The 57,671-nt window shown below is 39.7% G+C and carries 44 protein-coding genes (1 of these 44 running past the window's edge); 16 read left to right on the top strand and 28 right to left on the bottom strand.

Features of this window, described 5'->3' with window-relative positions; genetic code table 11:
* Positions 1-359 precede the first annotated feature (359 nt).
* The 9 genes from MWU82_RS10215 to MWU82_RS10255 all read right to left on the bottom strand — a co-directional run bounded on the left by MWU82_RS10215 (position 360) and on the right by MWU82_RS10255 (position 11,752).
* A complete protein-coding gene (locus tag MWU82_RS10215; RefSeq protein ID WP_247096289.1) occupies positions 360-1,529 on the bottom strand; it encodes an OmpA family protein in 1,170 nt (389 codons plus the stop codon).
* A gap of 290 nt (positions 1,530-1,819) precedes the next feature.
* Positions 1,820-2,281 carry a hypothetical protein gene (locus MWU82_RS10220; RefSeq protein WP_247096290.1) on the bottom strand — a complete coding sequence of 154 codons (462 nt, stop codon included), beginning with the start codon at positions 2,279-2,281 and terminating at the stop codon, positions 1,820-1,822.
* Positions 2,281-3,429: an N-acetyl-alpha-D-glucosaminyl L-malate synthase BshA gene (gene bshA, locus MWU82_RS10225; protein WP_215946926.1), complete on the bottom strand. Its 1,149-nt coding sequence runs from the start codon at positions 3,427-3,429 to the stop codon at positions 2,281-2,283. The genes MWU82_RS10220 and bshA overlap by 1 nt, the downstream gene beginning before the upstream one ends.
* Before the next feature lie 176 nt (positions 3,430-3,605).
* Positions 3,606-6,518, bottom strand: a complete 2,913-nt coding sequence (locus MWU82_RS10230) for a glycoside hydrolase family 3 N-terminal domain-containing protein (RefSeq protein WP_215946925.1) — start codon at positions 6,516-6,518, stop codon at positions 3,606-3,608.
* A gap of 104 nt (positions 6,519-6,622) precedes the next feature.
* Positions 6,623-7,105 (bottom strand): ABC transporter ATPase, encoded by a 483-nt coding sequence (locus MWU82_RS10235; protein WP_215946924.1) that lies wholly within the window; start codon positions 7,103-7,105, stop codon positions 6,623-6,625.
* Between the two features lie 178 nt (positions 7,106-7,283).
* The gene (locus MWU82_RS10240) at positions 7,284-8,075 is read right to left on the bottom strand and encodes a (Fe-S)-binding protein (protein WP_247096291.1); all 792 of its coding nucleotides are present in this window, start codon (positions 8,073-8,075) and stop codon (positions 7,284-7,286) included.
* Between the two features lie 16 nt (positions 8,076-8,091).
* Positions 8,092-9,417 (bottom strand): (Fe-S)-binding protein, encoded by a 1,326-nt coding sequence (locus MWU82_RS10245; RefSeq protein WP_247096292.1) that lies wholly within the window; start codon positions 9,415-9,417, stop codon positions 8,092-8,094.
* An 11-nt stretch (positions 9,418-9,428) separates the two neighbouring features.
* Positions 9,429-10,385, bottom strand: a complete 957-nt coding sequence (locus tag MWU82_RS10250) for an MlaD family protein (protein WP_247096293.1) — start codon at positions 10,383-10,385, stop codon at positions 9,429-9,431.
* A 56-nt stretch (positions 10,386-10,441) separates the two neighbouring features.
* Positions 10,442-11,752, bottom strand: a complete 1,311-nt coding sequence (locus tag MWU82_RS10255) for an N-acetylmuramoyl-L-alanine amidase (RefSeq protein WP_247096294.1) — start codon at positions 11,750-11,752, stop codon at positions 10,442-10,444.
* A gap of 129 nt (positions 11,753-11,881) precedes the next feature.
* On the opposite strand from MWU82_RS10255, the gene MWU82_RS10260 reads away from it, so the two are divergent.
* The 7 genes from MWU82_RS10260 to nhaD all read left to right on the top strand — a co-directional run bounded on the left by MWU82_RS10260 (position 11,882) and on the right by nhaD (position 25,418).
* The gene (locus MWU82_RS10260) at positions 11,882-14,587 is read left to right on the top strand and encodes a putative LPS assembly protein LptD (RefSeq protein WP_247096295.1); all 2,706 of its coding nucleotides are present in this window, start codon (positions 11,882-11,884) and stop codon (positions 14,585-14,587) included.
* A 343-nt stretch (positions 14,588-14,930) separates the two neighbouring features.
* Positions 14,931-17,939, top strand: a complete 3,009-nt coding sequence (gene dnaE, locus MWU82_RS10265) for a DNA polymerase III subunit alpha (protein WP_247096296.1) — start codon at positions 14,931-14,933, stop codon at positions 17,937-17,939.
* A 284-nt stretch (positions 17,940-18,223) separates the two neighbouring features.
* Positions 18,224-19,081: a LytTR family DNA-binding domain-containing protein gene (locus tag MWU82_RS10270; RefSeq protein ID WP_247096297.1), complete on the top strand. Its 858-nt coding sequence runs from the start codon at positions 18,224-18,226 to the stop codon at positions 19,079-19,081.
* Between the two features lie 249 nt (positions 19,082-19,330).
* Complete coding sequence (locus tag MWU82_RS10275) at positions 19,331-20,521, top strand: cytochrome c peroxidase (RefSeq protein ID WP_247096298.1); 1,191 nt, start codon at positions 19,331-19,333, stop codon at positions 20,519-20,521.
* A gap of 18 nt (positions 20,522-20,539) precedes the next feature.
* On the top strand, positions 20,540-22,048 hold the full coding sequence (locus MWU82_RS10280; RefSeq protein ID WP_247096299.1) for a parallel beta-helix domain-containing protein: 1,509 nt from the start codon (positions 20,540-20,542) through the stop codon (positions 22,046-22,048).
* A 201-nt stretch (positions 22,049-22,249) separates the two neighbouring features.
* The gene (locus MWU82_RS10285; RefSeq protein WP_247096300.1) at positions 22,250-23,614 is read left to right on the top strand and encodes an aldehyde dehydrogenase; all 1,365 of its coding nucleotides are present in this window, start codon (positions 22,250-22,252) and stop codon (positions 23,612-23,614) included.
* 538 nt (positions 23,615-24,152) lie between these two features.
* On the top strand, positions 24,153-25,418 hold the full coding sequence (gene nhaD, locus MWU82_RS10290) for a sodium:proton antiporter NhaD (protein ID WP_215946914.1): 1,266 nt from the start codon (positions 24,153-24,155) through the stop codon (positions 25,416-25,418).
* Between the two features lie 240 nt (positions 25,419-25,658).
* Here the strand turns inward: nhaD and MWU82_RS10295 are convergent, their stop codons facing one another.
* The 8 genes from MWU82_RS10295 to MWU82_RS10330 form a co-directional block, all read right to left on the bottom strand.
* Positions 25,659-25,865, bottom strand: a complete 207-nt coding sequence (locus tag MWU82_RS10295) for a hypothetical protein (RefSeq protein ID WP_031443295.1) — start codon at positions 25,863-25,865, stop codon at positions 25,659-25,661.
* Between the two features lie 395 nt (positions 25,866-26,260).
* Complete coding sequence (locus tag MWU82_RS10300) at positions 26,261-29,467, bottom strand: PVC-type heme-binding CxxCH protein (RefSeq protein ID WP_247096301.1); 3,207 nt, start codon at positions 29,465-29,467, stop codon at positions 26,261-26,263.
* A gap of 16 nt (positions 29,468-29,483) precedes the next feature.
* A complete protein-coding gene (locus MWU82_RS10305) occupies positions 29,484-30,455 on the bottom strand; it encodes a Gfo/Idh/MocA family oxidoreductase (protein ID WP_247096302.1) in 972 nt (323 codons plus the stop codon).
* Positions 30,452-31,471: an NAD(P)-dependent oxidoreductase gene (locus MWU82_RS10310; protein WP_247096303.1), complete on the bottom strand. Its 1,020-nt coding sequence runs from the start codon at positions 31,469-31,471 to the stop codon at positions 30,452-30,454. The genes MWU82_RS10305 and MWU82_RS10310 overlap by 4 nt, the downstream gene beginning before the upstream one ends.
* A gap of 61 nt (positions 31,472-31,532) precedes the next feature.
* A complete protein-coding gene (locus MWU82_RS10315) occupies positions 31,533-32,645 on the bottom strand; it encodes an alcohol dehydrogenase catalytic domain-containing protein (protein ID WP_215946910.1) in 1,113 nt (370 codons plus the stop codon).
* Positions 32,646-32,746: 101 nt separating this feature from the next.
* The gene (locus MWU82_RS10320) at positions 32,747-33,901 is read right to left on the bottom strand and encodes a Gfo/Idh/MocA family oxidoreductase (protein ID WP_247096304.1); all 1,155 of its coding nucleotides are present in this window, start codon (positions 33,899-33,901) and stop codon (positions 32,747-32,749) included.
* A 66-nt stretch (positions 33,902-33,967) separates the two neighbouring features.
* Positions 33,968-35,017, bottom strand: a complete 1,050-nt coding sequence (locus MWU82_RS10325; protein ID WP_215946908.1) for a TIM barrel protein — start codon at positions 35,015-35,017, stop codon at positions 33,968-33,970.
* A gap of 23 nt (positions 35,018-35,040) precedes the next feature.
* A complete protein-coding gene (locus tag MWU82_RS10330) occupies positions 35,041-36,234 on the bottom strand; it encodes a ThuA domain-containing protein (protein WP_247096305.1) in 1,194 nt (397 codons plus the stop codon).
* Positions 36,235-36,543: 309 nt separating this feature from the next.
* On the opposite strand from MWU82_RS10330, the gene MWU82_RS10335 reads away from it, so the two are divergent.
* The 5 genes from MWU82_RS10335 (at position 36,544) to MWU82_RS10355 (ending at position 42,387) form a co-directional block, all read left to right on the top strand.
* Positions 36,544-37,428, top strand: a complete 885-nt coding sequence (locus MWU82_RS10335; protein WP_215946906.1) for an AraC family transcriptional regulator — start codon at positions 36,544-36,546, stop codon at positions 37,426-37,428.
* A gap of 631 nt (positions 37,429-38,059) precedes the next feature.
* Positions 38,060-39,328, top strand: a complete 1,269-nt coding sequence (locus tag MWU82_RS10340; RefSeq protein WP_247096306.1) for an MFS transporter — start codon at positions 38,060-38,062, stop codon at positions 39,326-39,328.
* Positions 39,329-39,348: 20 nt separating this feature from the next.
* Positions 39,349-40,191, top strand: a complete 843-nt coding sequence (locus MWU82_RS10345; protein WP_215946904.1) for a sugar phosphate isomerase/epimerase — start codon at positions 39,349-39,351, stop codon at positions 40,189-40,191.
* Between the two features lie 47 nt (positions 40,192-40,238).
* Positions 40,239-41,360 (top strand): GldG family protein, encoded by a 1,122-nt coding sequence (locus MWU82_RS10350; protein ID WP_215946903.1) that lies wholly within the window; start codon positions 40,239-40,241, stop codon positions 41,358-41,360.
* Positions 41,361-41,784: 424 nt separating this feature from the next.
* The gene (locus tag MWU82_RS10355; RefSeq protein WP_215946902.1) at positions 41,785-42,387 is read left to right on the top strand and encodes a c-type cytochrome; all 603 of its coding nucleotides are present in this window, start codon (positions 41,785-41,787) and stop codon (positions 42,385-42,387) included.
* 181 nt (positions 42,388-42,568) lie between these two features.
* On the opposite strand, the gene MWU82_RS10360 is transcribed toward MWU82_RS10355, so the two are convergent.
* Both MWU82_RS10360 and MWU82_RS10365 read right to left on the bottom strand, forming a co-directional pair.
* On the bottom strand, positions 42,569-42,940 hold the full coding sequence (locus tag MWU82_RS10360; RefSeq protein WP_247096307.1) for a hypothetical protein: 372 nt from the start codon (positions 42,938-42,940) through the stop codon (positions 42,569-42,571).
* 277 nt (positions 42,941-43,217) lie between these two features.
* Positions 43,218-43,907 (bottom strand): RNA polymerase sigma factor, encoded by a 690-nt coding sequence (locus tag MWU82_RS10365; protein ID WP_247096308.1) that lies wholly within the window; start codon positions 43,905-43,907, stop codon positions 43,218-43,220.
* A 201-nt stretch (positions 43,908-44,108) separates the two neighbouring features.
* On the opposite strand from MWU82_RS10365, the gene MWU82_RS10370 reads away from it, so the two are divergent.
* From MWU82_RS10370 to MWU82_RS10380, 3 genes are all read left to right on the top strand, one after another.
* Positions 44,109-44,774 carry a flavodoxin reductase gene (locus MWU82_RS10370; protein WP_247096309.1) on the top strand — a complete coding sequence of 222 codons (666 nt, stop codon included), beginning with the start codon at positions 44,109-44,111 and terminating at the stop codon, positions 44,772-44,774.
* A 2-nt stretch (positions 44,775-44,776) separates the two neighbouring features.
* Complete coding sequence (folE, locus tag MWU82_RS10375; protein WP_247096310.1) at positions 44,777-45,412, top strand: GTP cyclohydrolase I FolE; 636 nt, start codon at positions 44,777-44,779, stop codon at positions 45,410-45,412.
* Positions 45,413-45,480: 68 nt separating this feature from the next.
* On the top strand, positions 45,481-46,839 hold the full coding sequence (locus MWU82_RS10380; RefSeq protein ID WP_215946898.1) for a hypothetical protein: 1,359 nt from the start codon (positions 45,481-45,483) through the stop codon (positions 46,837-46,839).
* Between the two features lie 355 nt (positions 46,840-47,194).
* On the opposite strand, the gene MWU82_RS10385 is transcribed toward MWU82_RS10380, so the two are convergent.
* The 9 genes from MWU82_RS10385 to MWU82_RS10425 form a co-directional block, all read right to left on the bottom strand.
* Positions 47,195-47,884 (bottom strand): hypothetical protein, encoded by a 690-nt coding sequence (locus tag MWU82_RS10385; RefSeq protein ID WP_247096311.1) that lies wholly within the window; start codon positions 47,882-47,884, stop codon positions 47,195-47,197.
* Positions 47,885-47,934: 50 nt separating this feature from the next.
* Entirely contained in the window at positions 47,935-49,362 is a 1,428-nt protein-coding gene (locus MWU82_RS24370) for an exonuclease domain-containing protein (protein ID WP_247096312.1), read from the bottom strand.
* Positions 49,363-49,473: 111 nt separating this feature from the next.
* Complete coding sequence (locus tag MWU82_RS10395; protein WP_247096313.1) at positions 49,474-49,968, bottom strand: YqiA/YcfP family alpha/beta fold hydrolase; 495 nt, start codon at positions 49,966-49,968, stop codon at positions 49,474-49,476.
* A 21-nt stretch (positions 49,969-49,989) separates the two neighbouring features.
* Positions 49,990-50,928 carry an SGNH/GDSL hydrolase family protein gene (locus MWU82_RS10400; RefSeq protein WP_215946894.1) on the bottom strand — a complete coding sequence of 313 codons (939 nt, stop codon included), beginning with the start codon at positions 50,926-50,928 and terminating at the stop codon, positions 49,990-49,992.
* Between the two features lie 552 nt (positions 50,929-51,480).
* Positions 51,481-51,807 (bottom strand): multidrug efflux SMR transporter, encoded by a 327-nt coding sequence (locus tag MWU82_RS10405; RefSeq protein ID WP_215946893.1) that lies wholly within the window; start codon positions 51,805-51,807, stop codon positions 51,481-51,483.
* 67 nt (positions 51,808-51,874) lie between these two features.
* The gene (locus MWU82_RS10410) at positions 51,875-52,720 is read right to left on the bottom strand and encodes an alpha/beta hydrolase (protein WP_247096314.1); all 846 of its coding nucleotides are present in this window, start codon (positions 52,718-52,720) and stop codon (positions 51,875-51,877) included.
* A gap of 216 nt (positions 52,721-52,936) precedes the next feature.
* Entirely contained in the window at positions 52,937-53,476 is a 540-nt protein-coding gene (locus MWU82_RS10415) for a dihydrofolate reductase family protein (protein ID WP_215946892.1), read from the bottom strand.
* A 79-nt stretch (positions 53,477-53,555) separates the two neighbouring features.
* Positions 53,556-54,083 (bottom strand): GNAT family N-acetyltransferase, encoded by a 528-nt coding sequence (locus MWU82_RS10420; RefSeq protein WP_247096315.1) that lies wholly within the window; start codon positions 54,081-54,083, stop codon positions 53,556-53,558.
* A gap of 43 nt (positions 54,084-54,126) precedes the next feature.
* Positions 54,127-55,566, bottom strand: coding sequence for a S41 family peptidase (locus tag MWU82_RS10425; RefSeq protein ID WP_247096316.1), 1,440 nt, complete (start codon positions 55,564-55,566; stop codon positions 54,127-54,129).
* A gap of 594 nt (positions 55,567-56,160) precedes the next feature.
* Here MWU82_RS10425 and MWU82_RS10430 point away from each other — a divergent pair.
* Positions 56,161-57,671: the 5' end (the start) of a sensor histidine kinase gene (locus MWU82_RS10430; RefSeq protein ID WP_247096317.1), read on the top strand. 1,546 nt of this gene lie beyond the right edge of the window; 1,511 of the gene's 3,057 nt are visible here — the first part of the coding sequence; it begins with the start codon at positions 56,161-56,163; its stop codon lies off the right edge, out of view.

Consider the following 57,671-nt stretch of genomic DNA (forward strand, 5'->3'; position numbering starts at 1 on the left):
CTGTAGATTCTTCTGTTTTCTTTCATCGTTTTACCAAGTTAAGGATTTTTCAATATTGCCCTTAACTAAGTGTCCCAACAAATGTAGCAAGACCAGTTAGATTGTAGATAGATATAGACTATCCTTATAAACCATGACCCTATTGCTGGTGTTGTTCATGATTTATACTGTTCAAATCCTAACTAATAGCTTAGAGCCCCTCTCAAAGATTTAACCTTATCTTTTACTCGAAATAATTTGAATTGAATTATATATCCAGATAAGCCATTAGAACAAATTAAGTTAGTTTAAATAACTACAGTAAAAAAAATGCCCATTGCATCAGCAATGGGCATTTTACTTATAAATATTCTTAGTGACTAAAATTCCACCACCTCAAACTCAGATCTTCTGTTTAGTTTGTGTTTGGATTCTGGACAGTAGGTATTATTGTCACATTCATTCGTCAATTGGGTTTCCCCAAAACCTTCCCCATTTAATCTGGAGGCACTTATTCCTTTGGTACCGATCAAATAGTCCAAGGTCTGTTTTACCCTCTTTTCAGATAGCCATTGGTTATATTTCTCAGCTCCTCTGGAATCGGCATGTGAGCCTACTTTTAATGTCAATGCAGGATTTTCTTCCATTAACACGGCCAACTTGTCCAACAATTCCTTATATGGCTTGCTCAAGTAGGACGAGTTGAGGCTGAAGTATACATTACCAAGATCCTTGATTTTATTCTCCAAATCTGTCCTTCTCTTGTTCTCTGCATCTATTCTAGCCTGCTCTTCTGCAGCCAATCTTGCTTTTTCTTTCTCTTGGGCCAAACGCTCGGCCATAAGCCTAGCCTCTTCCTCTGCCTTTTTGGCCGCAGCAATAGAATCGGAAACCCTTTGGTTTTCTTCGATCAACGCCAACTTCTCCAATCCCTTTTTGGACAATTCCTTTTCAATTCCAAACCTGTATACTACTCCAGCGGAATGTTGCAACTGTTTGGTGGATCCTTCCTCAATGCCCCATTTACCCATGGTATTAAAGTTTAAGCCCCACTTATCATTGAACCAGGTATTAAATCCAAAACCGGCATTTCCAGTTGTCCTGCCTACAGATCCAATATCACTATATCCGGCACCAACCTGAACGAATGGATCGAACCAGCCAGTTTCACCAATGATTTTATTAAGATCATAACTGATCATACCATCAATAGCGTAATAATCCCTCTCAACAGTATTAATCACTCCGTCAACCTTCTTACCAACATCATATTTGTTGTACGAACCAACAGCCTTTATGCCAAGGCCATTTTTAAAAAATCTACCTATACTAATTGAGGACGGATAAGGTAGTGCGTTCCAAGTATCTTTAATATTAAATAAATCATCAGCTACCGGTCTAGCCGAATCATCTACAATATTGTAGCCCAATCCTAATACCCATGAACTGGTAACAACGCTATCCTTGGCGGTAAGTTGTAATTCTTGGGCACCACTAAAATTAAAGGTGAGAGCACTTAAAAAGGTAATAGCAAACGCGTAGGTTTTCATAACAATGTAATTTTGGGATTCTTTTAAATCTTTGTCCAAAGCTATGGCAATGTTAAATAGAGACCATTTAAATTCTACAAAAAGCCTTAAAAATCGTTAAGCGGTTTCCTACAAAACCTGTAATTAAGATTTCGAAATCCTAATAATTTTTCATCTAAGAAAACGGTATTTTAACCGACGGAAAGGGCTTATCATATCACCAGAGAGAAAATCTACGCTCCTTGGATAAATAAGGGAATTTGAAATATCTTCTATTACAGTTTTTAATTGACAACAAGGATGGCTTAACCCTACTCCAATTGTTGGAAACTAATTTCTTTAAGGGTTAGGGGCATTTTATAAATGCTAAAAGGCGTGGTGGTTACATTGGCGACTTCCTTCTTGGAAGGTGTCCGCTCTTTTGGTGCAACTACAATATTGTGGGGACCCTCAACTACAGACAACTCCACTCCCCCGATACCCACAGTAGTTCCTGCACAATATATCAAGAGTAGTTCCTTGCTAAAATCCACTTCCGGAATGGGAAGACCTGGCTTTCTGGTCTTGTTTATCTGAAGGAAAAAGTTTTTTAATGTCTTTGAATCCCTTACAACTTGAAATTCCGATTTTTCCACCCCACTATAATTATCCGTTAACAGCAGTTGAAGTTCCTTTGAATTTTGCAAGGAGCTTTCAGCGTTATTCTTGGGCACACCTTTTTGCCCCGAACAAGAAATTCCCAAAAGGCATAAGAAGAGTAGTAATGATCGCATTAATTCTGCTGTAAACTTTCGTGTCTCGCCAAAAGGGCTTTTTCATATATTGCCTCATATAGTGGCAATACCTTCATGATATCAAAATCCATTGCCGCCTTTGCCGCATTATTTTTAAACTTTTCCAAAGTTTGGTCGTCACTCAATATCTTGAGCGCATTTTCGGCCATCTCATCCACATTGCCTACATCGCTTAAATAACCAGTAACTCCCTGACGGTTAACTTCTGGGATTCCCCCCGTATTGCTAGAAATAATGGCCACCCTATTAATCATTGCCTCCAAAGCCGCCAATCCAAAACTTTCTGTTTGCGACGGCAAAAGGAAGAGATCCGAAAAACATAGAATCCTATCAATTTCATTGCTATTTCCCAAAAAGATCACCTTGTTGGCAATCCCAAGCTCCTCGCACAAACGCTCTGCTCCTTCTTTTTCAGGTCCCTCCCCTACCATGATCAACTTGGCGGGAATTTGTTTTTGAACCTTATTAAAAATCTGTATCACATCAGGAATACGCTTTACCTTCCTAAAATTACTGATGTGGGTAATGATTTTTTCATCTTCCGAGGCCATCAAGGAACGCTGACAGTCCGTGAAGTTCATACTGTATTTCCTTTTATCAATAAAATTCGGGACAACCTCTATTTCATTTTTTATATCGAACAACTCCAAAGTACTCTCCTTTAGGTTTTGGGAAACCGAGGTAACCACATCGGATTGATTAATACTAAAATTAACTGCAGGCCTATAAAAGGGGTGCTTGCCCACCAGGGTTATATCCGTACCATGTAAGGTGGTAACCATAGGGATATAAATTCCGTCCTCCTCCAACATTTTCTTCGCCATATAGCCAGCATAGGCATGCGGAATGGCATAATGTACATGTAATAACTCTATATTAAACAACTTAATAGTATCTACCAATTTACTGGAAAGAGCCAATTCATATGGCTGATAATGGAACAAGGGATACTCTGGTACATGTACCTCATGAAAGTATATCTTATTGCTCAGCAACTCCAAGCGCACTGGTTGGCGGTAAGTAATAAAATGAACTTCGTGCCCTCTATTTGCCAAGGCAATTCCCAATTCTGTTGCCACCACCCCACTACCTCCAAAAGTTGGATAACATACTATAGCTATTTTCATCTATTTATTTTTAATTCATTTTAGAGGTTGCATATCTTAGTCAAGCCTCACGGACCCCTGAACTTTTGGCCCTAAAAAACCTTAGTCGAACGAATATGGATAAAATTTCAGAATGCATAAAACAAAATGAAACTTCCTCCAATAAACCTCCGTTTATATATTTACAAAGTAAGGATTTAATTTATTATGGCTTCATAAATAGCCTTCTGAATCCGAGTTCTTAACCCAGATTTAACCAATAGCGTATTTGAAGCCGAGGGGTAAGTTCTGTTGGATAAAAAAACATAGACCAAATCCTTATCTGGATCGGCCCAGGTGTAGGTTCCTGTAAAGCCACTATGCCCAAAACTTTTTCTGGAAACCAAACTGCAGGCTGGTCCCCCACCATGTACTTCAGGCTTGTCAAAACCTATACCCCGCCTAACATTCTGATCACAGAAATAGCAAGTATTAAACTTCTTCACTGTTCTGCCCTCGAAAAACTGTTGTCCCCCATAAAAACCATTTTGCAGATACATCTGCATAATTTTTGCTACATCATTGGCATTACTAAAAAGTCCGGCATGTCCACCTACTCCACCTTGCATAGCCGCTCCCATATCATGTACATACCCTTGAACGGTTTGGTATCGATAATAATTATCTTCTTCAGAGGGCACTATATCTCCCTTTAAAAACCTATCCAACGGATTAAACCCAGTATGCGTAGCGCCTATAGGCTTGTACAAAAACTCCTCAGCCAAACTATCCAATCGCTCCTTATAGGTATCCTCAATGAACTTTTTCATAACATAATAAGCTATATCACTGTAACGATATCTATTCGATTTTAGATGCTGTCTACCAATCCGGTTATATATAGAATCCTTATAAACATCCTTTATGTACAATTGATCTGCCACCTTAACGGAATAACCGCTGGTTGGCTGCTGTCTGTAAAATTCACTTGAAGGCTTTCTTTTGTCATCCAAAGTATCGATATAAAAGGCAATCCAAGCGGGTAATCTACCATAATGGGATAACGCCTTTAGAACTGTCACATTTTTCAACTCGGAATGCGCATAGGCCGGAATAAGTTCCTCAAAGGTGTTATCCAAAGCAATTTTACCCTCTTCCTCCATCTTCATTACCATGGGCAAGGTTGCCAATATCTTGGTTATGGATGCCAAATCATAAATATGGTCCGGTGTTATTTTTTCGTCAGAATCATAGGTCGGTTTTCCAAACCCCTTGTTGTAAATTACTTTTCCCTTCCTCGCTACGACAATCTGTGCCCCTGGAAACATCAAGGAGTCAATTCCATTCTTTACCATTTCATCCACTCTTGCCAATTTACTGGAACTTATTCCAACCCTCTCCGGAAAACTATATCCCAAGCGCATCAAGGACTCCAAAGGAATTTTTGTATTGACAGGAAAGTCGGCATGGGAGGTAACGGGTAAAATCCCTTTTGCCGGAAGGGCCCCAAAAATAATCTGTGCCGTTTTTTCCTGGGCTATTTCACTATTTTGGTACCCTACGATTACTGCGTCGATACTTTCAAAAGACGGCACATCCAAAAGAGCATAGGGTTTTGCAAATATGGCAAGTATAAGATTGGAGGTACGTTCCCTCGCTATTTCTCCTAACCAGGAAAGTTCATTTTTGGTAAATTTATAGGCTTTCCAAGGGCTTTCATTACTCTTGTGCAGACCTATGATTACCAAATTGTACTCACTCAACTTCTGCTTTAAAGTGGTTATATCCTTACCATTAATCTGTGTTACTGTAGCGTATTTGTTCAATTCCTTCAGAAAGGGATCACTTTCTGCATCCCCAAACTTTACATAGGCAATTTTCTTATTTTCCAACTTCTTGATCGCCATCAAAGAAAAATCGTTTTTTACCACGGTGATGGCATTCTCGATAGCCTCCTCATAAAGTACATCATCCTCCAAAGAGTTTAGATCTTCATAAAGATTTTTGGTTTCTATAGGTCTGTAATTATTAAGGCCTACCTTATACTTTGCCATCAATATCTTCTTTACGGAAGTAGCCAGTCTATTTTCCGTAATCCTACCTTTATTATAGGCTTCCAAAAGTTTGGACTTGGCCTTGGCAACATCCAAAGGCATTAATAGAATATCGTTCCCTGCCAAAAATGCGGAGAGCTCTACCTCACCTTCCTTAGCAAAATTGGATACTCCCTTCATATTTAGCGCATCGGTGAAGACCAATCCCTTGAAGTTAAGCTGTTCCTGCAATACATCCCCAATAATCTGTTCGGATAAGGACGATGGATAGCCTTCCTTTATTTCCAAGCTTGGCACACTTAAATGTGCTACCATTACACTACTGAGGCCCTCCTTGATCAATTTCTTATAGGGATATAGCTCAATACTGTCCAAACGTTCCCTAGTAAAATCTATTACCGGCAAAGCTTTGTGTGAGTCCACAGCGGTATCACCATGGCCAGGAAAATGCTTTCCACTCGATAAAACTCCGGCGTTTTCCATACCTTTCATGAAAGCAATCCCTTTTTGGGCTACGTTTTCACGATCCTCACCAAAAGAACGATTCCCAATAATTGGATTCTGGGGATTAATATTGATATCTATGTCAGGGGCAAAATTAATGTGCACTCCCAATCTTTTTGCATGTTTGCCAATCCGGTTTCCTACTTTTTCCACTATGGCATTATCCTTAATAGCCCCCAAGGTCATATTCCAAGGGAAGGCATAGGTAGAATCCAATCTCATGGCCAGACCCCATTCGGCATCCATACCTATCATGAGCGGGACTTTCGAATTCTTTTGAAAATCGTTGGTCAATTGTGCCTGGCGGACGGGACCCCCAGTAGAGAAAATGACCCCACCAATATGATGGTCCTTAATCAACTTTTTTGTTCTTTCTGTACTGGCCTTATCCTGATCCGAAGTAACCATGACCATAAACAACTGCCCCAATCTTTCATCCAGGGACATTTGACTATATGTAGTCTCTACCCAGTTTTGTTGAACCAAAGTATCCTTGGTAACCAAAGGGTTTATTTGACCTTGAACAGTGTATATTGATATTATAAATAGTAATACTAGGTAATTTAGGCGCATAAAAAAATCCATCTTTGATGGTAACTAAGAATTATTTGAATTATTATACTTATCCGAAAAACAACCCAAACCTTTGGTTTAGCTGTATTTTCAAGCGGTGTAGCTTACATAAAACGAGCATGCCAGCTTTCTTCTGCCGGCACCTCCCAATGATTCTGGTATTCGTGCTTATTCGTTACCAAATTATTAAAGACAATGGTATTTTTGGAAACAGCTTTTTGCTTGGCCATTTTTTTGAAGTCGACCAAAGATTTGTAAGCCACAAAATCGCCCTGCTTATAAGAAACGTTCATTTTGTCCAAGAGTTCCACCTTGTACTTCTGCTCCAGCTGCTGAATAAAGCGTACCGAAGCATCTATAGAGCACCCAGTGGCAGCGTTGAGGGTTTGATCTAGGGCCAGGATAATAAACCTGTTGTACCTAATTTCATAGCCAGCGCGCAAATCGCTTCCGTGGGCAGTCCATTCCGCAATAAAGGTATCCAGCTCCTGCCTTAGTTGCTGTAATTCTTCTTCAGAAAAACTTCTACTGGCTTGAAAGATCCAAACTCTAGATTCATCCGGCAATGTGTTAAATTCTACGAGCATTTATTAAATTTTTAATGTTCACCCAAACGATTCTCTTATTTAGTATATCGTTCAGTACTATTCTACCTGGTCTTGATCTTGGTCTGTCTAATTCTAAAGTGTGGTTATATGCTTATATAGATACCTCTTTACCTATTCAAAGTAATGCAAGGATATCACGGTTATTGTTGTGACAAATTTACAAATCCTCTGCGCTGGCAATCAACTCCGCAATATCCATTACCGCCACGGAGGATTCTTTTTCCTTATTTTTCACACCATCGGTCAACATGGTGTTGCAAAAAGGACAACCAGCAGCTATTATTTCCGGTTTAATGTCCAGGGCCTGTTCCGTGCGTTCAATATTAATATCTTTATTTCCCTTTTCCGGCTCTTTGAACATTTGAGCCCCTCCTGCACCACAACACAGCCCACGTTTTTTACAATTTTTCATTTCCACCAGTTCGGCATCCAACTTGCGTATTAAGTCGCGTGGAGCTTCATACACATTGTTGGCCCTCCCCAAATAACATGGGTCATGAAAAGTAATTCTTTTGCCTTTAAACTGACCACCTTCCAGACTGATGCGGCCTTCATCCAATAACTGTTTTAGAAATTGGGTATGATGTACCACCTCATAATTACCTCCTAGGCCAGGATATTCATTTTTTAAGGTATTAAAACAATGAGGGCAAGCTGTTACCACTTTCTTCACCTCGTAGGCGTTTAAAACCTCAATATTGGTCACCGCCTGCATTTGAAACAAAAATTCATTACCAGCCCTTTTTGCTGGATCACCCGTACAACTCTCTTCGGTACCCAAAACAGCAAAGCTAACATTCGCCTTATTCAAAATCTTGACAAAGGCCTTTGTTATTTTTTTTGCCCGATCATCAAAACTTCCAGCGCAGCCCACCCAAAACAATACTTCAGGTTGTTGTCCTGCTGCAAAAAGTTCAGCCATTGTGGGTACTTTCAATTCATTTTCCATGATAACGGTAATTTCTTTATGATTCCTTGGACCAGTTAAGCCTATCCATTTGGTTGAATGGCCAAGGCGCCCCATTATTTTCAATATTTCCCATCATATTATTTAAGTCCGATGGTGCAGCAGATTGCTCCATAACCAAATATTGACGCATATCCATTATAATGGACAAAGGATCAATACTAACGGGACAGGCCTCTACACAAGCATTACAGGAGGTACATGCCCAAAGTTCCTCATTAGTTATATAATCTCCCAACAACTGTTTACCATCTGCAACGAACTCTCCCTTATTGGCATCAATATTCTTGCCAACTTCTTCCAACCTATCCCTAGTGTCCATCATAATCTTACGAGGGGATAATTTCTTACCCGTTTGGTTGGCCGGGCATTCACTGGTACATCGCCCACATTCCGTACAGGTATAGGCATTTAGCAATTGTACCCATTTTAGGTCCATAACATCCGAAGCTCCAAATTTCTCAGGTATGGGTGCATTCTCATCGGGAGCAGCGAAGGGATCTGCACTTGGATCCATCATTAGCTTTACTTCCTTAGTCACCGCCTCTAAATTCTCGAACTGCCCCTTGGGTCTTAACTTTCCAAAATACGTATTTGGAAATGCCAATAGAATATGTAAATGTTTGGAATAATATAAATAATTTAAAAACAATAGAATACCTACAATGTGCAACCACCATGCAGATCGTTCAATCATGATTATGGTCGACATGGACATCTCTTGGAACAAAGGGGCAATAAACTGGCTTACAGGAAATGCTCCTGCCTTGGTATAATGTGCCGCATCCATTTGTTGTAATTGATAATCCGAGGCGTTCATGGTCAAAAAAAGTATCATCAGGACCAATTCTATATAAAGAATTAGATTTCCATCTTTCTTTGGCCACCCGCTCATCTCCGGATTCAGGAATCTCCTTAACTTAATGAGGTTTCTGCGGATCCAAAAGATAACAACCGCTATAATGACCAACAAAGCCAATATTTCGAAAGATCCGATTAGGAAACTGTAAAATCCACCTAAAAAGGCAAATATCCTATGGGTACCAAAAAGGCCATCTATAATGATCTCCAGTACCTCAATGTTAATAATGATAAAACCTAGATAGACAATGATATGAAGAATTCCCGCAATAGGACGTACCACCATTTTGGTCTGTCCCAGGGCTATCCTGAACATATTGTTCCACCGTTGGGATTTATTATCGCTGGTGTCGACCGCTTTACCCAATTTTATATTTCGGGAGAGCTTTTTAATATTTTTTGCAAAAAATCCAATTCCCGCAAAAAGTATAATTGCAAAAATTATATTAGGAATATACTCCATATTGTGATTCTCTATTTTTCGGCCGGGTCTTCTTCAGGAATGGCGTAATCTATTTGCTTTTTACCAAAAACGGAAACATTTACATACCTCTTTGGATTTAGGCGAAAATCCTGCAAAAGCAAATCAAGTTCCCTAGAGGCGTCGGCTAGATTGTTATAAAGCGCTTTGTCATTGACCAATTTTCCCAAGGAACCCTCACCACCTTCGATTTTCACCATCATATCATTAATTTTCCCCATGGTAGACTGCAGCCCTTTTATGGTCTGGCCCAAACCAGCATTGGCCAGGGTATCTGAAAGTTTGTTGAAATTATCGGTTATAACACCCAAATTACTAATGGACTTATCCAGATCATCCTTGTTATTCGTTAGAATTTGGTTTAGGGAATTGGCACTGCCCTGAAAACTTTTCACCAATTGGTTCAATCCGGCAATACTTTCCCTTAGATCCTTTTTTGTTTTTAGATCCAGAATATCATTAAAGTTCATCAATAGAGAGTCGGCATTGGTTACAGCCCCTTCCACTTTCATTTGCAAGGGAGTCAAGCGTTGCTGTACCAATTCGGTAAGTCCCGGCCTGGTACTGGAAGGCAAGGTATCTCCTGATTTTGCCATGACGGCATCATCAAAAACAGGCTTTATCTGTATACCCTTTCCCCCTATAATTCCGGTATCATATAATTCTGCATTACTGTTTTTGGAAAAAGAGAAGCTGTTGTCTACCGTAAAGGTTACCAAAAGATTCCCTGAGGCATCATTGAATTTAATATCATTTACCTTCCCAACGGTGAAACCATTTATAGTAACCTGTGTTCCGGATTGTAATCCTCCCACATGGTGATATACCGCATAGAAAGTTTTGCTATTATCGAAAAGAGGTGTAGATTTTAAATAACTAAAACCAAGTATGAACAAAAGGATACCCCCCAAGACTATAATACCCGTTTTTATTTCCCTAGATATTTTCAAAAGCTTTTATTTTCAGTTTCTAACAAAATTAGAAATAATTTTTAGAAGAGTGACTATTATTCCGAAACGTATTTAAGAGCCTCCGTTTCAGAAATACGCACCCCATCCTTATAGGCTACTATATAAGATGTATTATACCCTTTGGCATCTGCGTTGCTCTTTAAAAGTGTGGCTTGGAAATGGGAATCCGTATTGCCGTACATATAACGATATAAATTATTGTAAGGCTCTTTGGACAAGGTATTTAAACCTTTAAAATTCTCCGAGTTCAATGGAATATTTTTTGAGCTGGCAAAAATTTGCACTTTGAAAATAATATTTTCAGATTTCTTGGGCTCCTTTTCAACTGTTTTGGGCTCTTCTTTCTTAATGGGTTCTTTTGCTATTTCCTTGGTGGTATTATCCGCTTCATTCTTTACCACTAGCACTGTCTTGGGTATATTCTTAACCGGTTTTTGCTCTAGGACCAGTTGTTCAGATTTCTTTTCTCCAGTGTTGGCCACTGCTTTGTCGGCCGATTTCTTAACCTCCTCCTGTTTAGGTACAGGGGCAACTGGGGTATTGTTCATAGCAATCTGATCTGTTCCCGATATCATCTCGCCCTTATAGGCTAAAATGGCATCGGCAATGGCCTTGCCCATTTCGTTATGTCCTTTTGATGAATTTAAATAGGCGCCTTCATCCCTATTCGTTAAAAAACCGGTTTCTACCAAAACACTGGGCATAAAGGTCTGGTGAAGAACAATAAAACCAGCTTGCTTCACTTTTCTATCGGTTCTCTTCAACTTATTCGAAAAATTATCCTGCATCAATTTTGCAAGGTTGATACTTTGATCCAGAAACTCCTCTTGCATAATGGTAAGACCAATTATGGATTCTGGCGAATTAATATCGTAAGCAGCATATCTACTTTCATAATTATCCTCCAGATATATTACCGAGTTTTCCTTCTTTGCAATTTCAAAGTTTTGTTTATTGGCATGCAATCCCAATACAAAAGTACCTGCCCCATGGGCATCGGAACTATGCGAATCACAATGTACTGAAACAAATAAATCAGCATTGGCCTTATTGGCTATTTCGCCTCTGCGGTATAGATCCACGAAGGTATCGTCCTTACGCGTATAAATGACCTTGATGTTGGGATTCCTTTCCAAAATTTCCCCAACCTTTAGAACAATCTTTAAGGCTATATTTTTTTCCAAATATCCGTTCCCCAAATTGCCAGGATCATGCCCCCCATGCCCCGCATCCAAAACAACGACAAATTTTCCGTCATTGTCATCGGTCTCCATATTTTTACTGAAAGAAGTCAGGAAATATGTTAAAATTATAAATGGAATAATATAAAACCGTTTCATATTCATATAACTAGAGATAATTTGATCTTTTAATTAGGTTAAATTTATCGCAATACCCTACAAGCGGAACAAAAAATATATGTAAGTTTGAACCCAAAATGTAGCTAAACCGTTACAAAAATAGGATATATAGCTTTGCAATCAAATAAACATCATGTACTTTTCCTATTGCTCCTATTATATGGTGCATTTACTGCATCTGCCCAAGAAGATCTAATTAAGCCCCTGCCCATTGTTGCTTTTAGGGATACTATAAAAGCCCCTCTTTTGCCCGATCCCAAATTGCAGGATACCCTTTTAACGGATACTACAAAAGTAGACTCTTTAAACGGTAAAAAGCCGCTTCTCCTGGACAAAATAAAATACAAGGCCAAGGATTATGTAAAGATGAGCCAAAAAGATCAAAAAATATATCTATATAACGAGGCTGAACTCTATTATCAGGATACCGAATTAAAGGCCGGGATCATTATAATGGACTACATAAAGAATGAAGTCTATGCAGGGCGTTTAAAAGATTCCCTAGGGAATTATACACAATTGCCATTTTTTAAACAGGGTACAAATGAAGTTATTCCAGACTCCATACGGTTTAATTTTGACACCCAAAAGGCGATTATATGGAATTCCAGAACCGAACAACAGGCCGGTTTGGGGCAATTGGGCAGTGATGCCATGAAGGTCTATGCCGAGATTACCAAGAAAGAAAACGATTCTGTTTATTTCCTTAGCGAGGGCAAGCTAACAACATCCAAGGATACTGTAAACCCGGATTATTACATCCGTGTAAAAAAAGCCAAATTTGTACCCCAAAAGAAGGTAATTGCTGGATTCAGCAACCTATACATAGCCGACGTGCCCACCCCCGTGGCCCTTCCTTTTGCTTATTTTCCTTTGACCGTTGGCAGAACGGCAGGAGTAATGATGCCTACTTTTGGAAGCGACCCTACCAGGGGATATTTTTTGCAGAACGGAGGATACTATGTTCCCATAAACGATTATGTAGATCTTACCCTAACCGGAGATCTATATGCCAATGGCAGTTATGGTCTAAGATCTCAATCCGTATATAGCAAAAGATATAAATATAGAGGGAATGTAAATTTTAGGTATGAAAATCTGGTCACCAGTCAAAAAGGATTTAGTGATTATAGTAGATCTACCATATACAATATTCAAGTTTCACATGCCCAAGATGCCAAAAGTAATCCTAATTCCAGGTTCCAAGCCTCGGTAAACCTAGGGAGTAGTTCCTATTACAGGAATTCCCTATTGCAACAGAACCTGCCCAACACCCAGGTAAACAATTTATCATCCTCCATATCCTATTCCAAGACGTTCCCGGAATATCCGTCAGTAAACCTAAGTTTAACGGCCACGCATAACCAAAACACCAATACCGGGGTAGTGGATGTAACCCTGCCCACCTTGCAGGCCAGTATGGAACGTATTTTTCCTTTCGCTCCACGTGAAGGCATAAAAAAAGGAATCATTCAAAATGTAAACTTTCAATATAACCTAAACGCCAGGAATAGCATTACTACAACAGAAGACGATTTTTTAACGAGTAGAATGTTCGATAATGCACGTTTTGGCGCCCGAAATACTATTCCCCTAAGTACCAATTTTAAAGTGGCCAAACATTTTAGCGTAAGTGTAGGTGGCTCCTATGAGGATATTTGGGCCATAGAAACTTATGAAAGGGGTTATGACGCGGACACCAAAAGTGAAGTTGTAACGGATACCATCAATGGATTTGACCGCTATGGCACCTATAACTTTAGTGCAAGTATCGGAACCACTTTATACGGTTTGGTAAACTTTGGGGAGGATAAAAAAATACAGGCCATTAGACACGTAATGAGGCCATCTGTTAGTTATGGCTACACCCCCTCATTCGATCAATATTATGACAGCTATATAGGTGCCGATGATGAATTGGAATTATATAGTAGGTTTGAAGGCACCTTGAATGGGGCTCCCGGACTAAACAAATCTAGTTCAATGAGTTTTTCCCTGGGCAACCAATTTGAAGCAAAGGTTCGCGACAAAGATTCCACGGCCACTAAACCGAAAAAAATATCACTATTAAGCAATCTTAACCTGTCGACCGGTTATAATTTTGAAGCAGATTCCTTAAAACTAAGTCCGTTGAACCTTAGTGGGGGAACCAACATACTCAACAATAAAATGGCCATTAACTTTGGCGCCAGTTTCGACCCCTATGCCATAGATAATAATGGAACCCGTATAAACACCTTCAATGTGGACAACGGCGGAAGCCTATTTAGGCTTACAACTGCTAGAGCCAACCTTAGCTACTCCCTAAGCAGTGAAACTTTTGGAAAAAAGAAAGAGGACAAGAAAGAGGACAATAAAGATGAATACGACTATGTAGCAGCAAGTGGTGGTAGGGACGATGACCTTTTTGGAAGGGCCAATGACTTTAACGAAAATAGACCGGAAGATGAAAGGGACAAAGATTCCGAAGACGTTGAAAACCCGGTTTATGGCACAAAATTACCTTGGGACCTAAGATTGGCATATGCTGTAAATTATAGCAATTCCAATAGACAAAACACTATTGGTAGCCATTCCTTAATGTTTTCCGGAAATATTCAGCTTTCCCCTAGATGGAAAATTGGAGGTTCTTCCGGTTACGATTTCAAAAATAAAGGATTTACCCTAACCCAACTAAGATTTGAAAGGGACCTTAAAAGTTTTAGAATGAACTTTAACTGGACTCCTTTTGGAACCTATAAACGTTGGTATTTCTTCATAGGAATAAAAAGCTCCATACTACAAGACCTTAAGTGGGAAAATAGAAGTAAAGCCAACTAGTATACTTTTAGCTATGGGTATTTGCCCAGCCAATGGGGCCATTAAAGACCCAAATTCTTTTTCATAAATTATTCAACTTCATTTTGTGGAATTTATTAAGGCGGAAAAAGCAATTAAAATAACCCCACGTACAGTAAGATGGGTTAATAAATCTTATCTTTAGCAATAGGAATTAAACGGTTGCATAAGCTAAATTTTGTAGGCAATGCCCAAGTGCCATTTAATGGCCAAGGCAAGCCTACCAAAGATTTTACTTGGTGTACAGCTGTTCCTTTATAAAGATTCCCAATTAAGTCCTTGTGTCGTTGGCCAATACTGTGCCTTTTTATCCTAAAGCCATTAAATGTACTTAAACTGCCACACATATTACAGCCTTCGTTTCGGAACCCTATCCGAGGTGGAACTGCTGGAACTGGCCGAAAAGAACCACATAGATCATTTGGCACTAACCGATATCAACAACACTTCGGCAGGATTAAACTTTGTAAGGAAAGCACAGGAAAAAGGCATTAAACCTATCCTGGGAATCGATTTTAGAAACTGTGTAGATCCTTGTTTTATTGGTTTGGCCAAAAACAATCATGGCTACAAGGAATTGAACAATTTCTTGTCCGAACACCTCCACCATAACAAGAAGTTTAATTCCCGAGCTCCAATTTTTAACCATGCTTTCGTAATATATCCGTTTGAAAAAGTATTGCTAAATAAACTTGATACTTTTTTGGAGCATGAGTTTATAGGTATATCTATTAGAGATCTTAGGAGGTTACCCTTTACCAAAATAATGGATTATAAGGATAAATTAGTAGTTCAACAAGCTGTTACTTTTCGGAATAAGCGCGATTTTAATGCTCACCGTCTGCTTCGCGCCATTGACAACAACATCCTCTTAAGTAAATTACCCCCTAGTGAGGAAGCCGATCCTGAAGAAAAAATGCTTCCTATGGATAATCTGTTATCCGCTTTTTCCGAGTATCAATTTATTTTGGAAAACACCGAACGATTAATGCAGTCCTGCAATATTTATTTTGATTTTTCAGAAGACAGAAAGCCCCAAAACCTTGTTTCATATCTAGGTGACGCTAAAAAGGACGAGGCCCTATTGGAAGAATTATGTCAGAAAGGCTTGCCCGAAAGGTACAAACACATCAAAATAGATAAGGTAATTCTGGATCGTCTCCAAAAGGAATTGGACCTGATAAAAAAAATGGGATTTGTATCCTACTTTCTTATTAATTGGGATATAGTTTCCCATGCCAGAAAACAGGGCTTCTTTTATGTGGGCCGGGGAAGTGGAGCGAACAGTATAGTAGCTTATTTGCTCCATATTACCGATGTAGACCCTATTGAATTGGACCTATATTTTGAGCGTTTTATTAACCTATACCGGGTAAACCCTCCCGATTTTGATATAGACTTTTCATGGAAAGACCGGGAGGCCATGACCCAATATATCTTTGAGCGTTTCCCCAATGTTTCACTCTTGGGCACCTATGTTACCTTTCAGGAAAAAGGGGTTGTGCGAGAACTGGGCAAGGTGTTTGGACTGCCCAAAGAGGAAATAGATATACTATGCGATAGAAAGTATAATGTTCCTGAATTGGATAAGGTAGCCTTATTGGTACTTAAGTACGGGCAATTACTTAAAGGAATGCCCAATTATTTAAGTATCCATGCTGGTGGTATCCTTATCACCGAAAAACCCATTCATTATTTTTCCGCCACCCACCTCCCTCCCAAAGGTTATCCTACCACACAGTTCGATATGGTGATAGCAGAAGATGTTGGTCTCTTTAAATTTGATATCCTATCCCAACGTGGTCTGGCCAAAATTGAAGAGACCTTGGAAATCATAAGCTATAATCAACCAGAGCAAATAAGCAGCATAGATATCCATGATATTGCCCAATTTAAAACTGACCCCACCATCAACAACTTGGTTAAGAGCGCCCAGTGTATGGGTTGCTTTTATGTTGAATCACCAGCCATGCGGATGTTGCTCAAGAAACTGGAAGTGGATAATTATCTGGGATTGGTAGCTGCCAGTTCCATAATACGCCCAGGGGTAGCCAAAAGTGGCATGATGCGGGAATACATACTTCGCCATCGGGACCCACAACGTGCCAAGGAAAGGGCACATCCGGTTATGCTCTCCATTATGCCAGAAACCTACGGCGTAATGGTGTATCAGGAGGATGTAATTAAGGTAGCCCACTATTTTGCCGATCTTACCTTGGGAGAGGCAGATGTTCTAAGACGAGGAATGAGCGGCAAGTTTCGCTCTAGGGAAGAGTTCCAAAAAGTAAAGGACAAGTTTGTGGACAATTGTAGAAAGAAAGGTTATGAGGATAAACTTATTTTTGAAATATGGGACCAGGTCGCGAGTTTTGCTGGTTACGCCTTCGCAAAGGGTCATTCGGCCTCCTATGCGGTTGAAAGCTATCAGACCTTATTCCTAAAAGCTTATTACCCTTTGGAATATATGGTGGCCGTACTTAACAATGGAGGCGGCTTCTACAGTGCCGAATTCTATATCCACGAAGCACGCATGCTAGGAGCCAGAATAAATTCTCCATGCATAAACAAAAGCTTTATGGCCAATTGCATTTATGGGAAAGAAATATACCTAGGATACATGTACCTCAGAGATTTGGAAGGAAAGGTGGTAGAGCACATTATAACTGAAAGAAACACAAATGGACCATATTTGTCTTTGACCAATTTTCTGGATAGGGTCTTTATTTCCATAGAACAATTGGGTATCCTTATCCGTATCGATGCCTTTGGATTCACAGGGGTAAATAAGCACGAACTGTTATGGCAAGCTCATCTATCTCTATCCAAAAATACCAAACTGGACCATCCAAAATTATTTAATGCTACCCATCAACACTTCGAAATTCCCAAACTATACGCCACCGATTTGGAAATGGCCTTTACCCAATTGGAACTTATGGGATTTACCCTTTGCAGTCCGTTCGATATTTTGGCGGAACCGCCCAGTAACACACATGGAAAAAGAGACCTTGAAGCTTATCTGGGCAAGAACATTGATATTTACGGCTATCTGGTAACCGTAAAAAATACAAGGACCCATCAGGGAACCCGAATGAATTTTGCCACCTTGGTAGATCAACATGGGGAAGTATTTGACACTGTACTTTTTCCTCCAATAGCTGCAAAATACTTTTTCAGGGGAAGAGGCATCTATCGCTTTTATGGAAAAGTGGTAAGTGAATTTGGCTTCTTGAGCATAGAGGTCATAAAAATGCAAAAACAGGATTATATTCCAGATCCTAGGTATGCCGATATGAAAACAAGTGTATTAAGGCATAATTCTAATAATAAATAAAACAGGATCTATTTGGCTGCCCTGAATAGTTTATAAAAATGGCCAGCAATGGATTCAACCCCTACCAACTAGAGTCAAGTGTTTTGAAGGGTTACCGTGTGCCTGGATAATTCTTGAATGAAATTATAAATTACTTAAAAAACAAAATCAACAGCCCTTTTTAAAAAGATAATTTCGTGAGGGCATTCCTATAAAAACTATTTTCATTAGATTCGATGTAACAAAATAACCCAACCAGTAAAACCAAAAATTACCATGTCTTGTTTTTGTAACCGGTCCAACATATGAGGAAGCGTATAGAAGCAATATTAAGGCAGGAAATCCCCTATCTGGATTCCGCTGGAAGCAAACTGTTATTGATTGGCTTTATTAGTCTGTATTCTTTCATTTTCATCAATATATATGCCCCTTACAACATTAATAAATGGGGCGAAAATTATTATTGGGAGTTTATACTCATAGGCTTTAGCGTGCTTATTTTTACCCATTTTATCCTGCGAACAATATTTGGGCCCAAAAGATTTAAAATCTATAGTTTACTCCCTTGGGGACTTATGGAAATGGGATTAATGGCCATTATATTCGAGATTGCCTATAGTCCGCCAATGCGAACGCTTCAAGAACAAATTTCCGAATTCCTACTTACCTTTTGGCAAATAGGTTTAGTAGTGGTGGTGCCCTATACACTGTTTTTGTGGTATGCCCAAATCAAACAAAAATTATCCTCCTTCAAAGAGGAAATACAATACAACATAAAAAATACAAACACCGAAGGAAACAGCGAATTATTGATTTTTAATGGGGAAAACAATAAAGTGGTATTGGCCATAAAATACAACCAATTATTGTACATCAAATCTGCAGGAAATTACCTGGAACTCTTTTACTTTACAGGAGAAAAAATCAACAAGGAACTTATTAGAATGAGTTTCAAGGAGTTGGATGAAATTATCTCGGACCCTAAGGTCATCCGCGTCCATAGATCCTATATGGTAAATACGGTATACATCAACTCTGCAAAGAAAACAAAAAAAGGATATGCCCTTAATATCCAATATATCCCAGAAGAAAAAATCCCCGTTTCATTTGGTTACAAGACCGAGTTTGAAAAAATACTACAACCAAAAAAAATGTCCCATTAATCCCAAATAGGGATATTTCATCACAAAGTATAGTAGACATAATAGTTAGTTGAAACACCGTTGTTAATTTGTACCAATAGTGTATCTGTCTATACCAATGAACGGGGTAACACACATCTGTTTTCACACACAAGTGGGACCTGTTAGTTTAAATACGGTAATGAAATCCACATGTGATCTAGGGCATATACATTTACACATATACAGTCCAAAATATAATTGAACAACTGAAGTATAAATTAAGACCAGATGATAAACAGTAAGGTCATTTTAAAAGCAATTCTACCGGTGGTAATTCTTGGAATCTTGGCATTGGCATTTTTTGCGGGCCAAAGACCTTCAAGCTATTATCCCGTTCCACTTTTAAAAGGCTCCTGCCCTCCCGGATTTAAGCTGAACGAAAACAATGAGTGCATTGCAAAAAATCTATATAGTCAATACGAAAAAACCAACAAGGCCGGGGTAGGTGGTCTAAAATCGGCCTTACCGGAAATTAGGGATGGTTTTTCTCCACAGGAAATCGATTTGGGAAGGTATTTGTTTTTTGATCCCGTCCTGTCTGCCGATCAAACCGTCCCCTGTGCCTCATGTCACGATCCCAACAAAGGATTAAGTGATGGACTCGCAGTTAGCCGAGGTATAGATAATAATAAATTGAAAAGGGCCGCACCGTCACTTTATAACGTCGGCTATCTAAAAAAGCTCTTTTGGGACGGTCGTGCCTCGACCTTGGAAGAGCAAATGCTGGAACCATTGTTTTCCGAGATAGAAATGGGAAATACACCAGAAAATTTACTCAGGACCATCAATGATATTGAAAATTATAAAAAATTATTTGCTGAAGCCTATCCCAACAGGCATAAGGATGAGCCCATTTTGCTCAAGGAAATCACCAACGCCTTAGCGGCCTTCCAATCTTCATTGGTTTCCTTGAATAGTAAATATGACCAATATGCGCATGGTTATGATGGAGCCCTGAACAAAAACGAAATAGAAGGGCTTAATATATTTAGATCTTTCGTGGCACGCTGTGCTGAGTGCCATACCCCTCCCCTATTTACCAACCAACAATTTGCCGTTATCGGCACTCCAGAACCTGATGGATTACCGTTAGATCCTGGGGCCGAAATTCCCTTTACTGACAAAAGCTTGAGAGGGGCATTTAAGGTTCCCAGTCTAAGAAATATAGCAGAAACAGCTCCCTATATGCACTCCGGAAGATTCAAAACCCTTCGGGAAACCGTTCAATTTTATACGGACGGTAGGGGTCATGCGGTACCTGAGGGCGAAAACTTATTGATCCATTGGCACATATGGGAACCCAATTTAACCGAGTACGAATTGGACCGTTTAGTGGATTTTCTTAAAACCCTGACCGACGAATCATTTAAACCAAAAGTTCCGAAGGTACTGCCTTCAGGACTTCATATACCCTCTTAATTAATAATCAATTAAAAAATGAAGAAAAAATCACCTTTTTTAAAAATCCTCGGATCCATAGTACTATTGGGTATTGGGGTGTTCCTAGGAAAATCGTTCTTCGGACAAAAAAATATGGAGACTGTCCCCATTCCTTCTTCCATGAAATATAGAAATGTGGGACATACCAAAGACACCACACAAGTAGCTTCCGATCGAGAATTTACAGGAAAAATTATAGAAGTCAAAAAGGGCTCCTCCATTCAGGATGCCGTAAAAGAGGCTAATCCAGGGGATCTAATACGTGTATATCCAGGAACCTATTCGGAGAACGTATACATTGATAAGGATGACATTAGCCTGCAAGGCGTAGTAATCAAAGGAGAATGGCCAACATTGGATGGCAAAAAGAAAATAAACGATGCCTTCCTCTATTCCGGTAATGGAATTCTTATAGAGAATTTTAAAATAATCAACTACAAAGGCAATGGCATAATGGGCCAAGCCGGTAACAATTTTGTAATACGCAACAACTGGATTATTGATACCGGGGTTTATGGCATCTTTCCACAGTATGGTAAAAATGGGCTGGTGGAACATAATGTACTGAGTAAAATTGCGGATGCAGCCATATATATCGGCATGTGCGATAATGTAGATGTGCGCCATAACGAAGTATTTGATAATGTTGCGGGCATTGAGATTGAAAATTCCAGGCACTGCTTGGTAGAAAACAATTATGCCCACAACAATACAGGTGGACTATTGGCCTTTGTAACCCCTGGCCTTCCCATAAAGACCACCTTTGATGTTATACTGCGGAATAACTTTGTCGTAAACAACAACCATGAAAATTTTGGTGCCCCTGGATCAACAGTTTCCGGAATTCCATCGGGTACTGGGATTTTAATTATGGCCGCCGATGATGTCATTGTAGAGAACAATATTATTACGGGAAATAATAACACAGGGATTACCATAGTGGATCTCGCTACAGGTGCTCCCAAGGCAAATGACCCCAATTCCGAAGGAAATCCGGACAGAGTCGTTATACTGGATAATATCATGTTCAATAACGGCAATGACCCAACAGGTGAAATAAAGGCAATCATGCTTACACAAATGGACTCGAAGGGGCCCGATATTTTTGCCTATGGCGGTGGAACGGGCAGTACCATCAGGGATAAGAACAAATACCGAACCTTTGGCTTGGATGGCTATGGTGCGTCCCAGATTAAGGATACAGAAGACATTGCTACCATGATGACCCCATCCCCTGTACCCCCAAGGTCCGTATCAAAAGAAGAACTGGGCGAGCTTACTTATTATGGGGTCTGCGCAGGTTGTCACGCTTTTGGTACCAGATTGATAGGGCCGCCAACCGAAATCCTTCAGGCAATTCACCATGACAATCCCCAAGGCATAGTAGACTATATCACTGCTCCAAAAAACCTTAGGAAAGACTATCCGGAAATGCCGCCACAAAATTATTTATCGGAGGAAGCTAAAATGGCGGTTGCCGAATATATTCTGGCTTTGAAGCATTGAACCAGGAAAAGAGACTAAGAAAATAACAACATCAATATATTTCCCCTTATCATTCTTACATTAAAGTTAGAACTGAATACAAAATATAACGATTGAATTAGTTCCAATATTCACTTTCTTTTTGATGTAATTTAGAACATAATTTTTATAATATCCCCGAACGAATAAGTTTGGGGATGTTTTTTATATTAATTTAATGCCATGAAGATATTAGAAAAACAGCGCGATTTTTTTGCAACTCAAAAGACCAAGGATGTTTCAGTCCGAAATGAGGCCTTAAAGCGATTGCAAAAAGAAATAATTGCGCGTGAGGATGACATTGCGGAAGCCATTTACAAAGATTTCAAAAAACCTAAGTTTGAGACCTTTGCAGCGGAAACGCAATTCGTCTTGGCGGAATTAAAATTGACATTAAAAAATATTGACCAATGGGCCAGTCCTGAAAGAAAATCCGCCTCTCTAATGAATTGGCCCTCTTCTGATTGGATCTATAAGGAGCCCTATGGTGCTGTATTGATTATTGCTCCATGGAACTATCCATTTCAATTGGCATTTGCCCCTATGATCGCGGCTGTTGCGGCAGGAAATACAGTTGTAGTAAAACCTTCAGAAGTTACACCCTATACGTCATCGATCATCTCCGAAATTATCAGCGCAGTTTTTTTACCGGAACATGTTACCGTTGTGGAAGGCGGTGTGAAAGTATCCCAAGACCTTTTGGCCCAAAAATGGGACTACATATTTTTTACGGGAAGTACCCGTGTTGGGCAAATAGTATATGAATCAGCAGCAAAACACCTTACTCCAGTCACCTTGGAACTAGGGGGGAAAAACCCTACCATAGTGGATGAAACGGCATCCATCAATCTGGCCGCAAAACGCATTGTTTGGGGCAAATTCCTAAATGCCGGCCAAACCTGCATTGCGACGGATTATATACTTGTTCACAAAGAAGTGAAGGACAAACTTGTGGCGGCATTAAAACAAAACATAACCAAATGCTACGGAGAAAATATAGAACAATCTCCGGATTTTTCGCGCACCGTAAGCAAAGCTCATTTTGAAGGTTTAAAAGATATGTTGGAGGGTGAGGAAATTCTATTTGGCGGCAATAGTAATGATGAAGATAATTATCTGGCCCCAACTATAGTTAATGAGCCTAAATTGGACAGTAAATTGATGAAGGGCGAAATTTTCGGACCCATACTTCCAATTATTGCCTATATAAATGAAGCCGATATTGAGCGGCATATAACTAACTATGGCAAACCCTTGGCTACCTATATATTTTCCACCCGAAAAGCCTTCCAGAAAAAGATAATCAATAGGTACAGTTTTGGCGGAGGAGCTATCAACGACACTGTAATACAAATCACGAATAAAAAACTCCCTTTTGGCGGAGTTGGTGCAAGTGGAATGGGAGCCTATCATGGCAAAAGATCTTTTGACCTTTTTTCACATCAAAAGGCCATTATTAAAAAAGCTAATTGGTTGGATGCACCACTTCGATATCCACCTTATAACCTACCTATGAAGTTGGTAAAGAAAATAAAATATTTGTTTTAGGCATTTTGCATGATAGATAGCCAAGGAGTCAAGCTCTTTTTATTTTTATCGTACCCTTCAAAAAAAGGTTTAGGAATTTCTTTTTGACCAAATAAAAAACCTACATCTTAGCACTACGGTCATAGTAAAAACAAAAATTGATAAAACAATTTAAATCCCCATTTTACAGCATTCCCAAGGATTCATTTTTAACAATCTATTATCGATTATTATTTATACCTTAGAATTGGTAATCAGATAAAATAGAATTTAGGCAAATGCCTTTCCTTCTTTATTATCATGCCTCTATATAATTCTATTTTTTCCTATGCACATAGCATCTACATAATGTATCATTTAGCAAGTGCCATCTGGCCTTGTAAAAATAAGAAGGGGCATTAGCTCTATTCCAAAGACATAATTCCTCCATTAATCAATTGCAATAGGTAAAAAAATCCTATATACATCAGAATAATTTACAATAATTAATTCCCTGACCCAACTCAGGCCAAACTGAAAATGTTATGAGAACAAACAATAGATTTCAAAATAAACTATCATGCTAATTACAACCCTTTTTTTCATTGCCGGCTACATGATAATAGCCCTGGAGCATGTTGTTAAAATAGATAAGGCGGCGACTGCCCTGTTTATAGGGGTAGTATTATGGGTTATTGTTGCCCATACGGGAGTAGATTTTTCAGAAACCATAACAAAGCTTAAGGAGCATTTTGAAGAAATAGCTGAAATCCTCTTCTTTCTACTTGGAGCAATGACCATCGTTGAATTAATAGACATCCACAACGGTTTTGAAATTATTCTTAGAGTCATAAAGACCAGAAGCATGTTAGTGCTTCTTTGGGTACTATGTTTACTGACCTTTTTCCTATCTGCTGTATTGGACAACCTCACCACTACAATTGTAATGATGGCCATTTTAAGGAAATTTTTGACCAGCAAGTCGGACCTATGGTATTTTGCAGGGTTTATCATCATTGCCGCCAATGCAGGTGGTGCCTGGTCACCCATTGGCGATGTCACGACCATTATGCTTTGGAATGGTGGTCAAGTTTCCACAAACACCATAATAGCCGAGGTATTTCTACCAAGCTTGGTTTGTTTATTGGTTCCATTGCTGATTGCCTCATATCATTTTAAGGGCAAAACTATTGAAGCAGAAGTACCCACAACCCCTAAGATCCAACAAATAAGCCCGAAGGAAAGTAATTTCATTCTACTTTTAGGTGTAGGCCTACTTCTAATGGTACCCGTATTTAAGGCCATTACCCATCTACCACCTTTTTTGGGTATGCTATTGAGCCTATGTCTTTTGTGGTTGACCACAGAAATATTACATAAAAATAAGCCTATTGAACTAAAACATCATTTATCCGTGGCGTCTACGGTTCAAAAAATTGATACCCCCAGTATTCTTTTCTTTTTGGGAATTTTATTGGCGGTCGCCGCCATACAAACGAATGGCTCCCTAGAATTTATGGGAAGCGCCCTGGAAAGCTCTTTCAATGATTTTCATATCACCAATACCTTATTGGGGCTTTTATCCTCATTAATAGACAATGTGCCATTGGTGGCAGGTGCCATGGGCATGTATTCTATGGAAACCTTTCCCCATGATCATGAATTTTGGACATTCTTGGCGTATTGCGCGGGTACGGGAGGTAGTGTACTTGTTATAGGCTCAGCTGCAGGAGTGGCGGCCATGGGAATTTTGAAAATTGATTTTTTATGGTACTTGCGCCGTATCGCCTGGTTGGCCTTAATAGGCTACTTTTCAGGTATCCTGGTCTTTATTTTAATTAATTGATGCTTTAGGTTCACCCTCCTCCCAAATAGTAGAATTTAGAAATATTTGGAGCGTAAAATGTCAAGAGTCTCCAACAGATTCCAGAGCATTATATGAAGTCATTTATGATAAATTTTTGCTCAGTGCTGTTCTTGACAACTGCATTATTTTTGAAGCAAAAACACAGAAATGCTTTTGACAAAAAATTAACCCTGCCCAAAAGAAAGCAGGGTTTTTATTACCGCATTGAATTTTGGCGGACTAACCTGCCAAATCCAGCATTTTACCGTTTTTTAATTCGCCAAGAACTGTTACGTCCTTGCTTTTTTTATATTCTTCCAGAGCAAGAAGCATTTGCTCCTCCGTGTCCCTTCTGATTTTTATACCCCCAGTTTTCTGGTTTCTATTTCGAACTTCAATATAATATCCGTCCTTAAGTTCCGTTGGTTTTGTCGCCGGCCTTCCCATATTTAATAACTAGTTTTTACTGTTCAACTATTAATTCAAAGTGTACTAAATCTCCTTAGTCGCATAAACATATGAAAACTTAACACATTAATTAGGAATAATATGGCTTATTAATGTATAAACCTAAAAAACTATGATTTTTAACATAAACTTAGCAGAAAAAGACCTTATTTCTGGCAAAATATAAATTGGCTTCAAAAACGACTATCAGCTTTTGTAACCAAGAATTGATTCCATTGAATTATAGTTCGAAACCTTCTGGGCACAGTTATGGAAATACCCAATTATCCTACCAAAAAAAACCTAAAACCATTTGAAATGTAAAAAGGCCGGTATAAGGAATATCCTATAACCAGCCTTTTTAAACCAAATATTTAAATTAACTTCTTACCTTATTATTTGCCGTGCGGGTGCTCTTTTAACAATTCTTCGGGCGAATAAAATCCTTGCTTGTCCTTGATCTGCTCCCGTACCTCTTTCACTTTCTCGGGTGAAATTGGAGCAGCCTTATTACCGAAGGTATTCCTAACATAGGTCAATACGGCTGCAGTTTCGTCTGCAGTAAGTAAATTTCCAAAAGGTGTCATAGGTACCTGTCCGGGATAGGTCTTACCATTCACTACAATTGGTCCCATAAGACCCTTGGTGGTTAGTTTTATAAGTCTATCCTCATTACCTGTAACCCATTCGGACCCGGCAAGGGGAGGAAAACCGGAAGCTTCCAGACCTTGACCATCTGCTTGGTGACAAGTAGCACAGTAACCATCCCTCATGTATATTTCCCTTCCTGCAACCAATAGTTCCAAATCCTTACCCTTAAGATCGGTCTTTATGACTTCTTTGGGTTCTTCCCCAGCTTTGTGACCATTTAAATGGGCAAGCGCAGATTCATAAGGCTTTTCCATCCATTTGTCCAATCCCTTTTTACCAGCTTCGGTTATAATAGGAATTCCAACATCCCTACCCAACCATGAAGCTGCAACCAAGGCTTCCAACCTTACCCTTGGATTGTCATCTTTAGCCGCTTGCATAAGAAGTTCGGCCTGATCTGGAATCTGATGTCCGGCATAACGAAGTACACCTACTGCGGCTGCACGTGCCTTAAAATCTTTGGCATTAAGCACTTGTCTAAGCAATTTCCCATCAACCTTATCCAAGCCCCATGTAACCCAAAGGGCTTCCAAGACATGATGTTCGTACCTCGGGTCCTTGGTATCCAAGTTTGCTACCCATGTGTTTAATTTAGACAAAACTTCGGAGGCATCCCTGGCCCGTAATTCCCTTTTGGTCCTGTAACGGGTACGGTATTCCGGAAGTTTAAGATTATCCAATAGTTCATCAATGCTTGCATCAACGATCTTGGCTGGTTCTACCAAAGGTCTGGATGGATAGGTTATGCGGTATACCCTCCCATGAACATGATCACGTAGCGGATCGCGTGCATTGTGCTGCATATGGCCAATAAGTACATTGTGCCAATCTATAAAGTACAAGGAGCCATCTGGGGCAAATTCCATATCTACAGGTCTAAAATTCTTATCGCTTGCAGAAATCAGATCTTCTTGGTGCTTACTTAAATAGCCAGCTGTTTTAGGATCATCCACCATGGAATGTTCTTTAATCCCTAAAAATCCTATTGTATTAGCAATCAGCATATTGCCTTGTGCCGCATCAGGAAAATGTCTACTGGACACAAATTCCAAACCAGAAGTTGGTCTCACCAAATGTTTCTTCTCAATAAGATTTTCAGGTAATGGTGAACTTACCCCGTAGCGCGGTACAATTGTTCCGGGCATCATCCAGGTAGCAGATGGTCCTGAGGTATGTTCAAAAAATGGTTGTCCCCAATCGTCAAATGCAATTCCCCATGGATTTGGAATGGGCAATTGTGCCGTACGTTCCAAATGATGTCTTTGTGGGCTATACCTATAGAATCCACCATTGGTACCCCTAACGTTTCCATAGGCTGTTTCTACATTGGTATGCAAGAACACCCCTTCGCCCATATAAATTGCACCGGAGGGATCTGTTGTAAAAGCGCTAATGGCATGGTGAGTATCATGGTCATCAAAACCACTTAAAACAATCTCTTTTACATCGGCCTTATCATCCCCATCGGTATCCTTTAAAAGTACTAAGTTTGTACCCTGTGATAAATAAACACCTTCAGGCGCAAATTCAAACCCAATGGTCAAATGAAGTCCGTCTGCAAAAACAGTTTGTTTGTCGGCCTTGTTATCTCCATCCGTATCTTCTAAAATCAGTAATTTATCGTTGGGTTTACTATCCCCTGGTTTATAATGCGGGTAACTTGGCATGACCGCAACCCAAAGCCTTCCTTTGTTATCAAAAGAAACCTGTACAGGATTGGCCAGATCTGGAAACTCCACTTCTGAAGCAAAAAGTTCTACCTTATAACCCGGCGCCGGTTTAATTTTATCCAAGGCGTCTTGCCCATATAAATATTCTGGTGTTCCATTTTTATCACTCGGCTTATAATTCGTTTCTACCTCAGGTAATTTTTTGGTCTGTGCATCGCTTTTGGCCAAATCCATTTTTTTACCCTCCAAGGCCTGCCATATGGCAGTATCCCTTATGGCGGTCATCTGACGTATTTTCTCAATTTCGTAAGGATAATTGTCCGGACCATAGGGATCATAACGTCTTCCATAAACATGAACAGTATTGGGAATTTTAAAATCGTTGTGCCAGAACCAGTTTTTCTCATTTACGGCATCAAGTACCAATTCCCGGTTCTCTTCTGCCTTACTTTCCTTGGTTCCGAAAACTTTATCGGCCAACAGCTTAGCAAACTTCTGATAGCCGTAATCGGTCAATTGAAATCCATCTTGTGTTAAATCCGTACTTTCCGTTTGGAACCATTCCTTGGTCGGCTCATAAGCATCTACAAGTAGGACTCCTTCTTCAGCTGCTACTTCCTTCATGGCAGCCGTATAAAGCTCAAGGTTCCCATTTTCCTTTTTTCCATCAGGCAGATCCATCTTATGAGAAAGGTCTTCAAAGGCAATTGGGGAAACAAGTGCCAATTGAGGTGCAGTGGAACCATTATATTTTTGACTAAGGGTATGCTTGATAAAGGCTCGTAATTCCCCTTTATAATTATCAATCCCCTCCGGTCCTTCAAAGGATTCAGGATACCCAAAAAATCCTATGATAATATCAGCCTTTAAGCTGGTAATCCACTCATCAGGAGAAGGGAAATGACCAATAGGGCCAGATCGACGTCCGTTTTCATCATCCTCAAAATGGATGGCCTGTCCGGACTCATGCTCAAATTTTTCAGCACCTGGAAACGCCCAAGGTGAATTTCTTGCGGGATGTGGCCTAAAACCGGGTGTATTACCACCATCGCACATATTACGGATAAACAATGAATCATTGGGAAAGCGAAGTTGCATTTCAGTTTCGAAATGCCCAAAGTTCATCATTCGTGAACCTAAATTATTACCCACCAATACGATATGGGAGTTAGGGGAAATTTTTAAAGTGTTGTCTTCCTCTTTACTACAGCTGTAAAAGCCAAGGACTAGGAAAAGCATTAGGAATAACTTTCCCCTAGCAACGTTTTTATTGATATTCATCTTTATTGGTATATAATTAATTGATATTTACGTGTATTCCTTCTTTCACAGATTTTTCGCAAGCCTCTATAATTCGCTGGCATGTAATGGCATCTTCAAGGCTTGAAAGGGCCGCCTCATTATTCCTAAGTACATTGTTGATAAAATGGGTTGCCGTATTCTTTATGGATTCCGGATAACACTGATACGTTTGCGAATGGGCTCCATTACGATCATTGATTACCCAATCCCGATAGCTGTAACGCGTACTACCTTTTGTTCCAATAACTTTTATAATACAAGTCCAGGGATCTCCTGCGTGATCATCATTGGCAAAACTGGCCGCTAAATGGCTCAAGGTTCCATTTTGCATTTGAATATTGGCCATGGCCACATTTTCTTGTGGGGCAATCGTAGTATCTACGGTATGCTTTAAACAAGAAACTGTTTTTGGTTGTCCGGCCAAATACAGCATGGTATAACTGTGATGGGTCAATATCTGGCGAATTACCCCAGGATAGCGGGCTCTGATCTCCTCGGCATGGTGTATGTTGTACATCATGTAGAACTGGGAAATATCGCCCAATTTGCCGCTTTCAATCATGGATTTCGCCCTTTTTATCCCTGATTCATAGATATAATTATGGACCGGCATACATTTAACACCAGCGGCCTTAACAGCTTCCTGCATCAACTCCAATTCAGCAATACTGGAGGCTGCCGGTTTTTCTACCAATATATGTTTTCCTGCTTTTGCCGCCCTAATAGTATAATCGCAATGGGTTTCCATATTGGTCAATATGAAAACAGCATCGATTTGAGGGTCCTGAAACAATTCATCCTCCGTTTTATAGGTCTTACATCCAAATATTTTTGCTTTTTTCGCCCCCTTCTCAAAAGTTCTGTTCCAAAGACCCACAAGTTGGGCACCTGGCAAACTATTTATGGCTTCTGCATGCAAATCGGCTATATCACCCGCACCAATAAATCCTATTCCTATATCTTTCATGAGGCAGCAGTCGAATATTTTAATGTGCCTTTTTCTGCCATAGCTTTGAACTCTATCAATGAATTGCGTATTCCCTCCGCTATTTCTGTCAATGGCAAGTCTTTGAATGTGCTTGCTATTTTACTGTGATCCAAATCGCAAACGAACAGGTTGGGTGGGGCACCATCCATAACAGATAATGACACATATTCTCCCATACCCAAAGCGGTAGCTTGTTCTTTTATAAGTTCCAAGAATGATGTAATTGGAATTGTCTCCCCCTGTATATTAAAGGCTCCAAAGCCTTCGTAGGGCTGTAGTGCACAGGCGGCGAATTGAGCTCCCACATCTTCCACAAAATGGTAGTTTTCCCTTCCTTGGTACGGCATTTCAAAGGGAATTACTTTTCCTTCCACAGCTCCCATTACTATTGCCTTTAAGGCATTGGTGGGGGCAGAAGTCTTTCCTTTGTCCCTTCCTTTTCCATAGGTGGTGTTCAACCTAAGGCATACAGTTGGTATTTTGGTATTATCGTGAAATAGACGTGCCAGGTGTTCTCCGGATAATTTCCAAATGCCATAGTGGTTAGGTGGAGCCAATGGAACATCCTCATTAATTATATCTTGTGGATACATGGACCTCATACCATAAACTGCCGCCGAACTGGCGAAAACAAATCTCTTGAGGTTGGTTAATTTTTCAGCGGCATCAAAAAGTGCCATTGTGCCTCCAGTATTTATTTCCATTCCACCAATATGATCGCGAGAACAATCCGGACTTTGGTATGCCCCTAAATGAATAATGTGCGTGGGATCCACTTCGAACAAAACCCTTTCAATCTCTTTGTAATTGGAAACATCAAGAGTAACGAATTCCAGACGTGAATCCAAATCACCAGGGAGCCATAATTTTAAGGGGGCCACATTGTTGGAGCGGGTTGCAATAACAATTTTCCCAACCTCCTTTGATTGTAGAAGTTTATAAATAGTGACCGATCCTATACAGCCGGTACCTCCTGTAATAAATATTTTGTGCATAATTCTTAATGCTAGTTTTTTTAATATTAGGTTGTAGGCCTGTACAAGAACTAATAAATTATCAGTTCATTTTTACAACGGCCTTCATATTATTTGCCTTTATCGAATCCTCAAAAGCTTGGTTGATATCTTTAAAATCATAGTAATCCGTATAGTGTTCAGAAGGAAAAATACCGGTTACCATCAATTTTTGTGCGGCCATATAGTCTGCCCTACAAGATCCCATGGAACCTCTCATATTTAAGGAGGTACGGGTAAGGTGTGTGGCATTGATCTGTACATCCGTTCCGTAGGTGGCAATAACGCATATATCCCCTTCAGGCTTAACAACCCCTACTGCCTCTGTAAGTACAGGTGGAACGCCGGAACATTCTATAAGAAGATCTACTTTTCCATTAGTTCCAAACGGAATACCGTTATCATCGGTAATGCCATTTTGCAATTGGGTGGTCAAGGAATTTTCCGGTGACACTTCTATGGTAATAAAACCTCTTTCTTTTGCTCTCTTTAAACGGATATCACGATCGTGCGCAATACCTGTTACGGCAACCCTTGCGCCTGCTGCCCGTGCAACTTCGGCAGACATCATACCTATGATGCCACAGCCTGTTACCACAACATCCTGACCAGGTTTAATGTCGCATTTATTATATAGGGCATTGGTAATGATGGACAATGGTTCCACCAAGGCACCTTGGGCCGGGGTAAGGCCTTTCATTAAAGGCACTACACGATCCGACTCCAACACTACTTGTTGTCCAAATCCGCCGTTTCTGTGAAAACCGATTATTTCCTTTTTGGGACATAAGTTCCATTTGGACACACTACAGGCAGGGCAATCTTCTTCCCTGCATCCCAACATGGCCAAGGGCGTAAAAATATCCCCAACCTTAAGGTCACCGTGGTCACCAGGACCCAACTCCAACACTTCGGCACTAAACTCGTGTCCAATTACCCTTGGACGCTGCACCCAATCAAAATTGGCCTTGCCAATAGTTGCGCTATTGTCCGAACCACAAATTCCCGTATACAGTGTTTTTGCCAATATTTCCCCTTCCTTTAAAGGAGGGATTTCCATGTCAACAACCGCTGAATTACTAAGGACCGATTGACCGGTATTTGGATATATTTTTTCGTTGGATTGAAGACAGAATCCTTTTATAGAATTACTCATAGCATTAATTTGTTAATTTTAATTTCTTGTTCAAAAAAAAGTTTAAAAATTGATAATTCAATTCTAAACATTGAACTTCCCTTATCCGGAAAAGTTTGAAGTTACCAGTTAACACCGGTGTCTTTCCAGCTTTTCGTTTTTGCCGATTCCAATACGGCTTCACAAACTTTCTGCGTTTCTTGGGCCTCCCTAAATGTAGGGGAACAGGGTTTCCCTTCCTGTAGTGCTTTTAGAAAATCCGCTATTTGATGTACAAAGCTATGCTCATATCCTATTGATAGTCCCGGTACCCACCATTTATCCATATAAGGATGGTCACCATCGGTAACATGGATAGAACGCCATCCTCTCTCTTGGGATTCATCCCTATGGTCAAAATACTCCAAGCGACTAAGGTCATGCAAGTTCCATTTTATGGAGGCATGTTCCCCGTTTATTTCAAAAGTATATAAAGCCTTATGACCTCTAGCGTATCTTGTAGATTCAAAAAGGCCCAAAGAGCCATTATCGAAATGGCAATGAAACATACAGGCATCATCAATGGTTACCTTCTGTTTTTCACCTGTACCGGTATGTACTCTTTCTTTGATAAAGGTTTCGGTCATGGCGGAAACATCCTTTATCCCCCCATTTAACCACATAGCAGTATCTATACAATGTGCCAACAAGTCGCCCGTAACGCCAGATCCAGCTGCATCATTATCCAATCGCCATAAGCCCTCCCCACCTTGTGGAAGTTCTGGACTAATGGTCCAATCCTGCAAAAAATTGGCGCGATAATGAAAAATTTTACCCAGCTTACCGGCATCTATAAGTTGTTTCGCCAAAGTAACCGATGGCAATCTCCTGTAATTGAAATAGACAGTATTGGGCACTCCTGCTTTCTCAATGGCATCAACCATTGGTTGAGCCTCCGCAACAGTCCGTGCCAAAGGTTTTTCACATAAAACCATTTTTCCAGCTTCTGCCGCTGCTATTGCAATTTCGGCGTGCATATTGTTGGGAGTACAAATATCTACGGCATCAATGTCATCACGGGCAATAAGCTTTCTCCAATCGGTTTCTACGGACTCATAGCCCCATTGATCGGCAAAGGCCTGGGTGCGTTCCAAGTTGCGTCCGCAAATTGCCTTTAATACAGGTTGATACTCCAGTTCAGGGAAAAAATTGCCCACCCTGCGATAACCATTGGAATGGGTTCTCCCCATAAATCCGTAACCTACCATTCCTATTCGTAATTCTTTCTTACTTGACATGTGTACTCTATTTTTTTATTTTAAATTAAAATTTCAGCTTAATAAATGTATAATCAGCCTTTTATATTAAGGCGCCTCGTACCATCCATGTTGTTGACGCACCTTGATCATGGCTCCTAAGATATCGTTCCAGGTTTTAGGCTGCATCATAACATCATTTGGGAACATACAACCATCCCAACAGATATGTCTTATTTTTTTGGTAAGGATACCGTTTTCATCGCGCAACCAATGTCCTGCATCCACAGCAATGTCCAATTTTCCATTTGGATCCGTAGCCTGGCAATGCCTTCCTGTTTTATCATGGGATCCGGAACCGAACACCGTGCCATCATTTTGGGCTACATGAAAATCAATCGTCCATGGGCGAAGCGCAGCTGTTACAGTCTTAAGACCTTCGGTCAACGTTGCCCGATCGCTCCAATCGAAGTCTTTGGGCAATATTCTTTCGTCCTCCTTATTATAACCTAAAAGATACAACAAGGTATGAGCCATATCGGCCTGAAACCCAATATTAGGTCTGTCTACGGCCTCGAGGGTGTTCACCATGGTTTTCCAACCGTGCATCCCGCCCCAGCAAATTTCACCTTCGGCGGCTAGAGACTCACCATAATCGGCGGCCACATCACATGCTTCGCGGAAGGTTTGTGCAATTAATTTCGTGTTGGCCACGGGATCGGCCGCCCAGCTATGTGGATCAACGGACGAATCTATTCTAATTACTCCATTTGGACGTATCCCTAGATCGCGCAGTTTTTTACCTATAATACAAGCCTTGCGTACCTGGGTTACAAACTGATTGCGCTCTTCCCTGGATCCCATTGCGGAGCCTCCTCCGGTTCCGGCCCATACAGGGGCTACCAAACTTCCAATCTCCAAATTTTTAGCGCTGGCCTTATCTGCCAATTTTTTAATACCGTCATCATTGGAATCGATATCCAAATGCGGATCGGCGGCAAATAGATCAAATCCGTCAAATTTAACCCCGTCTACCTCGGCATTGGCCGTTAGCTCGATCATGGTATCAATCGAAATTGGTGGCTCTGAATCAGGTCCTTTTCCTACCACACCGGGCCACGAAGCGTTGTGGAGTTTTGGATAATTGTTTTCTGGCATAACAATAGTTTTTATTCGTTATATTATTTTCTTGGCATTATTACCGATTTCCAACCCTTTAGGTCGGACGGTTTTACATTTTTCTGGTAACCTTCAAAATTAAATGTAGTTGGCTCGTATCCCCCTACAAAATCTATCGGATTGTCCGCTTTAATTTCATCTTCCATTTCCAATCCCCAGAAACAGGCATTAATGAGCATTCTTCTAAACCCTTCGTCCAGGATATCTTCCGAAGCCCCATGGGTAGTTGTAAATGCCCGTCCGGGCTTACCTGTTTCCAATTGGTAAGTTCTAACCCAGGCAACAGGTAGCTCCTCCTTACTAGTGTCCGGTTCAGCATCCGGGGTCATTCCGTTCAATACCCTTCCTCGGGCCAATATTTTCAAATCCTTGCCTTGGGGATAGGCATTATAGCCTCCGCATTGCGCCCATGCATTTTGTACTCCACGCATTATGGGATGCTCCCTATTATTTTCTTCTATTATTAACTTGGAAGCCTGCTGATGGTTCTTACCATAATGGCCTACCCAGGTCTCCCCCAGAACTACCTCTCCAAATCCACCGTGCCAAGCCTCTTTTTCACCTTCATATTTGTAGTCATAATGTTTCCAATTAGGGTTATCGGCATTTTTAAAAGCATGGGTAGAAGTCCGTAATCCTAATACAGCCCCTCCCCTACTTAGATAGTCATCTATATATTGCATCTGACCATCTTCAAAATTCGCAAACCTGGTGAACATTACCATCAGATCCGCCTTTTTAAGAACATCGAGTCCTTTAAGGTCCGACCCTCCGGGAAATAAATTGCCCTTCTCGTCCAGAGCCCATACCACTGTACAGCTAAAACCATATCTTTTGGCCAAAATCCTCGCCAATGCAGGTAAGGTTTCCTCCCCTCTATATTCATGATCCGTAGCTATAAAAACAATATGTTTTCCTTTTCCTGGACCTTCTTCCCCATTGTATGTTATACGATATTCATCCCCACTCCTTTCACCCTTAACGGTCTCCCCAATCATCAATGAACGACCATTATCTACATCCGACAGGTCGGCTTGCGCCACCAGATGTTCTGAATGTTCCGTACTTAAAATTGTACCGGTTTTGCCTTCATTATTTCCACAGGAAACGAGCACCGAAAACACAACCCAAGACATTATGGCGTTCCAAGTGTTCTTTCCTAAATTAGAATAGCCGTAAATTAATGATTCCAACATAATAATACAAATCTTAAATACCCGATGCAGAAACTAATCCATTGCCGAACCTTCTAAATCTAGAGGCAATCTATGTTTAAAAATTCCACGGATAATCAATGGCCACGCTAAGCCGTATTGTTTGTCAATATCCAAATTTATTATCACTTTTTATACACTATTCTTAAAATTTATTGTGATAAAATCTGACTATAAAAACTTAGCTCTACAAATCTAAAATACTATCCGCATGAATATTCCCTCTATCTTACTAAAAGATGACACTTTTTTGTCTTAAATTAGCCAAAATAAAATTCAATCCGGAAATTTATGAGTACCCCCAACATTGAAAAAACACTTACAACAAAAGAAACTTTTATTTTCAAGGATATAGTTGGCCCTTACTTCAATCCAAATTGGCATTTTCACCCAGATTACCAAATATCTTTAATTGCCGAAGGCAAAGGCACCAGATTTGTTGGGGACCATGTACAATCTTTTGAAAAAGGTGATTTGGTAGTCACCGGCCCCAACCTTCCACATTTATGGCGGAGCGATGACGCTTATTTTGACAAAAACAGCAAGCTCTCTACCAGAGGTTTGGTAATTTATTTTGACCACGATCTTTTTAGCGAATCCTTATTGGGCAAGGAAGAATTTTACAATGTCAACAAGCTTGTGGAAAATTCTGTCAGGGGCATGGAATTTTATGGGGAAACCCGAAATAAAATAAATAAACTACTGCTTAAGATCAACAACGAACAGGGATTTCGAAGAATTATAAAATTATTTGAAATTATAGATATCCTAGCCAATAGTGAAGAATACCATCTATTATCCAGTCCAGGGTACACCAATGTCTTTAAGGGGGATGACGCAGACAAAATGCGAATTGTCTACGACTATGTCATGTCCAATTTCAAGACCAAAATATCATTGGAAGAAATAGCGGAAATGCTTAATATGACCACCACCTCCTTCTGTAGGTATTTTAAACCTAGGGCCAATAAAACTTTTACACGCTTTGTAAATGAAATCCGAATAGGGCATTCAAGAAAATTATTGCTGGAGGATAATTTCAATATTTCGCAGATAAGTTACGAGTGTGGTTTTAATGCCTTATCCAACTTCAACAGGCAATTCAAGGCAATTGTACATATGAGCCCCCATGAATATCGCAAATTGTTCTTGAACATCAAAACCAGCATATCGTAGTAGCCCAAAATTTATTGGAACCACATATTATCGGTTATATAACTATTTTGAAGGATTTAACCACAATTACCTCATAGCGAGCCTTTTAGGCATCGGAAGGAAACCTCTGAAAACATTTAGACCTCAACATCAGAGCATACAAATCTCACCTAGTGAGTAAAACTTGGGAACCACTGATCCTGAGCATATGTACGGTTGTTTAATACTTAGTCCAGACAAATTATAAGCATATTTTATCCTTACCTTATTAAGTAGCAATTCCGGCTTACATAAACCAAAATAGTTCCTCCTTATATATTATACATATAATAAGGTATAATGCCCTTAACATTTATAGACAAGGAACTAATATATTCCAAAGACAAAAAAGTACCATTATTTAGTAGGATATAGGAACTTTTAAAAATCTTTAAAGTTTAAATTTATCAGCTTTTAATTTTTTGGATCGAAAGGCTCATGAATAAATGGTTTATTGGTCAGATAATAAAAGCGTAAAATAGGTGGTCATTAATTTGTTATTTGATAAAACAATTAAAAATAAATTATGATTATTGTAAAAAAGAGATTAAACTTATACGCTGAAATCAAAAATTAAATTATACACCAACTAATTAAAAATCTATTAAATCCAATGGAAAATTCAAATGATCAACAAAAAACCAATGCCAACAGACTGTTTTACGGTAGCTGTTTCGCATTAATTACCACCGCATTTTCTTTTAGTATTAGAGCTGGGATTCTTCCACAGTTGGGAGAAGAACTAAGTTTAAGCGCAGAACAACTGGGATTTATCAATTCAATGTGGTTTTTCGGTTTTCCGATATCCATGGTTATCGGAGGATTAATCTACCATAAGGTAGGTGGAAAGGCCATTATGCAATTTGCCTTTTTCGCCCATGCCCTGGGGATTATTTTGACTATTTATTCTGGTAGTTATGTAGGCTTACTTATTTCCACCTTATTAATAGGTCTTGGTAATGGTTGTACAGAAGCTGCCTGTAACCCTATGATTGCGGATGCCTACTCCGGCACAAGGATGAGCAGAATGATGAACCGCTTCCATATGTGGTTTCCAGGAGGTATTGTAATAGGTAGTCTTATTTCCAAATTTATGACCGATGCAGGCTTAAGTTGGGAAACACAAATCTGGGTAATAATGATTCCGACATTAATCTATGCCTATTTGTACTTTGGTCAGTCTTGGCCTAAAGCCAAAGTTGAGGCAGCGGCTACCCTTAGCGGAAATTTCAAGGCCATGTTGTCCCCTTTATTCATTTTTATGATTGTTTGTATGTCTTTGACCGCTATCTCTGAGTTTGGCCCACAACAATGGGTAGGCCTTATCTTGGCCAAGAGTGGTGCAGAACCTATGATTATATTGGCACTAGTTACAGGACTAATGGCCGTAGCCCGTTATTTTGGTGGGGAAGTAGTTCACAAATTCGATCAAACTGGTGTACTATTGGGTTCAGCTGTTCTAGCCACAATAGGAATCTATCTTTTTAGCACTCAAACTGGAACTATGGCTTATGTTGCTGCCATCTTTTTTGCCTTGGGAATAGCCTATTTCTGGCCAAATATGATTGGTTTTGTTGCGGACAAAATACCAAAAAGTGGTGCTTTGGGAATGTCTATCATTGGTGCTGTGGGTATGTTCTCCTCATCCATATTCCAACCTATTATTGGTGGGTGGATCGATTCTGACAAAGCCGAGGCGGCTGCCGCAGGATTTACAGGGGATGAATTGGAACTAGTATCCGGACAGGCCACACTTGGTACTATGGTAGCCTTCCCTGCTATTTTGATCGTCCTGTTTACCATACTTTGGTTTTGGGTCAAAAAACGCAAAAATACCGATGCCGCCGAAGCTACTAGTGGCCAACCCGTAACAGACTATTAGTAAATACATAAATATATAGTATGAAAATTGGAATGAATATGTTGCTCTGGACTAACCATGTCACAGAGCAACACTTTGATATTGTAGATACCCTAAAAAAAACTGGCTATGATGGGATTGAGCTGTTCTTAGGAGATGGGGATCTTAAGCATTATACAAAATTAGGTAAGCATTTTTCTAGTATCAATATGGGTGTCACTGCTGTAGGTGCCCTGTCTCCCGAGCAGAATATTGCCAGTCCCGATAAGAAGACCAGAGAGGCAGGCCTGGAACGATTAAAGTGGACCATTGATATGGCCGAAGCCGCCAATGTAGAAGTAATCTGCGGACCTTTTCATTCCACATTTGCCTTATTTACACGTCAACCACCTACATTACAGGAAAAACAGTGGAGCAATGAGATGTTGTATAAAGCGGCCGAATATGCCAAAAAAGCCAATATTATGCTAACTCCTGAAGCCGTAAACAGATTTGAATGTTATCTCTACAACACTATGGCCGATCTCGGCAACATGGTCAAGGAGGTGAACCATCCCAATTTGGGCGCCATGTTCGATACACACCATGCCAATATTGAAGAAAAAAGTCAGGCCCAAGCCATTAGAACCATAGCTCCCCATTTAAAGCATGTTCATATAAGCGAGAACGATAGGGGCACGCCCGGCAGTGGACAGGTAAACTGGGATGAAGTCTTTGCTACCTTGAAAGAGGTAAAATATGACGGCTGGCTTACTATAGAAGCTTTTAGTACCATTATCCCGGAGTTTGCCAATGCTATTAACGTATGGCGGGATTACTCTCCTTCTGAAGAAATCTATACCAAAGGCTTAAAATTGATCAAGGAAGGCATGGGGATTAAATAATTAATCCAGTTCTTTACGTCCAATATGAATTAACTAAAAAAAAATTAATGAAAAATTTATTACCTATTCTTATATGCCTTTTTATGTTCGCCTGTAAAGAGCAAAAAGAAGCTAAAACGAATGAAACGGCAACCGTGGAAACCACGGATACACCGCAACAATGGCTTACTTTTGAAGGTAGTGACAAGAATGCAAAGCATATAGTCCTTATTTCAGGCGATGAAGAATACCGCTCTGAGGAATCGATGCCACAATTGGCAAAAATCCTATCCAAACATCATGGTTTTAATTGTACCGTACTGTTTGCCCAGGATCCGGCCAACCCTGGTACAATTGATGCTAATTATGGTAAAAACATACCTGGATTAGAAGCCTTGGACAGTGCCGACCTAATGATTATTGCTACAAGGTTTAGGGCATTGCCGGATGACCAAATGAAACACATTGATGATTATCTTATGGCAGGTAAACCTGTAATTGGACTTAGAACGGCAACGCATGCCTTCAACTTTACTGATGAGGATGTTTCCAATTACAAACATTACGGAAACTCCTATAAAGGCGATATGGCAGAATGGGAAGGCGGATTTGGTCGACTTGTTCTTGGCGAAAAATGGGTGAGCCATCACGGGCACCACAAGCATCAAAGCACCAAAGGTTTTGTAACCGATGCGGGAAAAACTACAGGAATTACAAATAGTATCTCAGATGGGGATGTTTGGGCCTCTGCAGATGTCTATGAAGTGCGTCTGCCCATGTCTGGAGATTCCCAACCTATAATTTATGGTAAGGTAATGAACAGAAAAGGCGAATTCGACGAGAATGATATATTCTATGGTATGCGCCCCACTGATGATGAAGCAGCCAAAACCAACCATGCAGGAAAAGATGTTAGTTCACCCCTAATGCCGGTAGCATGGACCAGGACCTATCAAATTCCTGGAGGAAAAAAAGGAAAGGCCTTTACATCTACAGCCTTTTCAGCAGTAGATTTCACTATTGAAGGAACGCGAAGATTAGTCGTAAATGCCGTATATTGGACATTGGATCTACCGGTACCGACCAAGACCAATGTTGAATTGGTAGGTTCCTATAATCCTACCACCTATGAATTTAGGAAGGACGAATACTGGGATGAAAAACAACTAAAAGTATCCGACTTTAAATAATACCAATTAACCAACCAATCTTTACCAAGCCAATAGAATTTGTTCTATTGGCTTTTTTTATTAAAAATGCTTCAGTACTGTCAAAAATATTTCAATTTCATATTGGAATTTTTATTAATTTTAGCTTACTGCCTAAATATGAACAAGGCTATTTTTGCGAGTATTTTATATCCGATTTTTAAGTTGGATAGTTAGTTTACCCCCCTCTTTATTCTAGATATTAATTTTATTTTACAGCACTCTTCAGGCTGGTCGATTGTACATTTTTTTTATTCATTTTTTTATTGGACCTAACCAACAACACCTTCCAACGAATGGGATGTTGGTTCTAACATACCTCCTTAGTTTCAGGAAATATGTCTGTTTGGAAGTATATAGAAAAATTCTACAAATAATCTGTTCAATATTATTTAAATCAAAAATTATGAAAAAGTGTTATCTAGTATTTAGCATGTTGGGAATTATCGTTGTTGCCTGTAATTCTCCCAAGCAAAAAGAAATTGCCAAAGCCGTAGTGGCAAAAGCAGAACCTAATACTGTCGTCGATAAGGTAAAAAGAGGTCAACTGTTAGTTGCATCCGTTGGTTGCAACGATTGTCATTCCCCTAAAATAATGACGGACAGAGGTCCGGAGGTTGATCCGGAAAGAAGGCTCTCCGGGCACCCTTCCCAAGAGAACCTGCCACCTTACGACAAGGAAACTGCAAAATCTTATGTGCTATTCAGTATGGGACTTACTGCCGCCGTAGGACCCTGGGGAACCTCTTTTGCCGCTAATCTTACTCCTGATGAATCCGGAATCGGCAACTGGTCGGAAGCACAATTCTTAAAGGCCATAAAAGAAGGGAAATTCAAAGGAATGGATAACACAAGACCGCTGTTACCTCCCATGCCATGGACCGAATATCGGAATTTACCTGATGAGGACCTTAAGGCTATTTTTGCCTATTTAAAAACAATTAAACCAATTGATAATGTAGTGCCTGCGGCCATACTAGCTACACCCCAACCATTGGAAGCCAAATAGAAATAAATAAGACTTTGTATTGGGTAGAAAGTCATATCCAATATTTTCCCCAAAGTCGTAAACATGTCTTTGGGGAAAATTATGAGGTACTATTAATTGTTAACCTCCTTTCATTATAAGTAAGTTCAAAGTGTAATATTGAATCCGCACTCTAACTCTTCAATAAAAAACTAAATTTGGCCTATGCTGTAGTTGTTTTGGACAATTTAGCCAAGGAGAATGCACCAATGGCCATTACAATATCCCTAACAGCAACATCCAAATATTGACCGCTAATTATCAACGTCAAGGCTATAAGAACCAACCAAGCTGAAACTACCAGCGCACCAATGGACGGTTTTACCAAAACCAAAATACCCGCTCCTATTTCAATAACCCCAACAATGCCCATAAAGGCAGCGGCGGTAATAGGCAATAAATCCATTAACCCAGGGGAAGAATATGTGGTCCAATCTACGAGAATATTTGTAAACTTATCCAGACCGGCAACAATAGGTACTAATCCAAACGTATACTTGAGCAGGGTACTAACAAACTTTGCATTTGCATTCATAATTATCTTGTTTAAATATTATGAACTTTTGATGAAATAAGATGCTATGGGTTACAAAACGAACAATCATTATTCCTTATTTTTTTTAGGGTAAACAGTAGATTGCCCCATAATGGCGACCTACCAATACATAGCTTAATTGTTAACCGTAAATTGATGGGAATTAGTTCGAAATTGATATTGAAACTGCAAAAACAGCCCTTGTACCTATTATAGGTGAATACTCCTTGTAGAGTACCTATAAAAATGTTCTTATCCAAGTAATAAAATACATCTACTAATTTCCCGTAAGCTTCTGGATCTTAGCCATCACTTGCTCAACCAAGCGGTCGCATTTTGAATTGCCAAACTCAAATGCATTTTTAGCGTCGGAAAACTTCATAATAGCATCCTTCATCATGTTCCTTGCCCTATGAAGCCTCACTTTCACATTACTGTTGCTCAAACCCAGACTATTCGAAATTTCAGAAATTTCCAAATCCTGGACCTCCTTCAGCATGTATACAATCTTATATTTCTCCGGCAAAAGGTCTATTGCTTTTTCCACCATTTGAACCGATTCTGCATGCATTGTTTTTCTTTCTGGATTCATAATGGACATATCCGCTATTTGAATGATTTCTTTTTCGTTACTTATATCCACCGTTTGGTACCTCTTGGACTTTCTTTTCCGCTGTAAGGCCTCATTTATTCCTATCCGTATCAGCCATGTGGAAAACAAGGATTCATTTTTAAATTGATATAATTTTTGGAATGCCTTAATGTAAGTATCCTGCATTACATCATCAATATCCGATGGCCTGTCCATGTAGCTCCTTATAGTTCTAAATAACAGCTCATTATAGCGTCTTAATAGAATTTCAAATAATTCCGTGTCTCCCTCCAGCACCTTCTTAACCACAATACAATCCGGTATGGTTCCTAGAGCAGACATGTCCATTTTCCTTAGGGGTTTACAGTTATTCATTGTTCTTATTTTAATATTGGATGCCAAGTGATAAAAAAGGTTACAAAATCTTGTAACCCGAATGCATTATTTTCATCAAAACTAATGGCAATTGTCTTGAAAAATGATAATAACACATTATAAAGAACACATTATCAAACTATTACAATATACAAAATAGTGCTTTTATAGAATATACAAATCCTTTAAATCATTTCAATTTTGAATTATACCGTAAAAATTATCGACAAATCCTGGCTAACCCATAACGTAATGCTATTGGTTTTTGAAAAACCCCAAGGATTTACCCACAACATTGGACAAGCTATAGAACTTACTCTCAATAGCCGTCAATTCAGGAACCAGTTTGCACCTTTCACCCTGGTTGGTTCGCCGGAAGAAAAACACTTACGGCTTATCATAAAAGTCTATCCCAAGCATAAAGGTCTAACTGAAGCATTGTCCAAAGCAAAGATTAGCGATTCCCTGCTCATCACAGATGCCTGGGATTCATATGTATATAAAGGGAAGGGTACTTTTATTGCTGCCGGTTCGGGCATAACACCCTTTCTACCCATGTTTTGGGATTTAAAGAATAAGAATGTTGTAGAAAATCATCAGTTGATTTACGCCAACAGAATGACCAAGGATATCATTTTAAAAGACGAACTCAACCTCCTATTCAAGGAACATTATTACAATATCTTAAGTGAGGAACAATCTGCTATTTACGATTACGGCAGAATTGATTATGCCTATCTAGTATCAAAAATTAGAGTATTCGATCAATATTTCTATGTCTGCGGGCCGGATGCATTTATGGAAAGTGTAAGAAAAGATTTGATTAGAGGTGGGGCAAAGGAAGATAACATTCAAACTGGCTACTAACTATGAAAACGAACGGATCATTAGTAAAGACCGAAAAAATCAAAGACCAGGAGCCTTTAAGTACAGCGGCCGGTAAATTGAAAAAAATACAGGCCATAGCATTTCATTTCAAAAAAATAATGGAAACTTTGGAACTCAACCTAGAAGACCCCAGTTTGCGCGATACTCCGGAACGAGTAGCCAAAATGTATGTTAATGAAGCCTTTATGGGACTGGACAAATCCAATTTTCCTAAAATATCCTATTTTGGAAACCATTACAAATATGATGAAATGATTTTGATAAGGGACATTACCCTTTTCTCTTATTGCGAGCATCATTTTGTACCTTTCTTTGGTAAAGTTAACATTGCCTATTTTCCACAGAAGCGTGTAATTGGTCTCTCCAAAATTAATAGGATCGTGCAATTTATTGCCAGTAAACCACAAGTACAGGAAAAACTAACAGTGGAACTGGGCACGGTTTTAAAAAATCTATTAGATATAGATGACATTGCAATAGCCATAGAGGCTCATCATTTATGTGTTGCATCTAGGGGCGTTGGCGACACCAATAGTGTTACCGAGACCAGCTATTTTTCAGGAAAATTCCGTAAAAGCAAGGTCCAACGTCAATTTCTTAATTCCATCACCTCCTAAAGTTTATTTTTTTTGTAACCCCATTGGGCTTTCTACATCAAAAGTTTAAAACAATTAAATAACGACAAATGAAAGCACCTAATTTATTCAAATTACTTAGCCTACTACTGATTTTAAACATGACTATCAGCTGTACCAAGACAGAAACCATTACCGAAACAATTACAGAAATAGTGAACGACACCATTATTGAAACCAGGACGGACACTTTGACCTTGCATCTAGACCCTGCCCTGGTTGCGGAGGGAAAACAGATATTTAGGTATGACACCTTCGGCGACGAAGCCTTTTGGAGCGATATTTTACATATAGACAAGGCCATATTGGGAGAAGCCAATGGCGGTTACGGGGTTGGGGTTAGTCCGGCTACCGCATTGGGTGTAGGATTAAAGGTAGATTCAGAGGCCTTGCCTGCAGAGGTGGTCGCCGCGATTCAGGCAGGCCAAGTGGACTTAAATGATCCGGCAACCACCATTGCACTATTACAATTGAACGCTGTTGTGGGAGTTAAAGGAACCTTCGATGAAGATGGTGCCATGACCGCTGTGGGGATAAATTGTGCACTTTGTCACTCTACGGTAGACAACTCTTTTGCCGATGGAATAGGTAGACGGCTGGACGGATATCCCAATAGGGACCTCAACGTGGGAGCAATTGTTAATTTGACCAACAACAAGAAATTCTTGGCGGATCTACTTCATGTAGACGAACCTACGGTGGAAGCAGTACTTACGGGGTGGGGACCTGGAAAATTTAATGCCGGCCTCTTTGTGGACGGCAAGGCACTACGTCCGGACGGGAGTATTGCCGCCAATCTACTACCTGCCGCCTACGGACTACAAGGTGTAAATCTAGCGACCTATACAGGCTGGGGAGACATGGTCTATTGGAATGCCTTTGTAGCCAATTTGGAAATGCACGGTCAAGGCAGTTTTACCGATGCTAGACTTGATAATGCAAGCCAATTCCCTATAGCTGCGGAAAACAATTTTGGCAATATTGTGAATGATCCGGATTTGATTACTTCCAAGCTTCCAGGCTTGCAAGCCTATCAGCTCTCCTTAACAGCTCCAACTCCTCCAGAAGGAAGCTACGATGCCACAGCAGCTGCACGGGGCAAGGTGTTGTTCAATGGAAAGGCACAATGTGCCAGCTGCCATATTGCACCTATATTTACTGATGCAGGATACAACCTTCACAGTGCCGAGGAAATTGGCATAGACGACTTTGAGGCAAAAAGATCTCCTACCGGCATGTATAGAACAACTCCTTTAAGAGGCTTATTTGCCAGAATGAAAGGGGGATTCTATCACGACGGAAGATTTGCCACCCTCACCGATGTCATTAACCATTATGACACCCATTTTAAGTTGGAATTATCCGCTCAGGACAAAACAGATATTGAGGAATATTTAAAATCAATATAATTTCAGTTGTTCTTTTTTACTTATTGGTTCATGTTGAAAATACCCATGGCGTTAGGCTAAAACCTATATGTTCATGGGTATTTTTTTTGTTTTAACATACTCATATTGACTTGCAAAGATTCCTCATCCCAACAAAAGTGCTAGGAGAAGTACTTATGGCATTTGTATGGACTAAGGGTTTCATGGGAATTGTCTTGGACGAGGATGTCCAGAAGTACTTAAGGTTTAGGCTTAAAGGCTTTCGTCATCCTAGAATTGCGAACTAGTTCCTATATACGTGCCTCATCACTACATTTTGAATACTGCTTTGGATTGGTCCATTTAATAAACAGCGGGTCCTAAAACACAAGGGAATTTAAAATTTATATCCAGTTTGAATCCGAGCCCTCTTAACCCCCATGCTTACCAACTGCTTGGTTATATCTGTTTCGAAGTGCCTAGGTCCACAGATATAGAAAAACTGGTGAAGATCATGGACATACTGTTGCAAAATATCAATATTTATTCTACCAAAAATAGAACTCCGGGATTTTGACCTACTAAGTATGTGTATACAGTTCTCTCCTAAAACCTTCTTTAATTTCCTATAAAACAAAATATCTTCCCTGGTCCTATTACCATATAGTAAAACATGTTCTTTTAGCATATCATCGTCTTTGGCTTCAAGTTCTTTTAAAATAGGCAAAAAAGGGGTTATCCCCGTACCTGCAACAATGAATACTCCAGGACCCTTATAGTTGTAGGAATCCCAGGGCTCTGTGATTTGCAGGGTCTCCCCTATTGCCAAAACGGACAATCCATAAGTAAGGCTGTTCACCTCTGGGTTGATCTTTACAATCAATTCCAAATAAGGATCACTGTTTAAGTTGGTAATTGTAAAAGGGGCAATTGCTAGTTCATACCCTGGTTTATCGATACTTAATTCTATGGCCTGTCCAGGTTTATGGGTATATCCGTAGGGTTTTTGAATCCAAAATCGGATTACATTGTAGTTGAGATATTTTTTTTCTAAAATTTTCACCCTGTAAGGAAATGTAAAGCCCATCTTCTTAAAATAAATAGTTACCTTAATTTGATGTAAACGGTCCCATTGGGTTACATTTCAGCTTGTCGGCCCCTAGATGTAGGAATTTCATTAAGGGAAGTTACGTCATTATGATAGTCAATAAGTACACTCTCCCCATCCCCTCTCCTTAAATATCGTCTAAGTATTTTTTGCACATCATTGTTATCGGCCATGGGAGTAATAAATTTATCATAATCCATAAGGGCCTTTATTCTTTTTCTTTTGGACATATACCCAAAACCCTTATAAACCCCATTTTCTACAACTATTACCGATTTTTCATTTGTGTTTCTTCCAGCTGTCTTTATAATGTAAGTATTTTTATCATCAGCTATCGGCATCAAAGCATTTTCCACGCGTTTATTATAGGCTTCCACAGTTTCTATATCGCGACAAATACCATGACATTTTTTAATGTGAAAATGAAAACAGGCCCCTGAAATATGCTGTAAACTGCAAAACCGCGGACAAAGACCATAGGTATCGCACAATTCCTCCAAAAAGGCCCTACATTCCCCTTGGTTGTAAAAACAGGCCAATGGCGATTTCAGTTTGCCCAATCGATCATAAAACAGATTTGTGATTCCGTTTTTGTCCATTTTTGCACCTACCCCATATCTATATCCGATTCGTTTTTGCGCCCGATTGAATTTAGGGAGGTGCTTTTTTATTTCATCCGATTCCAATAGCAGGGCTACCAATTCGCTTCCCGTATGGGTATAATCGATATGTACCGTTTCAAAACACAACCTCATTTCCTTGTGAACCTTGCTATAGACATGGCTCAACACCCTTTGTTTAATATCCTTGGCCTTGCCCACATAAATGATTTTCCCCTGTGCATTTTTAAAATAATACACTCCAGTAACATTGGGCAGTAGGGCCACTACAGTTTTAGGCCATTGGGGAGGTACACCTGCCTGACCGGATTTTGGCCCCAACATGAAATTAAAAACCCCATCCGTATCCATTGCCCAGAGTCTTTCTAGCAAGGTAACTGTGGCTTCCGCTTTGTCCTTGGCGCTTTGAACATGACCAACAGTAATGCCCAACTGGTTGCACACGGCTCCCAGACTATAACTTTGTTGGCCGGGTATTAGTTTGCGGGACAGTCTTAGGGTAGATAACTTCTTGCGCTTAAAAACACCACCAAGCGATACCAGTTCATTTTTAATACCGTTGAAGTTAAAATTGACATGGTGTGAAATAAAAATACAATCCTTGGTGAGCGCTACCACCTCCTTGGCAATCTCATAGAACTTAGGTGCCCTAAGCAACATATCATCTTTGATACCATTGCGACGCGAAACCCTATATTTTATAGATACTTCGGGATTTACCAAGGAAGAAAATTCCCTTACCACCTTTTGGCCATCGTGAATCAAGATACAGATCTCGGTAATCTTATTATCCTCTCCCCGTAATCCTGTGGTTTCTGTTTCAACTATGGCGTACACTAACTATATGAATTTGGAGTATAAAATTAAAAAAGAATAAGCCAACAGAATGGCTTTTCATGTATTTAACGTTTTGAATATATAAATTGGATCTTCAACGAAGGTAGGTCGTTACGTGGATAGATGATAAAAAAAGGAGCGAACCTCATATTCGAATATGTCCTGTGGAATCCTATGTGCCAAGTCCTGTCTAAGGGAGATATGGTAATCCGTATTTTCGGCAATTCTTTCCCCTATAAATTTCAAGGTGTCCTTTGGATCAACCACCTCATCCTTTGCCCCTAGGACCAATCGTTTAAAGGATCGATTGGGATTGCTATAATCCGGTACATTTTGAAATACCGAACGGGAAACCAAGGCCGGATTGAACAATAAGGCCGGTTTTTTTAATGCAATGGACAGATAATAACCTACAAAACCACCCATACTGCTGCCCATTACGACATCTATTTTTCCATCTACAAATTGCCTTCTTATATTTTCGATACTATTATTGTCCGATTCATAGTCGATAGAAGGGGAATACACGGTACCGTAATTCTCTAGAATTGTTCTTTTTTCTTCGCTTAGACTACCGTTAAGTCCATGTATGTATAGTATGTTCATTAAAACAGCAAATTAGCTTAATTATTTCCTCTGTAAATTACGTATCTCCTTCCGCAGTATTTCCTTTTTGTCCAAAGCTTCCCCAAGGGTAAGCCCCACATTCATTCCAGGCCTTTGGTGACCTATGGACGTGAGCCATGCATCTTTCATCATTTTTTGCCTTTCCTCTACAAGCTTCCATATTTCTTCCCCATGGTGAAATTGGGAAACTACTTCCTCAATACCATTGGCTTTGGATACTTCCCCTTCCCCAAGATATAAAAGCAGCTGTTGGGCCATAATCCAATGACCTGTATCATTGGGATGAACACCGTCCTTGGCTAAAAAATAATTATTATCGGTAAGACGCTTATCTTCCAAGTATTTTTTCATGGGCCAGTGGAGATCTATTACCTCCCATTGATCAGTATATCGTTTACTAATAAGCCAATCCGCATATATGTCCAATACATTGGCATAGGCTTCCCCCATACGCTCATCGTAAATGGGTGGGGTCATATGTACAATGGAAGCCCCGGATTCCACAACTTGGTTATTTAACCAAAGGATTCCCTCCTTGTATTTTTGAAAACGCCCTTCATCAAAGGGCAAATAAATGCCATCGTTCATACCATAGCAGGCCAATACCAAATCAGGCTTTACCTGAGAAATAATGCGTTCCAAACGCTCATGAAGATCTGGACGTGGAAATTTACCATCGGCATGACCTTGTTCCGAAAGACCGGATACCGTTTCACTGGGTAAACCCACATTAATAATTTCAAAATCCCGATCCGGGTATCGTAAGGTAAAATAGGCATCTATATAAGACACATACTGTCCGGAATAGGTAATACTGTTGCCAATAAAAAGTATTCGCTTAACACCCTGAGGTATTTCATAAGAATTTTGGGCCTTAACATGAAATTGCGACCCGATCAAGAAGAAGAGAAGTATTCCTAAAAATTTGGTATTCATCATTTGTGATCGATTTGTATGTTTAGGTATTGGTTATCTGTTTTTATCAATCCTAACTTTGCAATGTATTATTATGAAAGTTCCTTTTTTCATTTACAGTCTTAATCCTAAGTAATAAAGGTAACTTTTAGCGCAAAAAATAAAATGGTCTCAAAATATAGTCCGTATCAATACTATTATCAACCCAATGACATAGAGGGTAGTAAAAATCAGTTTATTATATTTAGCCAACCAATTGGGAAGAAAAATATCAAAATTATCCTTTTCCGAATCCGAATATTTCCTTGCCATAACGGTTAAGGGACAAAACATTTTGAAAACCAAAAGAACAATACCCTCCCCTACAATTAAGCCTATGCCGACCCAGGTATAAATATTGACATCATTAAAAATTCCTGAATACAAAATATAGAAAATAACGACCACAAAAAATAGCCAGATCAGGGTGTGTACCCATTTAATTAAAAGAAGCCGATTCGCTGCATTCATTTTATAAGCAAATAAAACAATTGACCCATACAACAACCTAGTTCTTGTTAGGGAATACGCCTTAAATTAATTGGACACAAACTTCAGTCCAATAATGGAACATATTAAGGTGGTAATAAAGAACATCCTCCAAAAGGTGGCAGGCTCTTTAAACACCAGGATACCTACCAATACAGTACCAACCGCTCCTATTCCTGTCCAAACGGCATAAGCTGTACCTATGGGCAATTCCCGTGTTGCCCTAACCAACAGCATCATACTAATAGCCAAACACAGCAAAAAACCAATGTACCAATAGGTCGCCTCTGCACCGGTAGACTCCTTTGCTTTCCCAAGACAGGCCGCAAAAGCCACTTCAAAGAGGCCTGCAATGATTAGAAAAATCCAATTCATAAAAATCCTTTAGTCCGTGTGGTTTATAATAATGTTTTCCAACAGCCTCCCTGTCCTGATAATTTTATTAATCAATGTTTATTATTGGTTCCTTCTTTAAATATCCCAGGGACAACAAAAATTGATCCGCCTCAGCAACTGTACTTTTATAGGCTTTAAGATTGGCATAGTTAAAAAATCCATGCCCCTCCCCTTCATACAATTTAAGGTCGCACCTACTTTCCACTTTTTCCATTACCATTTTAAAATACTCGGCAGTCACCACTGGAATCAAGTGGTCCTTGGTTCCCTGGAAGACGATGGTTGGGGGAGCCGCTTTTTTAATATTGTGAAGTGGGGAAAAGTCCTTGTAAGCGTCCCCTATCCTTTCATAACCATAACCTCCAGGACCATTATCCACCACTGGATTAAAGAGAACCGGGGCATTGGGGATACAATCAATGGTTGAATCGTCGACCGGGTCATTATACCCTTCAATTAAAGCCGTTGCAGCCGCTAAATGCCCGCCGGCAGAGCCTCCGGAAGCTATAAGCTTGTTACCGTCTATGTTAAACTTGGCCGCATTTTTTCTTATAAACCTGATGGCCGACTTAGCATCTTTTAGAGACTCGAAAGGAGTTGTTCCATTTATTTTTGAAGTTCGGTAATCCGCCAAAAAACAAACTATCCCTCTTTTGGCAAAATATTGTGCCTGATGCAGGAATTGGGACCTTTTGCCCCCTACCCAACCGCCTCCAAAAAAGAAAACCATGGCCGGATAATTTTTGGATGATTCCATATTGGGAGGGTAATGCACTTCCAAAAACAACTGGGTTGTATCCACTTTTTTATAAGGAATCTCCTCTTGGGAATTACAAATTTGGGTACTGAATAAAGTACCAATTATTAGGGCAATAAATAATTTTAAACGCATTTACAGTTTTTTAGAGAAGCTATATTGCAACAGCTACATTCAATAATTGAAATTATGGTCCTAAGATAGGAAAACCTTAAAACTTCTGCACGATATATTCTACCACAGATTGGTCTCCTGAAAAGAGTTTCTAACAACTCCCGAAGCACAGATAAAAATATCTTGAAAAATGCATTTAATATTTTCAGCTATTTTGATAAAATTAAGCGCTATAATTTATCCCTTCCGCTGATAATGATTTTGAACTAACTGATTCAAAAAGACTTTTGAAGATACCAAAGTAAATTCCAATTCTGTGGGAAGTTTTGAAAACAACGCAGTTCCTCCTCCCAAGACTATGGGGATGGTCGTAATTGTAATTTCATCAATGAGATCTTCCTTTAAAAAGTTCTGGATGGTTACCCCTCCATCTATATAAAGCTTATGGTATCCCTTGTTATGTATTTGCTCCAAGATTTCCGTTAAGCTTCCTATAACCAATTCGGCCTTATCCCTATAATCCTCTGCCAGTGTATCCAAGGTTCTGCTTACTATAAAAACTGGTTTGGCATATGGCCAATCCCCTTCAAAACCACAGACTGTTTCAAAAGTTTTACGGCCCATCACCAGGGCATCCACCTGGGCCATAAATTCATTATAACCCATATCCGATTGCTCGGGATTGGGAATGGTGGTAAGCCAATCCAATCTACCTTTCCTATCGGCGATATAGCCATCCAAGCTAGTGGCTATAAAGACCAAATTTCTTTTTTCCATAAGGTAAATTTAAAACTAAAGGAGATATTTTTCATTTAGAAATTGGCTCTTAGCAAAAAGTAATGGCCCCTCCTACTAATTAAGGCCTAATTAATTCCCATTTCCAAATGAGGCCATCTTCAGTGCTTTCCACTTCTTCTATTTTAGTGAATCCACATTTTGCTAAAACTGTTGTGGATGCATTTGATTGTGCCAAGGTATGCGCCAAAATGGATTTAACCCGATTATCCATAAACGCCTTCATAATTAATCCTCTTGCCATTTCAGTAGCAAGCCCCCTGTTACAGTATCCTGAAGCAATTTCATAACCCAATTCAACAGTACCATCTTCAGTTGGACTTCCCTTGTATCCTCCACTTCCAATCAGCGTATTATCTAGTTTATGAATTGGAAAATAGGTCCACCACCCCAATTCCCCCGGCCTGGCCAATATTTGGTCCAGAGCATATTGTAAAGCATCAACCCCAAATGTAGTCCACTGGTCCGCTAGAGACACTCCAAGAAATTTGGAAAGTTGTTTATTTCCCTTAATTGCCATTTTAAGCAATTGGGCATCACAAGGGACCAACCTTAAATTCTCTGTTTCTATGACCATTTTAGCTACCATACTTCATTAAGTTTCTACCTTATTTCTTGTACAGCAACCATATTTATCCTTTATTCATGATTTTCATGGTCCGTTCCATAATTTCGTCCTTACCGGACAAAATACCCATTATCGTTGGTTGCACCTGGTAATGGGGCACAATACCTCTATCTGTAAATTCATAATCTTTAACCGCAGTATAGTAGGCCATCAAAGGAATCCCCAGTTTCATCTTGGAGTTGGGAAGGGTAACTATAGCAAAGGCACCGCTATTATTTCCATAATATCCACCTCCTGTTTCCTCGCCTATAAAGCTAACCCTATCCAGATGGTTTGCCACGGCACAAAACTCGGAAGTGACAGAGAAACAGGCTCCGTCTATCAATACGTAAACCCGCCCCTTAAAAGGATTTTCTTGTGGTGTTTGTACAGCCAGGTTACCGTTATGCTCCCAACGAAATTCCCCATCTTCGGTTTGGGTTATCAAAGCCCTTAACTGCTCATAACCCTCAGGTAATTGGGCATGCTCCACAAATGTAAATCTTTCATTGGTCGCCAATACCAGTTTGTCATAATACCTAAATTCGGCATTTACCAAATAGGACAACAGTAGTGCTCCAAAGGCATCTTTTCCTCCTTCGTTTCCTCTCAAATCCAAAATCAAATTTTGAATACTTTTGGCGTTGATGTCCGTAAACGTTTCCTTTAAAAAGGCCTCAAAATTATATTTTTCCTCGTCTGGCCAGAACGTACGTATGGTCAACAGGGCTGTCTTTCCATTCTTAAATTCCAGTTGATAGGGTATACTGTTTTGTTTTGCAGTATCATGTTCCATTACTATTTGGTAGGAAACCGAAGGTAGAGACATACTGCCCTTTTTCCCACGGTACTTATAGGTGATGTTAAATTGGTTATGGGCCTTACCCTCCTCCAAATAAAAATTGGAGAATAAAGCGTTAAAATACCTATTAAGTTCGTAGTACTTGAAAGTTTGGTTGTGTCCGTCAGAAAACAGATTGTTCAATAACCCTTCAATAATCTCCCCCATAGCTATACCATTGATAGCGGTAATTTCGGTTCCAGGTTCCAATTTAACCTTGGTATCATAGCTATAGCGCACGTAAGCCTTGTTCTTGTCCAGAAAAAGTTTTAATGGAAATAGAGTTTCCATATTGTAATAATACATAAATCCCTTATCCTCCGAAGGCATTAATTTGGTATGTCCACATCCAATTTTAGTCAATACCGGGTTCAATATTTTATAAAACTCCTGTTGACTAAGTGGCTTATCGAGTTCCTTTACAATTGACTCAAAACTTTCATCCATTGCAGCTTTGGTTTCATACCGGTAGATTCCCGGATGTGCCTCCTCCAAAGCTGTCCTGAAGAGTTGAAAATCTTCCTTTAATTCCGAAGGGTTAAAGGCATTTTGGCCACTTACAACAGGGACACATAAAAATTGGGTCACAAAGAACGCCAACTGTAATATCGCTTTTGATTTCATAGTTTACGAATATTTAATGGATCCTTTCTTAAACAACCGGCTTGTGGGATTCTTTTTCCCAAGTTTACCTTTGCTATTTTATAAGGATATTATCTAAATACAAAGATCTAACGATCTATAGAACCTAACAATCACACAAGAATGTGATATTTTTTTATAAGGCCCGAGTTACATCCTCTAAACTCACTAGCCCACTTATCGCAAATTGTTCCTAACCGTTATAAAAACACATTTTTTCACATGTTTATGCTATTTCGGGGATGACCTACCGTTACTAAATTTGTCCTGTTATTTACCATTAAAATTTTAGATATAGGGAACTAAATGATACCAGTGAATCAAATGGTCACCGAATCAAAAACAAATGGAGTTTATTCATCAATCAATACAAATCAATTAAAAAAGAACAATCATGCTTACATTATTTCAAATTCTGATCAACCTATTAATAGAGCTTGGGATCAACTTTCTACTGTAAAAGGTATGTGGATTCCATGCCTCTGGAAAATGGCTTGCACAGCAACATAAAATTTCAATTATTTATACTTTGGATGTCCAATCTTTATGTAATTTTATTATAAACCACCTGGCTGCATGAGCATAAGGATTCTTTGTTGTTTGCTATGTTTCCAAGCCTATCTATTTGGACAGAATTCCTACGTCTTCAATAGATTTTCTACTGCGGATGGTCTGAATACCAATAAGGTAAAATGTGTTTGGCAAGACGCCACTGGATTTCTATGGATTGGAACCGAGGTGGGCATACAGCGTTTTGATGGGAGAAAATTCATTTCCTTTGTTGGTCCAGAAAATTACCAGCTGCCACCCAGCATAGGTGTAGACCAAATTTTGGATGCCGGCAATGGCAATCTTTGGTTATTGCAAGGAGGCCAGGTGGGGAAATTCAACACAGTAGATTTTCATTATACCTCTGTATCTATAAGGAGTTATGGCAGCATTCCGCCAAGGTCGGAATTCAAATTGTACATAGATAGCAAAAAGCAGGTATTTCTCTGTGCTTCCAAATATGGTCTTTTATGGTACGATGCCAAATCCAATGCTTTTGTAGAATCCAATTTACCTATAAAAATCCCCAGAGGTTGGGGCGTTGGTTCCCTCTATGAAGACAAGCAGACTGGAGAATATTGGATCTGCAGTGAACAGGGCCTAGCAGTATACCGAAGTTCTAGTGGCGAGGTCTTTCATCGGCTCAACAATCCTGAGAATATACCTTTACTGAACAACAAAGCCATTACCAATTCCGGAGATTTCATCAAGGATAAAAATGGCACCTGGTGGCTAACCTATTGGGATTATAATCCACATCGGGAACACCCAGTTCTCCTGCATTTCGACCCTAAAACAAATCAATTTCTGACGGATACCTTAAGAAGCCATAGGGCAACAAAAAAATATACCGTTCTAAGGCAAATTTTGGAAACCAGTAATGGACAGATCTGGATCGGCGGGGAAAATTCTTTGTTGAGCTATGACAATGACCTTCAAGGTTTTTATCAACATTTCAAAGCCAACCCTTTAGAGTTCGATATAAAATGTAACCAGGCCAGGCATCTCTTTGAAGACAGGGAGGGCAATATTTGGTTGAGTACGGAAAATGGGCTTTTTGTGATGAACCCCAATCAAAAAGACGTGTATAGCCTTGTGGTAATAGATGGTCTTGGATTGGACTCTCCTGTAAATGCTATATTGGAAACCAAGACCAAGGAGAATTGGATTGGTACCTGGGGCAAGGGTATCCTATATTATGACCAAAAATTCAACAAATTGGAAGGAAACCCCTATACCGGTTTGGGAACCGAATCCTACAAATTATATTCTTCCATATGGGATCTTCAACAGCACAGTGAATCGGGACATGTTTGGTCTGCTTGCCAGGGGGGTAGATTGGCTGTTTTTGACGCCAATACCAAAAAGGCAATCCATTGGCTACACCCTCCAATATTTAAAGAATCCACGGTGCGGCAGATCAAGGAGGATCATAACGGAAATCTATGGTTTGGTACCCAGGGTGGGCGGTTGGTTAAATGGAAAAAGAACGATCCCATAGCAGACAACCATTTTGAAGAACTCCACAATTTCAACAC

Origin of the sequence: Arenibacter sp. S6351L, assembly GCF_023016025.1 — a bacterium.
Classification (GTDB): Bacteria; Bacteroidota; Bacteroidia; order Flavobacteriales; family Flavobacteriaceae; genus Arenibacter; species Arenibacter algicola_B.

Coding starts and splice junctions, on each gene's coding strand:
- MWU82_RS10215 (WP_247096289.1), bottom strand. CDS start 1,529: ATGAAAACCTACGCGTTTGCTATTACCTTTTTAAGTGCTCTCACCTTT.
- MWU82_RS10220 (WP_247096290.1), bottom strand. CDS start 2,281: ATGCGATCATTACTACTCTTCTTATGCCTTTTGGGAATTTCTTGTTCG.
- bshA (WP_215946926.1), bottom strand. CDS start 3,429: ATGAAAATAGCTATAGTATGTTATCCAACTTTTGGAGGTAGTGGGGTG.
- MWU82_RS10230 (WP_215946925.1), bottom strand. CDS start 6,518: ATGCGCCTAAATTACCTAGTATTACTATTTATAATATCAATATACACT.
- MWU82_RS10235 (WP_215946924.1), bottom strand. CDS start 7,105: ATGCTCGTAGAATTTAACACATTGCCGGATGAATCTAGAGTTTGGATC.
- MWU82_RS10240 (WP_247096291.1), bottom strand. CDS start 8,075: ATGGAAAATGAATTGAAAGTACCCACAATGGCTGAACTTTTTGCAGCA.
- MWU82_RS10245 (WP_247096292.1), bottom strand. CDS start 9,417: ATGGAGTATATTCCTAATATAATTTTTGCAATTATACTTTTTGCGGGA.
- MWU82_RS10255 (WP_247096294.1), bottom strand. CDS start 11,752: ATGAATATGAAACGGTTTTATATTATTCCATTTATAATTTTAACATAT.
- dnaE (WP_247096296.1), top strand. CDS start 14,931: ATGTACTTAAACTGCCACACATATTACAGCCTTCGTTTCGGAACCCTA.
- MWU82_RS10270 (WP_247096297.1), top strand. CDS start 18,224: ATGAGGAAGCGTATAGAAGCAATATTAAGGCAGGAAATCCCCTATCTG.
- MWU82_RS10275 (WP_247096298.1), top strand. CDS start 19,331: ATGATAAACAGTAAGGTCATTTTAAAAGCAATTCTACCGGTGGTAATT.
- MWU82_RS10280 (WP_247096299.1), top strand. CDS start 20,540: ATGAAGAAAAAATCACCTTTTTTAAAAATCCTCGGATCCATAGTACTA.
- MWU82_RS10285 (WP_247096300.1), top strand. CDS start 22,250: ATGAAGATATTAGAAAAACAGCGCGATTTTTTTGCAACTCAAAAGACC.
- nhaD (WP_215946914.1), top strand. CDS start 24,153: ATGCTAATTACAACCCTTTTTTTCATTGCCGGCTACATGATAATAGCC.
- MWU82_RS10295 (WP_031443295.1), bottom strand. CDS start 25,865: ATGGGAAGGCCGGCGACAAAACCAACGGAACTTAAGGACGGATATTAT.
- MWU82_RS10300 (WP_247096301.1), bottom strand. CDS start 29,467: ATGAATATCAATAAAAACGTTGCTAGGGGAAAGTTATTCCTAATGCTT.
- MWU82_RS10305 (WP_247096302.1), bottom strand. CDS start 30,455: ATGAAAGATATAGGAATAGGATTTATTGGTGCGGGTGATATAGCCGAT.
- MWU82_RS10310 (WP_247096303.1), bottom strand. CDS start 31,471: ATGCACAAAATATTTATTACAGGAGGTACCGGCTGTATAGGATCGGTC.
- MWU82_RS10315 (WP_215946910.1), bottom strand. CDS start 32,645: ATGAGTAATTCTATAAAAGGATTCTGTCTTCAATCCAACGAAAAAATA.
- MWU82_RS10320 (WP_247096304.1), bottom strand. CDS start 33,901: ATGTCAAGTAAGAAAGAATTACGAATAGGAATGGTAGGTTACGGATTT.
- MWU82_RS10325 (WP_215946908.1), bottom strand. CDS start 35,017: ATGCCAGAAAACAATTATCCAAAACTCCACAACGCTTCGTGGCCCGGT.
- MWU82_RS10330 (WP_247096305.1), bottom strand. CDS start 36,234: ATGTTGGAATCATTAATTTACGGCTATTCTAATTTAGGAAAGAACACT.
- MWU82_RS10335 (WP_215946906.1), top strand. CDS start 36,544: ATGAGTACCCCCAACATTGAAAAAACACTTACAACAAAAGAAACTTTT.
- MWU82_RS10340 (WP_247096306.1), top strand. CDS start 38,060: ATGGAAAATTCAAATGATCAACAAAAAACCAATGCCAACAGACTGTTT.
- MWU82_RS10345 (WP_215946904.1), top strand. CDS start 39,349: ATGAAAATTGGAATGAATATGTTGCTCTGGACTAACCATGTCACAGAG.
- MWU82_RS10350 (WP_215946903.1), top strand. CDS start 40,239: ATGAAAAATTTATTACCTATTCTTATATGCCTTTTTATGTTCGCCTGT.
- MWU82_RS10355 (WP_215946902.1), top strand. CDS start 41,785: ATGAAAAAGTGTTATCTAGTATTTAGCATGTTGGGAATTATCGTTGTT.
- MWU82_RS10360 (WP_247096307.1), bottom strand. CDS start 42,940: ATGAATGCAAATGCAAAGTTTGTTAGTACCCTGCTCAAGTATACGTTT.
- MWU82_RS10365 (WP_247096308.1), bottom strand. CDS start 43,907: ATGAATAACTGTAAACCCCTAAGGAAAATGGACATGTCTGCTCTAGGA.
- folE (WP_247096310.1), top strand. CDS start 44,777: ATGAAAACGAACGGATCATTAGTAAAGACCGAAAAAATCAAAGACCAG.
- MWU82_RS10380 (WP_215946898.1), top strand. CDS start 45,481: ATGAAAGCACCTAATTTATTCAAATTACTTAGCCTACTACTGATTTTA.
- MWU82_RS10385 (WP_247096311.1), bottom strand. CDS start 47,884: ATGGGCTTTACATTTCCTTACAGGGTGAAAATTTTAGAAAAAAAATAT.
- MWU82_RS10395 (WP_247096313.1), bottom strand. CDS start 49,968: ATGAACATACTATACATACATGGACTTAACGGTAGTCTAAGCGAAGAA.
- MWU82_RS10400 (WP_215946894.1), bottom strand. CDS start 50,928: ATGATGAATACCAAATTTTTAGGAATACTTCTCTTCTTCTTGATCGGG.
- MWU82_RS10405 (WP_215946893.1), bottom strand. CDS start 51,807: ATGAATTGGATTTTTCTAATCATTGCAGGCCTCTTTGAAGTGGCTTTT.
- MWU82_RS10410 (WP_247096314.1), bottom strand. CDS start 52,720: ATGCGTTTAAAATTATTTATTGCCCTAATAATTGGTACTTTATTCAGT.
- MWU82_RS10415 (WP_215946892.1), bottom strand. CDS start 53,476: ATGGAAAAAAGAAATTTGGTCTTTATAGCCACTAGCTTGGATGGCTAT.
- MWU82_RS10420 (WP_247096315.1), bottom strand. CDS start 54,083: ATGGTAGCTAAAATGGTCATAGAAACAGAGAATTTAAGGTTGGTCCCT.
- MWU82_RS10425 (WP_247096316.1), bottom strand. CDS start 55,566: ATGAAATCAAAAGCGATATTACAGTTGGCGTTCTTTGTGACCCAATTT.